At 69.3% G+C, this 56796-nt stretch carries 53 protein-coding genes (1 of these 53 only partly in view); 30 read left to right on the top strand and 23 right to left on the bottom strand.

The features are described from left to right. From folP to AU194_RS31300, 5 genes are all read left to right on the top strand, one after another. Positions 1-54, top strand: the end of a protein-coding gene (folP, locus tag AU194_RS18110; RefSeq protein WP_231743458.1) for a dihydropteroate synthase. The gene continues 771 nt to the left of window position 1, outside the view; only the last 54 of its 825 coding nucleotides appear in the window; its start codon lies off the left edge, out of view; it ends in the stop codon at positions 52-54. Next, entirely contained in the window at positions 51-1016 is a 966-nt protein-coding gene (locus tag AU194_RS18105; protein WP_059090632.1) for a glucosyl-3-phosphoglycerate synthase, read from the top strand. Before folP ends, AU194_RS18105 begins: the two co-directional genes overlap by 4 nt. 32 nt (positions 1017-1048) lie before the next feature. Continuing rightward, on the top strand, positions 1049-1357 hold the full coding sequence (locus AU194_RS18100; protein ID WP_059090631.1) for a DivIVA domain-containing protein: 309 nt from the start codon (positions 1049-1051) through the stop codon (positions 1355-1357). Continuing rightward, complete coding sequence (locus AU194_RS18095) at positions 1354-1974, top strand: DNA-3-methyladenine glycosylase I (RefSeq protein WP_059090630.1); 621 nt, start codon at positions 1354-1356, stop codon at positions 1972-1974. Before AU194_RS18100 ends, AU194_RS18095 begins: the two co-directional genes overlap by 4 nt. Positions 1975-2068: 94 nt before the next feature. Then, positions 2069-2236: a DUF3117 domain-containing protein gene (locus tag AU194_RS31300; protein ID WP_005059648.1), complete on the top strand. Its 168-nt coding sequence runs from the start codon at positions 2069-2071 to the stop codon at positions 2234-2236. 57 nt (positions 2237-2293) lie between these two features. On the opposite strand, the gene glgA is transcribed toward AU194_RS31300, so the two are convergent. Continuing rightward, positions 2294-3457 (bottom strand): glycogen synthase, encoded by a 1164-nt coding sequence (gene glgA, locus AU194_RS18090; protein WP_059090629.1) that lies wholly within the window; start codon positions 3455-3457, stop codon positions 2294-2296. 173 nt (positions 3458-3630) lie between these two features. Between glgA and glgC the strand changes: the two genes are divergently transcribed. After that, the gene (gene glgC / locus AU194_RS18085) at positions 3631-4845 is read left to right on the top strand and encodes a glucose-1-phosphate adenylyltransferase (RefSeq protein WP_059090628.1); all 1215 of its coding nucleotides are present in this window, start codon (positions 3631-3633) and stop codon (positions 4843-4845) included. A gap of 7 nt (positions 4846-4852) precedes the next feature. Here glgC and AU194_RS18080 read toward each other — a convergent pair whose 3' ends face one another. The 5 genes from AU194_RS18080 to AU194_RS18060 all read right to left on the bottom strand — a co-directional run bounded on the left by AU194_RS18080 (position 4853) and on the right by AU194_RS18060 (position 9466). Next, positions 4853-5527, bottom strand: coding sequence for an isoprenylcysteine carboxylmethyltransferase family protein (locus tag AU194_RS18080; protein ID WP_059090627.1), 675 nt, complete (start codon positions 5525-5527; stop codon positions 4853-4855). Further along, a complete protein-coding gene (locus tag AU194_RS18075; protein WP_059090626.1) occupies positions 5524-7119 on the bottom strand; it encodes an ABC transporter permease in 1596 nt (531 codons plus the stop codon). Before AU194_RS18075 ends, AU194_RS18080 begins: the two co-directional genes overlap by 4 nt. After that, positions 7116-8057 carry an ABC transporter ATP-binding protein gene (locus AU194_RS18070; RefSeq protein WP_059090625.1) on the bottom strand — a complete coding sequence of 314 codons (942 nt, stop codon included), beginning with the start codon at positions 8055-8057 and terminating at the stop codon, positions 7116-7118. Before AU194_RS18070 ends, AU194_RS18075 begins: the two co-directional genes overlap by 4 nt. Continuing rightward, on the bottom strand, positions 8020-8685 hold the full coding sequence (locus tag AU194_RS18065) for a TetR/AcrR family transcriptional regulator (protein ID WP_059090624.1): 666 nt from the start codon (positions 8683-8685) through the stop codon (positions 8020-8022). Before AU194_RS18065 ends, AU194_RS18070 begins: the two co-directional genes overlap by 38 nt. 118 nt (positions 8686-8803) lie before the next feature. Then, on the bottom strand, positions 8804-9466 hold the full coding sequence (locus tag AU194_RS18060; RefSeq protein ID WP_059090653.1) for an O-methyltransferase: 663 nt from the start codon (positions 9464-9466) through the stop codon (positions 8804-8806). Positions 9467-9644: 178 nt separating this feature from the next. Here AU194_RS18060 and sigE point away from each other — a divergent pair, with 178 nt between their 5' ends. The 4 genes from sigE to tatB all read left to right on the top strand — a co-directional run bounded on the left by sigE (position 9645) and on the right by tatB (position 12782). Then, a complete protein-coding gene (sigE, locus tag AU194_RS18055; protein ID WP_059090623.1) occupies positions 9645-10400 on the top strand; it encodes an RNA polymerase sigma factor SigE in 756 nt (251 codons plus the stop codon). 85 nt (positions 10401-10485) lie between these two features. Continuing rightward, entirely contained in the window at positions 10486-10884 is a 399-nt protein-coding gene (rseA, locus tag AU194_RS18050) for an anti-sigma E factor RseA (RefSeq protein WP_059090622.1), read from the top strand. A gap of 9 nt (positions 10885-10893) precedes the next feature. Continuing rightward, positions 10894-12387, top strand: a complete 1494-nt coding sequence (locus AU194_RS18045) for a S1C family serine protease (RefSeq protein WP_059090621.1) — start codon at positions 10894-10896, stop codon at positions 12385-12387. Beyond that, positions 12387-12782 (top strand): Sec-independent protein translocase protein TatB, encoded by a 396-nt coding sequence (gene tatB, locus AU194_RS18040; protein ID WP_059090620.1) that lies wholly within the window; start codon positions 12387-12389, stop codon positions 12780-12782. The genes AU194_RS18045 and tatB overlap by 1 nt, the downstream gene beginning before the upstream one ends. On the opposite strand, the gene AU194_RS18035 is transcribed toward tatB, so the two are convergent. The 4 genes from AU194_RS18035 to AU194_RS18020 all read right to left on the bottom strand — a co-directional run bounded on the left by AU194_RS18035 (position 12779) and on the right by AU194_RS18020 (position 17223). Next, positions 12779-13924 (bottom strand): Mrp/NBP35 family ATP-binding protein, encoded by a 1146-nt coding sequence (locus tag AU194_RS18035; protein ID WP_059090619.1) that lies wholly within the window; start codon positions 13922-13924, stop codon positions 12779-12781. The two genes, tatB and AU194_RS18035, sit on opposite strands and share 4 nt — an antisense overlap. Positions 13925-13975: 51 nt before the next feature. Beyond that, on the bottom strand, positions 13976-15313 hold the full coding sequence (locus AU194_RS18030) for a lytic transglycosylase domain-containing protein (protein ID WP_231743455.1): 1338 nt from the start codon (positions 15311-15313) through the stop codon (positions 13976-13978). A 102-nt stretch (positions 15314-15415) separates the two neighbouring features. After that, positions 15416-15931 (bottom strand): DUF1003 domain-containing protein, encoded by a 516-nt coding sequence (locus AU194_RS18025; RefSeq protein WP_059090617.1) that lies wholly within the window; start codon positions 15929-15931, stop codon positions 15416-15418. Next, the gene (locus AU194_RS18020) at positions 15928-17223 is read right to left on the bottom strand and encodes a magnesium transporter MgtE N-terminal domain-containing protein (RefSeq protein ID WP_059090616.1); all 1296 of its coding nucleotides are present in this window, start codon (positions 17221-17223) and stop codon (positions 15928-15930) included. Before AU194_RS18020 ends, AU194_RS18025 begins: the two co-directional genes overlap by 4 nt. Between AU194_RS18020 and AU194_RS18015 the strand changes: the two genes are divergently transcribed. Continuing rightward, positions 17222-18232 (top strand): CoA ester lyase, encoded by a 1011-nt coding sequence (locus AU194_RS18015; RefSeq protein ID WP_369804152.1) that lies wholly within the window; start codon positions 17222-17224, stop codon positions 18230-18232. The two genes, AU194_RS18020 and AU194_RS18015, sit on opposite strands and share 2 nt — an antisense overlap. A gap of 3 nt (positions 18233-18235) precedes the next feature. On the opposite strand, the gene AU194_RS18010 is transcribed toward AU194_RS18015, so the two are convergent. After that, positions 18236-18790 carry a DUF4190 domain-containing protein gene (locus AU194_RS18010; protein WP_059090615.1) on the bottom strand — a complete coding sequence of 185 codons (555 nt, stop codon included), beginning with the start codon at positions 18788-18790 and terminating at the stop codon, positions 18236-18238. Between the two features lie 118 nt (positions 18791-18908). Here AU194_RS18010 and AU194_RS18005 point away from each other — a divergent pair, with 118 nt between their 5' ends. From AU194_RS18005 to AU194_RS17980, 6 genes are all read left to right on the top strand, one after another. After that, a complete protein-coding gene (locus AU194_RS18005) occupies positions 18909-19436 on the top strand; it encodes a general stress protein (RefSeq protein WP_059090614.1) in 528 nt (175 codons plus the stop codon). A gap of 118 nt (positions 19437-19554) precedes the next feature. Continuing rightward, complete coding sequence (locus tag AU194_RS18000) at positions 19555-20952, top strand: ABC transporter substrate-binding protein (protein ID WP_059090613.1); 1398 nt, start codon at positions 19555-19557, stop codon at positions 20950-20952. An 8-nt stretch (positions 20953-20960) separates the two neighbouring features. Next, a complete protein-coding gene (locus AU194_RS17995) occupies positions 20961-21881 on the top strand; it encodes a carbohydrate ABC transporter permease (protein WP_197417658.1) in 921 nt (306 codons plus the stop codon). A 55-nt stretch (positions 21882-21936) separates the two neighbouring features. Continuing rightward, a complete protein-coding gene (locus AU194_RS17990) occupies positions 21937-22746 on the top strand; it encodes a carbohydrate ABC transporter permease (protein ID WP_369804155.1) in 810 nt (269 codons plus the stop codon). A 4-nt stretch (positions 22747-22750) separates the two neighbouring features. Further along, positions 22751-23965 (top strand): ABC transporter ATP-binding protein, encoded by a 1215-nt coding sequence (locus AU194_RS17985; protein WP_059090610.1) that lies wholly within the window; start codon positions 22751-22753, stop codon positions 23963-23965. Next, positions 23962-24555 carry a suppressor of fused domain protein gene (locus AU194_RS17980; protein ID WP_059090609.1) on the top strand — a complete coding sequence of 198 codons (594 nt, stop codon included), beginning with the start codon at positions 23962-23964 and terminating at the stop codon, positions 24553-24555. The genes AU194_RS17985 and AU194_RS17980 overlap by 4 nt, the downstream gene beginning before the upstream one ends. On the opposite strand, the gene corA is transcribed toward AU194_RS17980, so the two are convergent. Further along, positions 24552-25583, bottom strand: a complete 1032-nt coding sequence (gene corA, locus AU194_RS17975) for a magnesium/cobalt transporter CorA (RefSeq protein WP_059090608.1) — start codon at positions 25581-25583, stop codon at positions 24552-24554. The two genes, AU194_RS17980 and corA, sit on opposite strands and share 4 nt — an antisense overlap. A 91-nt stretch (positions 25584-25674) precedes the next feature. Here corA and AU194_RS17970 point away from each other — a divergent pair, with 91 nt between their 5' ends. Together AU194_RS17970 and AU194_RS17965 are read left to right on the top strand one after the other, a co-directional pair. After that, entirely contained in the window at positions 25675-26847 is a 1173-nt protein-coding gene (locus tag AU194_RS17970) for an NADP-dependent malic enzyme (protein ID WP_059090607.1), read from the top strand. A gap of 14 nt (positions 26848-26861) precedes the next feature. Continuing rightward, positions 26862-27692, top strand: a complete 831-nt coding sequence (locus tag AU194_RS17965; protein ID WP_059090651.1) for a glycine betaine ABC transporter substrate-binding protein — start codon at positions 26862-26864, stop codon at positions 27690-27692. Here the strand turns inward: AU194_RS17965 and AU194_RS17960 are convergent. Further along, positions 27689-28519 carry an SDR family oxidoreductase gene (locus AU194_RS17960; RefSeq protein WP_059090606.1) on the bottom strand — a complete coding sequence of 277 codons (831 nt, stop codon included), beginning with the start codon at positions 28517-28519 and terminating at the stop codon, positions 27689-27691. The two genes, AU194_RS17965 and AU194_RS17960, sit on opposite strands and share 4 nt — an antisense overlap. A 104-nt stretch (positions 28520-28623) precedes the next feature. Here AU194_RS17960 and AU194_RS17955 point away from each other — a divergent pair, with 104 nt between their 5' ends. Further along, the gene (locus AU194_RS17955; protein WP_059090605.1) at positions 28624-28992 is read left to right on the top strand and encodes a DUF732 domain-containing protein; all 369 of its coding nucleotides are present in this window, start codon (positions 28624-28626) and stop codon (positions 28990-28992) included. Positions 28993-29065: 73 nt separating this feature from the next. Here AU194_RS17955 and AU194_RS17950 read toward each other — a convergent pair whose 3' ends face one another. Both AU194_RS17950 and AU194_RS17945 read right to left on the bottom strand, forming a co-directional pair. Continuing rightward, positions 29066-32851, bottom strand: a complete 3786-nt coding sequence (locus AU194_RS17950) for a multifunctional oxoglutarate decarboxylase/oxoglutarate dehydrogenase thiamine pyrophosphate-binding subunit/dihydrolipoyllysine-residue succinyltransferase subunit (RefSeq protein WP_059090604.1) — start codon at positions 32849-32851, stop codon at positions 29066-29068. Positions 32852-33016: 165 nt separating this feature from the next. Further along, positions 33017-33775, bottom strand: coding sequence for a hypothetical protein (locus AU194_RS17945; RefSeq protein ID WP_059090603.1), 759 nt, complete (start codon positions 33773-33775; stop codon positions 33017-33019). A gap of 143 nt (positions 33776-33918) precedes the next feature. Between AU194_RS17945 and AU194_RS17940 the strand changes: the two genes are divergently transcribed. After that, positions 33919-35190 (top strand): multidrug effflux MFS transporter, encoded by a 1272-nt coding sequence (locus AU194_RS17940; RefSeq protein ID WP_059090602.1) that lies wholly within the window; start codon positions 33919-33921, stop codon positions 35188-35190. An 81-nt stretch (positions 35191-35271) separates the two neighbouring features. Continuing rightward, positions 35272-37032 carry an MFS transporter gene (locus tag AU194_RS17935; RefSeq protein ID WP_059090601.1) on the top strand — a complete coding sequence of 587 codons (1761 nt, stop codon included), beginning with the start codon at positions 35272-35274 and terminating at the stop codon, positions 37030-37032. On the opposite strand, the gene AU194_RS17930 is transcribed toward AU194_RS17935, so the two are convergent. Together AU194_RS17930 and AU194_RS17925 are read right to left on the bottom strand one after the other, a co-directional pair. Continuing rightward, positions 37029-40436, bottom strand: a complete 3408-nt coding sequence (locus AU194_RS17930; RefSeq protein WP_059090650.1) for a TM0106 family RecB-like putative nuclease — start codon at positions 40434-40436, stop codon at positions 37029-37031. The genes AU194_RS17935 and AU194_RS17930 overlap by 4 nt on opposite strands. 30 nt (positions 40437-40466) lie before the next feature. Further along, on the bottom strand, positions 40467-41033 hold the full coding sequence (locus AU194_RS17925) for an LppP/LprE family lipoprotein (RefSeq protein ID WP_369804154.1): 567 nt from the start codon (positions 41031-41033) through the stop codon (positions 40467-40469). Between the two features lie 97 nt (positions 41034-41130). Between AU194_RS17925 and AU194_RS17920 the strand changes: the two genes are divergently transcribed. The 3 genes from AU194_RS17920 to AU194_RS17910 all read left to right on the top strand — a co-directional run bounded on the left by AU194_RS17920 (position 41131) and on the right by AU194_RS17910 (position 44767). Then, positions 41131-42807 (top strand): DEAD/DEAH box helicase, encoded by a 1677-nt coding sequence (locus tag AU194_RS17920; RefSeq protein ID WP_059090600.1) that lies wholly within the window; start codon positions 41131-41133, stop codon positions 42805-42807. 14 nt (positions 42808-42821) lie between these two features. Continuing rightward, complete coding sequence (locus tag AU194_RS17915; RefSeq protein ID WP_197417657.1) at positions 42822-43955, top strand: acyltransferase; 1134 nt, start codon at positions 42822-42824, stop codon at positions 43953-43955. A 95-nt stretch (positions 43956-44050) separates the two neighbouring features. Beyond that, the gene (locus AU194_RS17910; protein WP_059090598.1) at positions 44051-44767 is read left to right on the top strand and encodes a siderophore-interacting protein; all 717 of its coding nucleotides are present in this window, start codon (positions 44051-44053) and stop codon (positions 44765-44767) included. Here AU194_RS17910 and AU194_RS17905 read toward each other — a convergent pair. The 3 genes from AU194_RS17905 to AU194_RS17895 all read right to left on the bottom strand — a co-directional run bounded on the left by AU194_RS17905 (position 44739) and on the right by AU194_RS17895 (position 48110). Beyond that, entirely contained in the window at positions 44739-45290 is a 552-nt protein-coding gene (locus AU194_RS17905) for a TetR/AcrR family transcriptional regulator (protein WP_059090597.1), read from the bottom strand. The genes AU194_RS17910 and AU194_RS17905 overlap by 29 nt on opposite strands. Beyond that, positions 45290-46486: a cytochrome P450 gene (locus AU194_RS17900; RefSeq protein WP_059090596.1), complete on the bottom strand. Its 1197-nt coding sequence runs from the start codon at positions 46484-46486 to the stop codon at positions 45290-45292. The genes AU194_RS17905 and AU194_RS17900 overlap by 1 nt, the downstream gene beginning before the upstream one ends. Before the next feature lie 256 nt (positions 46487-46742). After that, positions 46743-48110 (bottom strand): FAD-binding oxidoreductase, encoded by a 1368-nt coding sequence (locus tag AU194_RS17895; RefSeq protein ID WP_059090595.1) that lies wholly within the window; start codon positions 48108-48110, stop codon positions 46743-46745. A 107-nt stretch (positions 48111-48217) separates the two neighbouring features. Between AU194_RS17895 and AU194_RS17890 the strand changes: the two genes are divergently transcribed. Together AU194_RS17890 and AU194_RS17885 are read left to right on the top strand one after the other, a co-directional pair. Then, the gene (locus AU194_RS17890) at positions 48218-50557 is read left to right on the top strand and encodes an arylsulfatase (protein WP_059090594.1); all 2340 of its coding nucleotides are present in this window, start codon (positions 48218-48220) and stop codon (positions 50555-50557) included. Between the two features lie 66 nt (positions 50558-50623). Then, the gene (locus AU194_RS17885; protein WP_059090593.1) at positions 50624-51268 is read left to right on the top strand and encodes a helix-turn-helix domain-containing protein; all 645 of its coding nucleotides are present in this window, start codon (positions 50624-50626) and stop codon (positions 51266-51268) included. Here AU194_RS17885 and AU194_RS17880 read toward each other — a convergent pair. Beyond that, positions 51243-52487 (bottom strand): MFS transporter, encoded by a 1245-nt coding sequence (locus AU194_RS17880; protein WP_059090592.1) that lies wholly within the window; start codon positions 52485-52487, stop codon positions 51243-51245. The genes AU194_RS17885 and AU194_RS17880 overlap by 26 nt on opposite strands. 43 nt (positions 52488-52530) lie before the next feature. Here AU194_RS17880 and AU194_RS17875 point away from each other — a divergent pair, with 43 nt between their 5' ends. Both AU194_RS17875 and AU194_RS17870 read left to right on the top strand, forming a co-directional pair. Next, positions 52531-53352, top strand: a complete 822-nt coding sequence (locus tag AU194_RS17875) for a uracil-DNA glycosylase (RefSeq protein ID WP_059090591.1) — start codon at positions 52531-52533, stop codon at positions 53350-53352. 39 nt (positions 53353-53391) lie between these two features. Beyond that, a complete protein-coding gene (locus AU194_RS17870; RefSeq protein ID WP_059090590.1) occupies positions 53392-54441 on the top strand; it encodes an LLM class flavin-dependent oxidoreductase in 1050 nt (349 codons plus the stop codon). Here the strand turns inward: AU194_RS17870 and AU194_RS17865 are convergent. Beyond that, positions 54438-54881 (bottom strand): nitroreductase family deazaflavin-dependent oxidoreductase, encoded by a 444-nt coding sequence (locus AU194_RS17865; protein WP_059090589.1) that lies wholly within the window; start codon positions 54879-54881, stop codon positions 54438-54440. The two genes, AU194_RS17870 and AU194_RS17865, sit on opposite strands and share 4 nt — an antisense overlap. Positions 54882-54921: 40 nt before the next feature. Between AU194_RS17865 and AU194_RS17860 the strand changes: the two genes are divergently transcribed. Next, positions 54922-56109, top strand: coding sequence for an FAD-dependent monooxygenase (locus AU194_RS17860; RefSeq protein ID WP_059090588.1), 1188 nt, complete (start codon positions 54922-54924; stop codon positions 56107-56109). Positions 56110-56112: 3 nt separating this feature from the next. Here the strand turns inward: AU194_RS17860 and AU194_RS17855 are convergent, their stop codons facing one another. Next, positions 56113-56544 carry an HIT family protein gene (locus tag AU194_RS17855; RefSeq protein WP_059090587.1) on the bottom strand — a complete coding sequence of 144 codons (432 nt, stop codon included), beginning with the start codon at positions 56542-56544 and terminating at the stop codon, positions 56113-56115. Positions 56545-56796 lie beyond the last annotated feature (252 nt).

The following is a 56796-nucleotide window of genomic DNA, read 5'->3' as shown; positions in this document are numbered from 1 at the left end:
GCGTCGATCCAGGGCGTGCGTCCGCCGACGCGCACGGTGAGGGGACTGGCATGACACTTACTCCGGAACTTCAGGCACCCGAGTTGCAATCCGCCGACGCGATCGCCCGGCACCGCTGGTTCGACACGCACAGCTGGAACCGTCCGATGTGGACGGTCGCGGAGTTGGAGGCCGCCAAGAAGGGCCGCACCGTCTCGGTGGTGCTGCCCGCGCTCAACGAGGAGGAGACCGTCGCCGGGGTCATCGAGACGATCACCCCGCTGCTCGGCGGACTGGTCGACGAGTTGATCGTGCTGGACTCCGGCAGCACCGACGACACCGCGATCCGGGCGCTGGCCGCCGGTGCGCGGGTGGTCAGCCGCGAAACCGCACTGCCCGAGGTGCCGCCGCAACCCGGCAAGGGTGAGGTGCTGTGGCGCTCACTGGCTGCCACGACCGGCGACGTGATCGCCTTCGTCGACTCCGATCTGCTCGACCCCGACCCCATGTTCGTGCCGAAACTGCTCGGACCGCTGCTGCTCACCCCCGGTGTGCACCTGGTCAAGGGGTTCTACCGGCGTCCGCTGCGGGTCAGCGGTCGCGAGGACGCCAACGGCGGGGGCCGGGTGACCGAACTGGTGGCCCGCCCGCTGTTGGCTTCGCTGCGCCCGGAGCTGACCTGCCTGCTGCAGCCGCTTGGCGGTGAGTACGCGGGCACCAGGGAACTGCTGACCTCGGTGCCGTTCGCGCCGGGCTACGGCGTGGAGATCGGTCTGGTCGTCGACACCTACGACCGGCTTGGGCTCGACGGGATCGCCCAGGTGAACCTCGGTGTGCGCACCCACCGCAACCGGCCGCTGACCGAACTCGCCTCGATGAGCCGTCAGGTGATCGCGACTCTGATGTCGCGGTGCGGGGTCGGCGACTCCGGCGTCGGGCTCACGCAGTTCTTCGCCGACGGGGACGGGTTCACCCCGCGCGCCTCCGGGGTGTCGCTAGACGACCGGCCGCCCATGGTCACCCTGCGGTCCCGGTAGGCCTGTCACACCGGTCAGGCACTATCGGTGTCGTGACACTGATCCTGCTCTACCTGGTGGTGCTCGTCCTGGTGGCCGTCGTGCTGTTCGGGGTGGGCAGTGTGCTGTTCGGCCGCGGGGAGTCGCTGCCGCCGCTCCCGCGCGGGACGACGGCGACGGTGCTGCCCGCCTCCGGCGTGACCGGTGCCGATGTCGAGGCGCTCAAGTTCACCCAGACGCTGCGCGGGTACAAACCCAGCGAGGTGGACTGGGCGCTCGACCGCCTCGGTGCCGAGATCGACGCGCTGCGCGGTGAACTCGCCGCGGTCCGCGCGACACAGCCTGCCGAGGAATCGCCGTGACCGACGCCCCCGTCGACGACGGCCGGGTCCGTTGCGGGTGGCTGGACGGATCCCGCCTTGCCGCAGCGGATTTCACGCTCTACCGCGACTATCACGATTACGAGTGGGGTCAGCCGGTGCGGGAGACGGCCGCGCTGTTCGAGCGGATCAGCCTGGAAGCCTTCCAGAGTGGTCTGTCGTGGCTCATCATCCTGCGCAAACGCGAGAACTTCCGGCGGGCGTTCGACGGCTTCGACATCGACCGCGTCGCCGCCTACACCGACCGTGACATCGACAGGCTGATGGCCGACACCGGAATCGTGCGCAACCGCGCGAAGATCGAGGCGACCATCGCGAACGCGCGTGCGGCGGCCGCGCTCTCGGACGCCGGGGTCGATCTCGCGGAGCTGCTGTGGTCGTTCGCGCCGGAGCGGCGAGACCGTCCAGCGGATCTGGCGTCGGTGCCCGCGGTCACGCCCGAATCGACCGCGATGGCCAAGGAACTCAAGCGCCGCGGCTTCCGGTTCGTGGGTCCGACGACCGCATACGCGCTCATGCAGGCGACCGGGATGGTCGACGACCACGTCGCCGCGTGCTGGGTACCGCGAGTCGGTGAGGGGGCGTCACGCAGCGGTTAAAACGGGTCTTTGCACGCGTAGTTGCGGAGATAGGGAACAATGGAGGAGTTGATGCCGGATTCCGGCGGTTGGTTCATTGTGGAGGAGGCTCTCGATGGCGGCGATGAAGCCCCGGACTGGTGACGGTCCACTGGAAGCAACCAAGGAGGGGCGCGGCATCGTGATGCGGGTACCACTGGAAGGTGGTGGCCGGCTCGTCGTCGAATTGACTCCAGACGAGGCGGCAGCGCTGGGCGACGAGCTCAAGAACGTCACCAGCTAGCGATTTCTCGGCATCCCCGGCGCGGCGGCCCTCGGCCCCGCGCCGGTTCGCCGATTGCTACCGGGATACGGCTCGGTAGATCTCCATCGTCTGCTCGGCGATGTGCGCCCACGAGAATTCGGCGATGCAGCGTTCCCGGCCCGCGGCGCCGTAGGCGCGCGCCCGTTCCGGTTCGGCAACCAGTGAGTTGACCGCGTCGGCCAACCGCGTCTCGTAGAACTCGGTGTCGTTGGCGTCGTAGTGCACCAGCAGTCCGGTTCGGTGGTCGGCGACGACCTCGGGAATGCCACCCACGTCGGAGGCGACCACCGCCGTCGAGCAGGCCATCGCCTCGAGGTTGACGATCCCCAACGGCTCGTATACCGACGGGCACACGAAAACGGTTGCTGCCGAGAGGATTTCGCGAATCTTGCCGATCGGCAGCATCTCCCGGACCCAGAACACCCCGGTGCGGGCACGAGCCAGCTCCTGCACCGCGGCCGTCACCTCGGCGGCGATCTCCGGGGTGTCGGGCGCGCCGGCGCACAGCACCAGCTGCACCTCGGGGGAGAAGCGGTGCGCCGCCGCGACGAGGTGCGCGACCCCCTTCTGCCTGGTGATCCGGCCGACGAACGCCACGATCGGCCGGTTCGGATCCACCCCGAGCTCGGCCAGCACCGACTCCCCGGGTTGCGGGTCGCTGGGGAACCAGACGTCGGTGTCGATGCCGTTGCGCACCACGTGCACGCGGTTGGGGTCAAGGGCGGGGTAGGTCTTGAGCACGTCGTCGCGCATCCCGGAGCTCACCGCGATCACCGCGTCGGCGGCCTCCACTGCGGTCTTCTCCACCCATGACGAGATCCGGTAGCCGCCGCCGAGCTGTTCGGCCTTCCACGGCCGCATCGGCTCCAGCGAATGCGCGGTCAGCACGTGCGGCACCCCGTACAGCAGCCCGGCCAGATGCCCGGCGAGTCCGGAGTACCAGGTGTGGGAGTGCACGACGGTGGCCTGCCCGGCGGCGTTGACCATGTTGAGATCGGCGGACAGCGTCGAGAGCGCAGGATTGGCGCCTGCCAGCGCGGGATCCGGCGCGGCGACGAACGCGTCGGGGCGCGGGGCGCCCATGCAGTGCACGTCGACGGCGCACAAGTGGCGCAACTGCGCGACGAGTTCGGTGACGTGTACGCCTGCTCCGCCATAGACCTCGGGTGGGTACTCCCGAGTCATCATCGCCACCCGCATGGCTACGACGGTAGTGGACCGCGCCCTGCTGACACAGTCCTGTTCGCGTACACGATTGCGACGAACCCGCGCGGGTATCCCAAAAGACGAAATCAGCGTTCTCCCACCCGGGAACGCGTAATCGATGGTGTCAATGGCTGGCCCCGGTCGGCACTGCCGGATAGGTTTGAGACATGAGGGAATTGCCACACGTGCTGGGCATCGTCCTGGCCGGCGGGGAGGGCAAGCGGCTGTATCCGCTCACGGCGGACCGGGCCAAACCGGCGGTTCCCTTCGGCGGGGCCTACCGACTCATCGACTTCGTGTTGTCCAACCTCGTCAACGCGCGTTACCTGCGGATCTGTGTGCTCACCCAGTACAAGTCGCACTCGCTGGACCGGCACATCTCGCAGAATTGGCGGCTGTCCGGCCTGGCCGGCGAGTACATCACCCCGGTTCCGGCGCAGCAGCGGCTCGGACCGCGCTGGTACACCGGTTCGGCCGACGCGATCTACCAGTCGATGAACCTCATCTACGACGAGGATCCCGACTACATCGTGGTGTTCGGCGCCGACCACGTGTACCGCATGGACCCCGAGCAGATGCTGCAGTTCCACATCGAGAGCGGCGCGGGCGCCACCGTCGCCGGTATCCGGGTGCCGCGGTCGGAGGCCACCGCGTTCGGCTGCATCGACTCCGACGAGTCGGGCCGGATCAAGAGCTTCATCGAGAAGCCCCCGGACCCGCCCGGCACCCCGGACGACCCCGAGCAGACGTTCGTGTCGATGGGCAACTACATCTTCACCACCAAGGTGCTCATCGACGCCATCCGCGCCGACGCCGACGACGACGACTCCGACCACGACATGGGCGGCGACATCATCCCGCGTCTGGTGTCCGACGGGATGGCCGCGGTCTACGACTTCAGCAACAACGAGGTGCCCGGCGCCACCGAACGCGACCACGGGTACTGGCGCGACGTCGGCACGCTCGACGCGTTCTACGACGCGCACATGGATCTGGTGTCGGTGCACCCGATCTTCAACCTGTACAACAAGCGCTGGCCCATCCGCGGTGAGTCGGAGAACCTGGCGCCCGCCAAGTTCGTCAACGGCGGATCGGCGCAGGAGTCGGTCGTCGGCGCGGGCAGCATCATCTCCGCGGCGTCGGTGCGCAACTCGGTGCTGTCGTCGAACGTCTACATCGACGACGGCGCGATCGTCGAGGGCAGCGTCATCATGCCCGGCACCCGGATCGGCCGCGGTGCGGTGGTGCGGCACGCGATCCTCGACAAGAACGTGGTGGTCGGACCGGGGGAGATGGTCGGTGTCGACCTCGACAAGGACCGGGAGCGGTTCTCGGTCAGCGCGGGCGGTGTCGTCGCGGTCGGCAAGGGCATCTGGATCTGAGGCCGGGTCACCACACGTACGGCAGCAGCCGGTATCGCACCTGCCGGGTGTAGGCGGCGTAGCCGTCGAGTTCGTCGCGCAGCAGGCGTTCCTCGTCGAGAATGCGCATGCGCATCACCACGATTCCGGGCAGCAGCGCGACCAGGCCCCACCACGACCCCAACGCGGGTGGAGTGCCGAGCATCATCACCGCGGTGCTCGAGTACATGGGGTGCCGCACCAGCCCGTACAGCCCGCTGGTGACCACGCGCTGGCCCGCCTCCACGGTGACCGTCGCCGCCGCGTACGAGTTCTGGAGGATGACGAGCTGAGACGTTCCCAGGCCGACCGCAACCAGTACCGCGCCGACGATCACCACCGGCGTCGGCACCGTCGACCACCCGAATCGGTGGTCCAACGCGCTGACGACCAACACCGCCGCGACCGTCGCCACGGTGCCCGTGATGGCGACGCGCTGCACCGGCCGGGTCTCGGCCTGCGGACCCGCTTTCAGTCGGCGCCGCAGAACGTCGGGTCTCTTCGTCGCCAAGTACAGGCTGGGGCCGGTCGCCATCACGAAGAACACTGCCAGGAACAGCCAGGCCTGCCAGTAGTGGAACGTGCCCGCGGGCCAGAACAGGGTGGCGCCGAAGAAGAGCAGACCGAACACCATCGATCCGGCGGTCTGCAGCGCGATCTTCATACCGCATCCCGGTGGCGGTAGAGCCCACCTGCGAGCGCGACGAGCGCGGCGGCGACCGCACCCATCACGACGAGCGCGACCACGGGGTAGTCCGTCGGTGCGGTGGTCTGGCCGACCGGGGAGGCGTCCAGCAGCCACTGCGGCAGCCGCAGCAGCGCGCCGAGGTACAGCGAGACGACGATGAACGCCACCGCCAGCCACGCCGGCCACGGCCGGCGCAGCGCGACCGCCAGCGCCGCCACCCCGGCGACCACCGCCAACGCCGGAACGTACGCCAGCCCGGCGACGGTCAGCTCGACGATCGTGCCCGGCTCACCGAGCGTCAGCCCCGCGCCGAGACCGTTGCCCAGCCCGGCGCCGAGCATCAGCAGCGTGGCCCCGATCAGGGCCGCGACCACCGCGCTGCCCAACCAGCGCCACCGCGACACCGCCCCGGCCAGCACCGCCTCACCCGTGCCGGACTCCTCGTCGGCGTGCACCCGCAACACCGCGGTGACCACGTAGGCCGACGCCGCCGCGGCCAGGAACTGCGTCATCGTCGTGTACACGCCCTCGTTGCCCTGGGTGTTGAGGACCTGGGCCAGCAGTTCGTTGGTCTGCGCGGCGTCGATCAGCGACTTCGTCATCGAGCCGAACGCCAACCCGCCGAGGAACAAGCCGACACCCCAGCCGATCGTCAGCCCGCGTTGCAGCGTCAGCTGCAGACCGAGCACCCCGCGGATGGCCGGGGCGTCGGGCCGGTCGCCGGTGGTGGGCAGCGTGCCCGCGTCGTACTGCCTGCGGTTCTCCAAGTAGGCGGCCAGCGCGATCAGCGCTACCGTGGCGGCGACGAGCAGGGCCAGCGGCCACCAGCGCAACGCGACGAACGCCCGCATCTGCTGCGCCCAGGCGATGGGGGACACCCAGCTCAGGGCACTGCCCGTGTTGTCGATGACATCGCCTATGCCGCGGATGAGCGCGGCCGCCGCGAGCACCCCGAGCGCCGCGCCGGTGGCGCTGCGGGACTGCCGCCACAGCTGTGCGGTCACCGCGGCGACGGCGCCGAAGAGCATCGACACCGCGGTCACGCCGAGGCACATCGCGAGGCTGTCGGCGACCGTGAACCCGGACGCGGCCATCGCCGCGGTCATCGTGAGGGCCAGCACGGCGTTGACCGCGCCGACGAGGATCAGCGCCGCGGTGGTGCGGGCGTACCGTCCCACCACCGAGGACAGCACCAATTCGGCTGCGCCGCTTTCCTCTTCGGCCCGGGTGTGCCGAACGACGGTGAGTACGCTCAGGATCGACGCCGCCACGATCAGGGTGAGCATGAGCTCGTTGGCCATCATCGCCCCGAGGTCGGTCTCGCGGACGCCGAACATGGGGCCGCCCATGATGATCCCGGCCGGGGTCTTCATCAGGTTGACTCGCGCGAGCCGCTGCGCTTCCTCGGGGTAGGCCAGCTTGACGGCGTTGGGGGCGTACACCATGGTCAGCGTCAGCACTGCGATCCACACGCTCAGCCGGATCCGGTCGCGCCGCAGGGCGAGCCGGATCAGTTGAGGCACACCGGTGTAGGCGGACCTGTCGCGCGCCGGCGCCGCGGTGGTCATCGCGCCGTCCCGGAGTACTCGCGCAGGAACATGTCCTCCAGCGATGCGGGTGTGACGGTGAGTTCGGCGATGCCCAGGCCGGTGAGCCGGGCCATCGCGGTGTCGAGGTCTGCGCGGTCGACGGAAAACACGGCGCCGCCGTCGGCGGTGGCGAAGTCGTGCACGAACGGGGCGTCTTCGAGCGCGGTGACGTCCCCGCGGGTGCGGGTGGTGACGGTCGTGCGCATCAGGTGGCGCAGGTCGGCCAGTGGTCCGGAACGGACGGTGCGGCCCGCCCGGATGATCGTGACGGTGTCGCAGAGCTTCTCGACCTCGGCGAGGATGTGGCTGGACAGCAGCACCGCGGCGCCACGGTCGGCGACCTCGCGCACGCATTCCTGAAAGACCCTCTCCATCAACGGATCCAGACCGGAGGTGGGTTCGTCGAGGATGTAGAGGTCGGCGTCGGTGCTGAACGCGGCGACGAGCGCGACCTTCTGCCGGTTGCCCTTGGAGTAGGTGCGGGCCTTCTTGTGCGGGTCGAGTTCGAACCTGTCGATGAGGTCGTCGCGCCTGGCGGTGTGCTGGGCGCCGGGTCCGCGCAGCCGGGCAAGGAAGTCGATGGCCTGCAGTCCGGTGAGGTTCGGCCACAGGGTGACGTCGCCGGGGACGTAGGCGATGCGGCGGTGCAGGTCGACCGCATCGCGCCACGGGTCGCCGCCGAGCAGGCGGACCGTCCCCGCGTCGGCGCGCAGCAGGCCGAGCAAGATGCGGATCGTGGTGGACTTACCCGACCCGTTCGGCCCGAGGAATCCGGCGATGTCGCCGGGGGCGACGTTCATGTCGAGCCCGTCGAGCGCCCGGGTGCGGCCGAAAGTCTTGACCAGTCCGTGGATCTCGACGGCCGGCGCGGTGGAGCCCTCAGGCCGGCGCGGGGACATGCTTGTCTGGGTCGTCATCACCATCTCCTTGATAGGTGAGAAAGGCGTCGTACATCGTGGAGTCGGTCATCAGCCCGGCGGTGTAGACCTCGAGCGCGGGCAGCACCATGTCCTCGGCGTATTCGCGCAGGACGCGGCGGATGTCGGTCGGATCCTCGTGCAGCTGGAGATACAGTAGGAAGCTGCCGCCGTTGGCCAGCGACAGATAGCGGGCGCGGGCGTTCGGGTCGCGGCTGGGTTTGACGGTGCCCGCCCGCACCCCCTCGTCGAGGTATTGCTCGGTGTTGTCGATCATGCGGCGCCACAACCCTTTTGCGAGTTCGCTGCCGGACTGCATGCTGCGGACCAGGTAGGCCATCAGCGGTGCGTACTGTTCGATCTCGGCCATCGCCGCCAGCCAGGTCACGGGATCGTGGCTCTGGATCGTCGCGGATTTATCGCTGCGGATCTGTTCGGCGACGTGCTCGTCGCACGCGGCGCGCAGTTTCTCCTTGGATCCGAAGTGGTGGATCACCAGCGCCGGGCTGACGTCGGCGGCCTCGGCGATGGCCCGCACGCTGACCCCGAAGCCGTCCCTGCCGAACCGCTCGATCGCCGCGTCCCGGATCCGGGCGACGGCGGTGCGGTCATCAGCGGCTGAACGCATGTTCAATAGACTAAACGCACGTTCAGTCGCGCGTCAACACGTTACCGCGAAACCGCATTCCCTGCGGTCAAGCGCGCGTCTTGACGACAGGGAATGCGGTTTCGGCGAAAGCGGGGGATCAGTCGCGGGCGGCGGCGAGCAGGCCGTCGCCCAGCGGCACCAGGACGGGGGTGAGCCGCTCGTCCTCGGCGATCAACCGCGCCGCCTCACGGACGGCGCTGACTTCGGCGTCCTTGGCGTTGGCATCGCCGGCCCGGCCGCCCAGCGCGGCGCGGTGCACGACGATCGCGCCGCCCGGGCGCAGCAACCGCACGCCCTCGACGACGAACTGGGGCTGGTCGACCGGATCACCGTCGACGAACACCAGGTCGTAGGACTCGTCGGCGAGCCGGGTCAGCACGTCCTGGGCGCGGCCGCTGATCAACCGTGTCCGGCCCGGGCCGATACCGGCCTCGACGAATGCCTGTTTCGCAATGCGCTGATGCTCGGGCTCGACGTCGATGGTCGTCAACACGCCGTCCTCGCGCATCCCCGACAGCAGCCACAGCCCGCTCACGCCGGCGCCGGTGCCGACCTCGACGACCGCCTTCGCCTCGGTCAATCGCGCCAGGACACTGAGCAGCGCGCCGACCGCCGGGGTGACCGCACCTGCGCCGATGTCGACGGCACGGTCGCGGGCCGCGGCGACGATCGCGTCCTCGGAGATGGACTGCTCGGCGTGCGCGACGATCGCTTCGGCACGGCTCGATCGCTGACCCGCCGGGTCGTCGGTGCTCGCCATGCCCGCACTGTAGAGCGCGGCCGCGCGGCCCGGGTTCGCGACACGCCCGCGCGGCAACGTGTGATATACGTCCAAATTCAACCGTTTTCGCAGGTGAACCAGAGGGTATCCACCATTCTCAGGGAACGTTCATATTGCTCATATCGCCCCCACACCCGGTTCGGGGACGGTGGGCGGCATGGAACACGGGAGGCGGCTGCGCTTCGGGAATAGGGCTGCGGCCGATCTTGTTGCGCAAAACGTCCACCCCACGACGATGGAGGATCCGACGACCACCACGACGACGAAGACCGTGGCACCCCAGGCTGCCCCCGTCACGATGGCGCATCTCGAGCAGTTCGCCGATTCCGACTGGGTCGAGCCGACCGACGAACTCACCGGGACGGCCGTCTTCGACGCGACCGGCGACAAGACGACGATGCCGTCGTGGGACGAACTGGTCCGTCAGCACGCCGACCGGGTGTACCGGCTGGCCTACCGCCTCTCGGGCAACCAGCACGACGCCGAGGACCTCACCCAGGAGACGTTCATCCGCGTCTTCCGTTCCGTGCAGAACTACCAGCCCGGCACGTTCGAGGGTTGGCTGCACCGCATCACCACCAACCTGTTCCTCGACATGGTCCGGCGGCGCGGCCGCATCCGCATGGAGGCGCTGCCCGAGGACTACGACCGGGTGCCCGCCGACGATCCGAACCCCGAGCAGATCTTCCATGACTCGCGGCTCGGCCCGGACCTACAGGCCGCGCTCGACTCGCTGCCGCCGGAGTTCCGCGCCGCGGTCGTCCTGTGCGACATCGAGGGTCTGTCCTACGAGGAGATCGGCGCGACGCTCGGGGTGAAGCTGGGCACGGTCCGCAGCCGCATCCACCGCGGAAGGCAGGCGTTGCGGGACTACCTGGCCCGTCACGCGCCCGATGCCGCCACCTCCGCCTGACGATCGCGTGTCCAGACGGACGGTGCCGCGCTACATTCGTGTGGGCGGAGTCTTACAGAACGGTGAGACCGAGAGGAGTCGGGTGATGGTCGATCCTGGGCACGTATTCCGGCGGGCCTTCTCCTGGATCCCCGCCCAGTTCGCATCCCAGAGCAACGCCCCGGTCGGCGCACCGCGCCAGTTCGGTTCCACCGAACACCTCTCGATCGAGGCGGTCGCGGCCTTCGTCGACGGCGAGTTGAGCATGACCGCGCACATGCGGGCGGCCAACCACCTGTCGTTGTGCCCGCAGTGTGCCGCCGAGGTCGACGCCCAGAGTCAAGCCCGGTCCGCGTTGCGGGACTGCCAGCCGATCGCGATACCGAACACACTGCTCGGGATGTTGTCGCAGATCCCGCAGCACATGCCGAAGTCCCCGATCGAGGACGCCGACCAGCCGAAGTTTGCTGACGACCCGACGCGTGACCGGCGCAAGCGCCGGTAGGCTGGGCGCGTGACCAATCAGGACCAGGGCCGCCGCATGGCCCCACGCCCCGTCGAACGGCCTGCGGTCGACCCGGCGGCCCAGCGTGCCTTCGGCAGGCCCAGCGGCGTCAGCGGTTCCTTTCTCGGTGCCGACAAGTATCGCGACCAGGCCCAGTTCACACCCAAGACCCCCGCGCCGGACCCGGTGCTGGCCGAGGCGTTCGGCCGTCCGCCGTACGCCGGTGCCGATTCCCTGCAGCGCCACCCCGCCGATGCCGGCGCACTCGACGCAGAACGCGCCCGCGGCGGCGGGGATGACGGACCCGATCCGTGGCGCGATCCGAACGCGCCGGTCTCGCTGGGCACCCCCGCCCAGCACGCCCCCGCGCCGGTGCACGCGCCGGCACAGGTCGGCAAGCTCGGCGTGCGCGACGTCCTGTTCGGCCGCCGCGTCTCCTACGTCGCGCTGGCGATCCTGCTGCTCACCGCGCTGACCGTCGGCGCGCTCGGCGGCTGGGTCGGCAACAAGACCGCCGAGACCGTGGAGGCGTTCACCACCTCGAAGGTCACGCTCGAGACCAGCGACAGCGGCGACCCGCCGGAAGGGCGGATCACCAAGGTCGCCGACGCGGTCGCCGATTCGGTGGTCACGGTCGAGGCCAAGAGCGATCAGGAGGGCTCCCAGGGTTCCGGTGTGGTGATCGACGACCGCGGCTACATCGTCACCAACAACCACGTGATCTCCGAGGCGGCCAACAACCCCGCCAAGTACAAGATCTCCGTCGTGTTCAACGACGGGAAAGAGGTGCCGGCCAACCTCGTCGGACGCGATCCGAAGACCGACCTCGCCGTGCTCAAGGTCGACAACGTCGACAACCTGTCGGTGGCCAAGATGGGCGACTCGGACAAACTGCGCGTCGGCGAAGAGGTGATCGCCGCCGGCGCCCCGCTGGGCCTGCGCAGCACGGTCACTTCGGGCATCATCAGCGCCCTGCACCGGCCGGTCCCGCTCTCGGGCGACGGCTCCGACACCGACACGGTGATCGACGGTGTGCAGACCGACGCCTCGATCAACCACGGCAACTCCGGCGGTCCGCTGATCGACATGGACGCCAACGTCATCGGTATCAACACCGCGGGCAAGTCGCTGTCCGACAGCGCCAGCGGCCTGGGCTTCGCGATCCCGGTCAACGAGGTGAAGACCGTCGTCGAGGCGTTGATCAAGGACGGCAAGATCGCCCATCCCACGCTCGGCCTAACCGCAAAGTCGGTCAGCAACGACGTGGCCTCGGGCGCTCAGGTGGCCAACGTCAAGGCGGGCAGCGCGGCAGAACGGGCCGGCATCCTGGAGAACGACGTCGTGGTCAGGGTCGGCAACCGCGACGTGGCCGACGCCGACGAGTTCGTGGTCGCGGTTCGTCAGCTCAAGATCGGCGAACCCGCACCCATCGAGGTGATGCGCGACGGTCGCCCGGTGACCCTGACCGTCACGCCGACGCCCGACGACGCCCCCACCGACTGATGTTCGCGAACATCGGCTGGGGGGAGATGCTGATCCTGGTGATCGCCGGTTTGGTGATCCTGGGACCCGAACGGCTGCCCGGGGCGATCCGCTGGACGTCCGGCGCGCTGCGCCAGGCCCGCGACTACATCAGCGGCGCCACCACACAGCTGCGCCAGGATTTCGGTCCCGAGTTCGACGATCTGCGCGAACCGCTGTCCGAACTGCAGAAGCTGCGCGGGATGACACCGCGGGCGGCGCTGACCAAACACCTGCTCGACGGCGACGACTCGTTCTTCACCGGCAAGTTCGACCAGCAGAACGGGAAGCCGGCGGCCGGTGAGGAGAAGCCGGTCACCAAGATCGACCGGCCCAGCGAGCCGACCGCGACGCCGTTCGACAGCGACGCGACCTAGCGGCCCGCGGGGTCGAGGCCCAGCGACATCCCGGCCAACCCACGCTTGCGTGCGGACAGCCCGTCGGCGATGTTGCGCAGTTCCTTACCGGCGGGGGAGTCGGGCGCCGAGAGCACCAGCGGAACCCCGGAATCGCCGGCGCTGACCAGCGCCGGATCCAGCGGCACCTGGCCGAGCAGCGGCACGTCGGCGCCGACCGCGCGGGTGAGCCGTTCGGCGACCTGACGGCCGCCGCCCTCACCGAACAGCTGCATGGTCGAACCGTCGGGCATGAGCAGCCCGGACATGTTCTCCACCACGCCGACGATGCGCTGCCGGGTCTGCAGGGCTATCGCCCCGGCCCGCTCGGCGACCTCAGCGGCCGCCAGCTGCGGGGTGGTGACGACGAGGATCTCCGCACCCGGGATCAGCTGGGCCACCGAGATCGCGACGTCGCCGGTGCCCGGCGGCAGGTCGAGCAGCAGCACATCGAGGTCGCCCCAGAAGACGTCGGCAAGGAACTGCTGCAGCGCACGGTGCAGCATCGGACCACGCCACACCACCGGGGTGTTGCCCTGGGTGAACATCGCGATCGAGATGACCTTCACCTCGTGGGCGATCGGCGGCACGATCATCGAGTCGACCTGGACCGGCCGGTCGGTGGTGCCCATCATGCGGGGCACCGAGTGGCCGTAGATGTCGGCGTCGAGCAGCCCGACGGACAGGCCACGGGCGGCCATCGCCGCGGCGAGGTTGACGGTGACGCTGGACTTGCCCACACCGCCCTTGCCGGAGGCGACGGCGTAGACCCGGGTCAGCGAGCTGGGCTGAGCGAACGGGATGACCGGTTCGCGGGAGTCGCCGCGCAGCTGTTTGCGCAGTTCGGCGCGCTGCTCGTCGTTCATCACGTCGAGGCTCACCCGGACCGCACCGGTGCCGGGCACGTCGGCCACGGCCCGCTGGACCTGTTCGGTGATCTCGGTGCGCTTCGGGCACGCCGCGGTGGTCAGGTACACCTCCACGTGGACCGAGCCGTCGACCGGATCCACCGTGATGTTCTTGACCATGCCGAGCTCGGTGATCGGTCGGCGCAATTCGGGGTCGATCACCTTGGCCAGCGCGCCACGGATCGCGGTCTGGCGCTCTTCAGGATTCTGGGACATCGCCTGCGAGTCTAGGCCGACCCGGCAGGCGGCTCCCAAACGCGGCGCGGCTCAGGCCACCGGGCCGGGTGCCGGACCGGTCGGGGCCGGACCGGGCAGCGGCCCTGCGGGCGCCGCGGGCGCAGGACCAGCCGCCGGGGCGGGGACCGGGCCGGGTCCCGGAGCGGGTGCCGCGAGTACCGGCGCCGGCCCGGGCGCGGGTGCGGTGGCGGGTGCGGTGGGGTCGGTCAGGCAGAACACCACGCAGCTCGGCTGCGGGGCGGGCGGGGGAGCCATCCACGGCGGCACCCACGGCGGCGGCGCGGCGGGCGCCGGAGCCGGGGTCGCGGGAGCCTCCGGCGCCGGGCCGGGCAGCGGGCCCAGCCGCTGACCCGGGGCGAAGCCGGGCACATTGCCGGTGGGCATCCGGCTGGCGTCGATGCGGCTGAGCAGTGGCACCAGTGCCAGCGGATCGTCGGCGGGCAACCCGGTCGCGTTCAGCGGGGTACCGGGGCCGAGACCGTCCGGCTTGTCGAGGTGCGAATCGCCGAGCGCGGGCACCGGGCCGGTGATCGGGGGCAGGTCCACCGGGACGACGCCGGTCGCGTAACCCCCGGCCCAGCTCAGCACGTTGCGGGCGTAGGCGACCGAGTTGTTGTACCGCAGGATCGCCGACATCACCTGCGACGGATCGCGCAGGTTCAGTCCGCCGCTGCACAGGTAGCGCGCCGCCGCCAGCGTCGAGTCGTAGAGGTTCTGGACGTCGGCCTTACCGTCCCCGTCGCCGTCGGAGGCGTAGCGCGCCCAGGTGCCGGGCAGGAACTGCATCGGCCCCATGGCGCGGGCGTAGGTGACACGTTCGGCGGTCCGGCTCATCTCGATGATCTCGTTGCCGGGCAGCGTGCCGTCCAGCGCCGGGCCGAAGATCGGGCGGACGGCGGTACCGCGAGAATCCGTCGCGCCGCCGTTGGCGTGCCCCGACTCGATGCGGCCGATACCGGCCAGCAGGTTCCAGCTGAGCCCGCAACCGGGGACCGCGGCGGCCATCATCCGTTCGGCGTTGCGGTACGCGCTCAGCGCCATCGCCGGGATCTTCAGGCTGCCGGGGGCGTTGACGACCGTGGCGGGCGGCGGTGAGGACACCGTCGAGGCGGCGATCCGGAAGGCGCTCGGCGCCTTCTTCACCGCGACGACCGAGGGGCCCGTGGAGTTGCGGGGGGTGGTCTCGACGGCGGCCAGCGGGGTGACGGCGGCGTTGCTCGTCGGGTGCTGCACGGTGGGTGCCGAGGCGCCCACGGCGCCGGCGAGCACGAGGGGCGCGATGATCACGACTCCGGCGGCGGGTTTCCGCAGTGCTCTGCCGGCACGTCGTCCGGCCGCCGTCACAGCGGCTGCTCCCCCTATGTGCACTCCAACCGTCCTAGCGTGTGCGATGGCCCGACCCAGGTGTGTGAACCAAGTCACCATACATACCATGTGTCACGTCCGTTGCAGCAATGCAACAAACCGATCTCAGGTGGTGCGCTTCGAGCGACCCTCCGCGGCGTCGTTCGCTGCGAGCAGCGTCGCGACCATCTCGCGCAGCTCCTCGAGTTCGCGGCGCAGGTAGTCGCGGGTGGCGACCTCGCCGACGGCCAACCGCAGCGCGGCGAGTTCGCGGGCGAGGTACTCGGTGTCGGCCTTGGTCTGGGCGGCGCGCCTGCGATCCTCGTCCAGCGACACGCGGTCGCGGTTCTCCTGGCGGTTCTGGGCCAGCAGGATCAGCGGCGCGGCGTAGGCGGCCTGCGTGGAGAACGCGAGGTTGAGCAGGATGAACGGGTACGGATCCCACTGCAGCGACACCGCGAACAGGTTCAACGCGATCCAGACGATCACGATGATCGTCTGCACCGCCAGATAGCGCCCCGTGCCCAGAAAGCGCGCGACCCGCTCCCCGAACTGGCCGACCGCCTCCCGGTCGATGGTGAACACGATGCGGCGCGGGCTGCGCGGAGTGTCCAGCCGTCCGCGCGCCGACAAGTCGCTCATGACGTCCCTTCGGTGCCGGTGAGTTCGGGTTCGGTGACCCGCTCACGCCAGTCGTCGGGAAGCAGGTGGTCCAGGAGGTCGTCGACGGAGACCGCGCCGAGCAGATGGTTCTCCGCGTCGACGACCGGACCGCACACCAGGTTGTACGCGGCGAAATACCGGGTCACCGCGCCGAGCGGGTCCTCCGGGCTCAGGCTCGGCAGGTCCGTGTCGAGGATGCCGCTGACGAGCGTGGCGGGGGGTTCGCGCAGCAACCGCTGCAGGTGCACGCAGCCCAGATAGTGCCCGGTCGGAGTGGCCGTGGGCGGGCGCGCGACGAACGCCAGCGACGCCAGCGCCGGCGTCAGGTCCGGATCGCGCACCCGGGCCAGCGCCTCGGCGACGGTGACGTCGGGCGCCAGCACCACCGGTTCGGACGTCATCAGACCGCCCGCGGTGTCGGGAGAGTGGCTCAGCAGCCGGCGTACGTCCTCGGAGTCCTCGGGATCCATCCGGCGCAGCAGCGTCTCGGCGTCGGCCGGGGTCATCGACCCCAGCAGGTCCGCGGCGTCGTCGGGGTCCATCGCCTCCAGGACGTCGGCGGCGCGTTCGGTCTTGAGTTGGCGCAGCACGTCGGCCTGGTCATCCATCGGCAGTTCCTGCAGCACGTCGGCGAGGCGTTCGTCGTCGAGCGCGTTGACCACCTCGTAGCGGCGTTTGGCGGGCAGCTCCCGGATCGCCTCGGCCACCTCGACCGCGCGCTGACCCTCGAACTGTTCGAGCAGCGAGGCCACACCTTGATCCGGCATCGCCAGACCGGACGGGGTGAGGCCGTGCACGTGATGCCAGTCGACGACGTGGATGTTGGATCGGCGGCCCAGTCGGCGCTGCGGGCGCACCGCGACCCGGGTGACCAGCCAGTCGCGGGTGCGGCTCTGCTCGATTCCGAGATCGACCACCACGACGTCGATTCCGGCGAGCTGGGTGAGGTCCGGATCGTCGACGCGCACCCGCGAGTCGAGCACCTGACCGACGACGAGCACCTCCCCGGGTCGCTGGACGAACTTCCGCAGCGATACGTTGGTCGTCGTCAGCGTCACCGCGCTGGGCTCGATCGCGGTCACCCGCAGGATTGGAACGAAAATCCTTCTGCGCGTGAGCAGTTCGACCACAAGGCCGAGGACGCGGGGCTGCTGGCGGACGATGCTGATGCTGATCACCACATCGCGGACACGGCCGATGGACTCACCGTCGGGGCCCAGCACGACCATTCCGGCCAGCCGTGCCGCGTAGACCCTGTTCACCGCCGCCATGGTTCAAAGAGTAGAGAGTAGAGCCGTGACACACGCGCCTCGACCCCGTGAATCCGACGAATCCGCCCGGCCGCGCCGCACCTGCCTGTCGGTGCCCGGCAGCAGCGCCAAGATGATCGCCAAGGCCAAGGGGCTGCCCGCCGACGAGGTGTTCCTCGATCTGGAGGACGCGGTGGCGCCCGAGGCGAAGGCCGAGGCCCGCACCCGGGTGGCGGTCGCGCTCGGTGAAAACGGTTGGGGCGGACAGCTGCGGGGGGTGCGGGTCAACGACTGGACCACCCCGTGGACCTACTCCGACGTCATCGAGGTCGTGTCGACCGCGGGCGCCCAACTCGACCTCATCGTGCTGCCGAAGGTCACCGACGTCAGCCACATCCACGCACTGGATCTGCTGCTCACCCAGCTGGAGACGACGCACGGTCTGCCGGTGGGCCGCATCGGGATCGAGGCGCAGATCGAGAACGCCCAGGGGTTGACGAACATCGACGCGATCGCCGCGGGCCCGCGGGTGCAGGCGCTGGTGCTCGGCCCCGCCGACCTGATGGCCAGCCTCAACATGCGCACGCTGGTCGTCGGCGAGCAACCCGAGGGCTATGACGTCGGCGACGCCTACCACCACATCCTGATGCGGATCCTCATCGCCGCCCGCACCCACGGCATCCACGCGATCGACGGACCGTTCCTCAAGGTGCGCGATGTCGAGGCCTTCCGGCGGGTGGCCGGCCGCTCGGCGGCGCTGGGTTACGACGGCAAGTGGGTGCTGCATCCGGACCAGATCACTGCGGGAAACGAGATCTTCAGTCCGCGTCAACAGGATTACGACCACGCCGAGCTGATCCTCGAGGCGTACGAATGGCACACCTCGCACGCGGGTGGGGCGCGTGGTGCGGTGATGTTGGGCGACGAGATGATCGACGAGGCCAGCCGCAAGATGGCGCGGGTGATCGCGGCGAAGGGCCGTGCCGCGGGGATGACCCGGCAGGGTGAGCCGTTCCGCCCACCGCAGTGACCGTCAGGAGTTGGCGACGATGAAGGCCATCACGATTCCGACGACCAGTGACACCGCGCCGACCGCGATGCCGGCGATCGCCAGGCCCTGACCCTCTTCCCCGTTCTGCTTGATCTGGTTCAGCGAGATCAGGCCCAACGCCACACCGGCGACTGAACCCAGGCAGCACACGAACCCCACCAGCGACGCCACCAGCGACCAGATCGCCAGGGCGTTGGTCTTCGGGCCCGCGGCGTATCCGCCGCCGTAGGGCGGATATCCGGTGGGCGGGGGATAGCCGCCGGAGGTGTCGTACGGGCTGCCGAACGAGCCGTACTGCTGGTAGCCCGGCGGCGGAGGCGGATACCCCGGCTGTTGCTGATATCCCGGCGGCGGTGGCGGATAGCCCGGCTGCTGGTAGCCGGGCTGCTGGTACCCCGGCTGGTCGAAACCGGACGGCGGGGGCGGATAGCTCGGCTGCTGGCCGTAGGCCGGTGCCTCGTACCCGCCGGGCGTCGGCTCGGAGCCGCCGGGTTCGGCGGGTGACGACTGCTCGGGATCGCGTTCCGGGTTCGTCATGACTTCAACCTAGCGCACACCACGCGACCGCAAAGGGCACGATTCGGATCGACGATGCGTTGATACTGGTGAGACGACAAGCTGCGACAACCGGCGTCCTAGAGGAGGATGACGAGCGATGACGAGTCCTTTCCCATCCGGGCCGACGCCGGGCGCGACACCCGCGTCGCCCGCAGGAGCGCGCGGCGTTCCGCCCGCGCTGCCCACCCCGCCCAAGGGCTGGCCGATCGGGTCGTACGCGACCTACGCCGAGGCGCAGCGCGCGGTCGACTATCTGTCGGACCACCAGTTCCCCGTGCAGCAGGTGACGATCGTCGGGGTCGACCTGATGCAGGTCGAGCGGGTGACCGGACGGCTCTCCTGGCCCAAGGTGCTCGGCGGTGGTGTGCTGACCGGCGCCTGGCTCGGTCTGTTCATCGGCCTGATTCTCGGGTTCTTCAGCCCGAATCCGTGGAGCGCGCTGCTGACCGGTCTGATCGCCGGTGTGTTCTTCGGGCTGATCACCTCCGCGATCCCGTACGCAATGGCCCGTGGCACAAGGGATTTCAGTTCCACCATGCAACTCGTCGCCGGGCGGTACGACGTGCTGTGCGATCCCAAGAACGCCGAACAGGGGCGGGATCTGCTGGCGCGCTTGACGATCTGACAGGCCACGGTCAGGTCACGATCGGGGGCGAATCCGTCGTCTCGGTCGGCAGGGTGTTGCACATCACGCGTCGTTCCCTCTACGGTTTGCGCGCAGGGGAACAGACGGGAGGCTGCTGGTGCGAGCTCGGCGGCTATGTGCTGCAGCAGTTGCCGCGCTGGCGACGGCGTCGATGGTTTCGGCGTGTGGATCCGGCGGCGACGGAAAAGTCATCAACCTGTACACCTCGGCCAACGAACTGGCCACGTTCACGGCGCTGGCCAAACGGTGTACCGAAGAGCTGGACAACGGCTTCACCGTTCGCCAGGTCAGCCTCCCCAAGAGCGCCGACGAGCAGCGGCTGCAGCTGGCGCGGCGGTTGACCGGCAACGACAAGACCCTCGACATGATGGCCATGGACGTCGTGTGGACCCCGGAGTTCGCTGAGGCCGGGTGGATCCTGCCGCTGTCCGACGATCCGGCCGGGCTGGCCGAGGCGGACGCGACCACCGACACGCTGCCCGGCCCGCTGGAGACGGCCACGTGGCAGGACAAGCTCTACGCCGCGCCGATCACCACCAACACCCAGGTGCTCTGGTACCGCGCCGACCTGATGCCCGAACCGCCCGGCAACTGGGACGCGATGGTCGCCGAGGCGACCCGGTTGCACGCCGAGGGCAAGCCGAGCTGGATCGCCGTGCAGGGCAAGCAGTACGAGGGCCTGGTGGTGTGGTTCAACACGCTGCTGGAGAGCGCGGGCGGGCAGGTCCTCTCCGACGACGGCACCAAGGTCACGCTGACCGACACCCCCGAACACCGTGCCGCGACGGTCAAGGCGCTCGAGGTCATCAAGGCCGTCGCCACCGCCCCCGGTGCCGATCCGTCGATCACCCAGACCGACGAGAGCACCGCGCGGCTGGCGCTCGAACAGGGCAAGGCCGCCCTCGAGGTGAACTGGCCGTTCGTGCTGCCCTCGATGCTGGAGAACGCGGTCAAGGGCGGGGTGCAGTTCCTGCCGCTCAACGAGCGTCCCGACCTGACCAGCGCCATCAACGACGCCGGCACGTTCTCACCGACCGACGAACAGTTCCGCACCGCCTACGACGCCAGCCGTGAGGTGTTCGGGTTCGCGCCGTTCCCGGAGGTCAACCCCGGCACGCCGGCGAAGGTGACGCTCGGCGGGCTCAACATCGCCGTCGCCAAGACCACCCAGCACAAGGCCGAGGCCTTCGAGGTGATGCGGTGTCTGCGCAGCCCGGAGAACCAGCGGACCACCTCGGTCGAGGGCGGTCTGCCCGCGGTGCGGGCCTCGCTCTACGACGATCCGGCGTTCCAGGCCAGCTACCCGCAGTACGAGATCATCCGTCAGCAGCTGATCGACGCCGCGGTGCGGCCCGCCACCCCGCAGTACCAGGCGGTGTCGACGCGGATCTCGGTGACGCTGGCGCCGATCACCGAGATCGATCCCGAGCGCACCGCCGACGAACTGACCGAGCAGGTGCAGAAGGCGATCGACGGTAAGGGGCTCATCCCGTGACGGCGACTCTGGAACCGCAGACCACGGCGCCGAGCGCGGCCAGCGGCGGCAGCGACGACGCGAAGGCCGAACGGCGGCTGGCATTCCTGCTGATCGCCCCGGCGGTCTTCCTGATGCTGGCGGTCACCGCCTACCCGATCATCTACTCGGTGTGGCTGAGCCTGCAGCGCTACAACCTCGCCACCCCCGACGACACCGAGTTCGTCGGCCTGCAGAACTACATCACCGTGCTCACCGACGGGTACTGGTGGACCGCGCTGGCGGTCACGCTGGGCATCACGATCGTCTCGGTGGCCATCGAGTTCGTGCTCGGCATGGCGCTGGCCCTGGTCATGCCGAGCACCATCTTCGGCAAGGGCGTGGTGCGCACCGCGATCCTCATTCCGTACGGCATCGTCACCGTCGCCGCGTCCTACAGCTGGTACTACGCGTGGACGCCGGGCACCGGCTACCTGGCCAACCTGCTGCCCGAAGGCAGCGCCCCGCTGACCGAACAGCTGCCGTCGCTGGCGATCGTCGTACTCGCCGAGGTGTGGAAGACCACGCCGTTCATGGCGCTGCTGCTGCTCGCCGGTCTGGCGCTGGTGCCCCAGGATCTGCTCAACGCCGCCCAGATGGACGGGGCGGGTCCGTGGACGCGGTTGACGAAAGTCATTCTGCCCCTGATCAAACCGGCCATCCTGGTGGCACTGCTGTTCCGCACGCTCGACGCGTTCCGGGTGTTCGACAACATCTACGTGCTCACCCAGGGCGCCAACAACACCGGATCGGTGTCGATCCTCGGTTACGACAACCTGTTCAAGGCGTTCAACCTCGGGCTGGGATCGGCGATCAGCGTGCTGATCTTCCTGTGCGTGGCGATCATCGCGTTCATCTACATCAAACTGTTCGGTGCGTCGGCGCCCGGGTCCGAGGAGGAAACTCGATGAGCGCCTGCGCGAAGAGCGGAGGGCAGCGGTGAACGAGCGGGCAACGCCGGGACGCATCACCGGGTGGACGGTCATCAACGTCCTCGTGGTCGTCTACGCACTGCTGCCGGTGCTGTGGATCCTGAGCCTGTCGCTCAAGCCCACCTCGAGTGTCAAGGACGGCAAGCTGATCCCCGCGGAGATCACGTTCGCCAACTACAAGGGCATCTTCAACGGCGACGCGTTCTCCTCGGCGCTGATCAACTCGATCGGCATCGGCCTGATCACCACGGTCATCGCCGTGCTGTTCGGCGGGATGGCCGCCTACGCCGTTGCGCGCCTTGCCTTCCCGGGTAAGAAGCTGCTCGTCGGGGTCGCTCTGTTGATCGCGATGTTCCCCCAGATCTCGCTGGTGACACCGCTGTTCAACATCGAACGGCGGTTGGGTCTGTTCGACACCTGGCCGGGCCTGATCATCCCCTACATCACGTTCGCGCTGCCGCTGGCGATCTACACGCTCTCGGCGTTCTTCAAGGAGATCCCCTGGGATCTGGAGAAGGCCGCCAAGATGGACGGCGCCACCCCGGCGCAGGCGTTCCGCAAGGTCATCGCCCCGCTGGCGGCACCCGGCATCGTCACCGCGGCGATCCTGGTGTTCATCTTCGCCTGGAACGACCTGCTGCTCGCGCTGTCGCTGACCGCGACGCAGCGGGCGATCACCGCCCCGGTGGCGATCGCGAACTTCACCGGCAGTTCCCAGTTCGAGGAGCCGACCGGCTCGATCGCGGCGGGCGCGATGGTGATCACGATCCCGATCATTGTCTTTGTTCTCATCTTCCAGCGACGGATCGTCGCCGGGCTCACGTCCGGTGCGGTGAAGGGGTAGCTCGATGGCCGAAATCGTCTTGGACAAAGTGACCAAGAGTTACCCCAACGGCGCGACCGCGGTGAAGGAACTCTCGATCACCATCGCCGACGGTGAGTTCATCATCCTGGTCGGGCCGTCGGGCTGCGGGAAGTCGACGACGCTGAACATGATCGCCGGGCTCGAGGACATCTCGTCGGGGGAACTGCGCATCGGCGGGCAACGCGTCAACGACAAGGCGCCCAAGGACCGCGACATCGCGATGGTGTTCCAGTCCTATGCGCTGTACCCGCACATGAGCGTGCGGCAGAACATCGGGTTCCCGCTCACGCTGGCCAAGGTCAAGAAAGAGGACATCAACGCCAAGGTCGAGGAGACCGCGAAGATCCTCGACCTCACCGAACTGCTCGACCGCAAACCCGGTCAGCTCTCCGGTGGGCAGCGGCAGCGGGTGGCGATGGGCCGCGCGATCGTGCGCAACCCCAAGGCGTTCCTGATGGACGAGCCGCTGAGCAACCTCGACGCCAAACTGCGCGTGCAGATGCGCTCGGAGATCTCGCGGTTGCAGAACCGCCTGGGCACCACCACCGTCTACGTCACCCACGACCAGACCGAGGCGATGACGCTCGGCGACCGTGTCGTGGTCATGCTCGCCGGGGTGGCCCAGCAGATCGGCTCGCCCGAGGAGCTGTACAACCGGCCGGCGAACCTGTTCGTGGCCGGGTTCATCGGCTCGCCGGCGATGAACTTCTTCCCGGCCACGCTGACCGATGTCGGGGTCCGGCTGCCCTTCGGTGAGGTCACGCTGACCCAGGAGGCGCAGGACCTGATCACCCGGCGCGGCAAGCCGAAGAACATCATCGTCGGGGTGCGGCCCGAACACCTCGAGGACGCCTCGGTGCTCGACGGCTACGCCCGCATCCGCGCGATCACCTTCGAGGTGCGCGCCGACATGGTGGAGTCCCTGGGTGCGGAGAAGTACGTGCACTTCCGCACCGAGGGCGCGGGGGCGAAATCCGATCAGCTGGCGCAGCTCGCCGTCGAATCCGGTTCGGGCGAGAACGAATTCGTCGCGCGGGTGTCCACCGAGTCGCCGGTCCGCCAAGGTGACACCATCCAGCTCGCGCTGGACACCTCGCGGTTGGTGATCTTCGACGCCGATTCGGGGGAGAACCTCACCATCCCCGACGAGACCTCCGCCGAACCGCCGAAGATCGTGGAAACCAAGCCCGCCGAGTGACCGATGTCCTGAGCGCGGTGCGCGCCCATCTGGACGCGTACTTCCGGCGGGTCGGCGTGGACGCCGAACCGGCATCGGCCAGCGTCACGTTCCTGGGCACCGAACGCATCGAGGTGCTGCGGTACGGACCCGACGCCGACGGTGTGGCCCACCACGTGTCGCTGGGCTGTTCGCGGCACCCGATGTTCGATCCCGCCGAGCTGGTGACCGACCCGATCCACGGTCCGCGCGCCGAAGTCGTTGTCTCCCTTCGTGGTCCGGCACCCAAGGGGCTGGCTCGCTCAGTCGCGATCCTCGCCGCAGCCCCCGCGGTGGAAGGTCTGGTGCTGGCCGAGGATGCGCTGATCGACCTCGAGACCCCGCTGTGGGAGCGCGCCCCGTTCACCGCATTCCTGTTGGACGGCAGCGGAATCGACGATGTCGCGCTGCCCGGACCGCTGCCCGCGGTGACGGTGTTCTCCGCGACCCCGATCACCGCGACGGAGGCGGCGTGGGTGCGCCTCAAAGGCGCCGACGCGATGCGCGAGGCGTGGGTGTCCGACGGCGTCGACGTCCTCGATCCCGCCCGCCGGGCGGCGAGCCCCAGCTAGAGCCAGTCGTTGTGGCGGAACGTGCGGTACAGCAGTGCGCACACCGTCACCATGACCAGCAGCACGGCGGGATATCCCCAGGTCCAATGCAATTCGGGCATGTGCTCGAAGTTCATGCCGTAGACGCCGGCCATGGCGGTCGGCACCGCGGCGATCGCCACCCACGCCGAGATCTTGCGCATGTCGATGTTCTGCTGCATCGCGACCTTGCCGAGCGCGGCCTGCACCAGAGAGTTCAGCAGCTCGTCGTAGCCGCTGATCGAGTCGGACGCGCGGATGTTGTGGTCGAGCACGTCGCTGACGTAGCGGCGCACCTCGATCGACACCAGATCGTCGAGTTCGGTGATGAGCTGCAGCGCGGGCGTCAACGGCGCCACGGCGCGGCGCAGCTCCACCACCTCCCGCTTGAGCAGGTAGATGTTCTCGATCTTGGTGCGTGAGGTGGGGGAGAAGACGTCCTCCTCCATCGCGTCGATGTCGGTCTCCACCATCTCGGTCACCTCGAGGTAGCTGTCGACCACGTGGTCGGCGATCGCATGCATCACCGCGTACGGCCCCAATGCCAACAGTGCGGGCGTGGCCTCCAGGTGCTTGCGGACACCGGTCAGCCCGCTGTGGTCGCCGTGCCGGACGGTCACCACGAAGTCGGCGCCGACGAACACCATGATCTCGCCGGTCTCGACGATCTCGCGGACCTTGGCCATCGACTCGTGCTCGATGTACTTGACGGTCTTGAGCACCAGGAACAACGTGTCGTCGTAGCGTTCGACCTTGGGCCGCTGGTGGGCGTGCACCGCATCCTCGACGGCCAGTTCGTGCAGCCCGTACGCCTCAGCGACGGTCTGCATCTGCTCATCGTCGGGTTCGTGCAGACCGATCCAGGTGAACGCCGATCGGCCCTCACCGGTCAGTTCGTGCGCCCGGTCGAGGGCCGCGGCGTGGGTGAACCGGCCGGTGAGCCGCTCACCGTCGCAGTACACACCGCAATCCACGACCGCCTGGTCGACCGGGACACGCGAAGACGGCATCCGCAGATGTTACTTGTCCGGCACGGCATCCGAAGCTCACCGCCGGGTGATAGCAGCCGGTGAGCTCGATGGTGTCCGATACTGTGACGCCGTGGCTGAATTGGTGAGCACCCCGCAGGTCGTCATCGATGACGACGAGATCTTCACCGCGCACGAGGGCGGCAAACTCTCGGTGGAACTGAAATCGCCGCTGGACACACAGCGGGCCCTGTCGATCGCCTACACCCCCGGTGTCGCGCAGGTCAGCCGGGCGATCGCGAAGGACCCGGCGCTGGCGGCCAAGTACACGTGGGCAAACCGGCTGGTCGCCGTCGTCAGCGACGGCAGCGCCGTCCTCGGGCTCGGCGACATCGGCGCGGCCGCCTCACTGCCGGTCATGGAGGGTAAGAGCGCCCTGTTCAAGACCTTCGGCGGCCTCGACTCCATCCCGATCGTGTTGGACACCAACGATCCCGACGAGATCGTCGAGACCCTCGTACGGCTGCGGCCGACCTTCGGTGCGGTCAACCTCGAGGACATCTCGGCGCCGCGCTGCTTCGAGATCGAACGCCGCGTCATCGAGGCGCTGGACTGCCCGGTCATGCACGACGATCAACACGGCACCGCGATCGTCGTGCTCGCCGCGCTGATGGGGGCGGCCAACGTCCTCGACCGCGACATGACCGGGCTGCGGGTCGTCATCTCCGGTGCCGGCGCCGCGGGCGTCGCCTGCGCGAACATCCTGCTGGCCGCGGGCATCGCCGACGTCACTGTGCTCGACAGCAAGGGCATCGTGCACAGCGGCCGCGACGATCTGAACCCGTTCAAAACCGAACTCGCCGGGCGCACCAATCCGGCCGGCCGCACCGGCGGGGTGGCCGAGGCGCTCGACGGCGCTGACATGTTCCTCGGCCTGTCGGCCGGTGTGGTGGCCGAGGAGTTGATCGCGACCATGGCGCCCGGCGGCATCGTGTTCGCATTGAGCAACCCCGACCCCGAGATCCACCCCGACCTCGCGCGCAAGTACGCCGCCGTCGTGGCGACCGGCCGCAGCGACTTCCCGAACCAGATCAACAACGTGCTGGCCTTCCCCGGCGTGTTCCGCGGGGCGCTCGACGCGGGCGCGCGGCGCATCACCGAACGGATGAAGGTGGCCGCGGCCGAGGCGATCTTCTCCGTCGTCGGCGACGATCTCGCCGTCGACCACATCGTGCCCAGCGCGCTGGACCCGCGGGTCGCCCCTGCGGTGGCCGCGGCGGTCGGTGCGGCGTCCGACGCCGGCTGAGACCGGGTCCCGTGGTGCGTCGACTGCTGATCGTGCTGTGCGCGGTGCTGCTGACCGCGTGCGGGAGTCCGCAGCCGGGACCGCAGCTGACGATCGGTGCGGCGAAGGACGACGCCTCGCTGGTCACCGCGCACGTGTACGCCGCCGCGCTGCGTCATTACGGCACCGGCGCCCGGGTGGAGCCGACCGAAGATCCGCTCACCGCGCTCGACGCCGGGGACGTCGCGGTGGTGCCGGGACTGACCGGGCAGCTGCTGCGGCGGTTCGAACCCGACGCGTCCGCGCGCGCCGACGAACAGGTGTACCGCGACCTGCTCTCCGCGCTGCCGGAGGGGGTGGCCGCGGGCGACTACACCACCGCCGCGGAGGACGAGCCCGCGCTGGCGGTCACCGAGTCCACCGCCGACCGTCTCGGCGCACAGGACCTCACCTCGGTGGTGCGCCGATGCGGTGAGGTGCGCACCGGCCGGGTGCGGGGGACTGCCGTGCCCACCGTGCTGGGGACCTGCCGGTTGCGTCCGCCGCGCGAATTCCCCGATGCGGCAGCCCTTTTCGAGGCCACCAAGTCGGGTGAGGTCGACGCCGCGTGGACGACGAGCGCGACACCGGGCATCCCGACCGACTTGGTGGTCCTGGCCGACAGCACCTCGCTGGTGCGCGCGGAGAACATCGTCCCGCTCTACCGGCGCAACACCCTCGCCGAATCACAGGTGCTCGCGCTCAACGAGGTCGCGGGCGTACTCGACACCGCGGCACTCGCCGAGATGCGCGAACGGGTCCGCGACGGGGACGACCCCGCGGTGGTGGCCGGCGAGTGGCTGGCGGAGCACCCGCTGCGCGATTAGTGCGGGCGGGGCAGCAGCTTGCCGGTCACCGACGAGAACAGCCGCTGGTAGTGCGGTCCGACGATCCGGATCACCGCATCGAGCACCTTGGCGTCGTTGCCGATCAGCACGCGGGCCCTGTTCTTGCGGACCCCGTCGAGGATGACCTTGGCCGCCGTCTCGGGCGAGGTGTTGGCGAGCTTCTTGTCGAAGAGTTTCGCCAGCTCCTGCGGGTCGAGTCCCTCGGCGGCGGTCGCGTTGCGCGCGATCGCGGTCTTGATCCCGCCGGGGTGCACCGTGGTCACCTTCACCGGATGCCCCGCGGCCCGCATCTCCTGGTTCAGCGCCTCGGTGAAGCCGCGCACCGCGAACTTCGCGGCGTTGTATGCGCCCTGGCCGGGCACCGAGAACAGCCCGAACACGCTGGAGACGTTGACGACGTGTCCGTCCCCGGAGGCGATCAGGTGCGGCAGGAACGCCTTGGTCCCGTTGACCACACCCCAGAAGTCGACGTCCATCACCCGTTCGATGTCCTTGAACTGGCTGATCTCGATGTCGCCGGTGAACGCGATGCCCGCGTTGTTGTAGATCTGGTTGACCTTGCCGAAGCGTTCTGCGACCTCGTCGGCGTAGAGCAGGAACGCCTCGCGTTCGGTGACGTCGAGCCGGTCCGCCTTCACCGCGGCGCCGATCTCCTTGATGCGCCGCTCGGTCTCGGCGAGCCCCTCGGTGTTGACGTCGCTGATCGCGACGCTGGCCCCGGACCGGGCCAGCTCGATGGCCAGCGCCTGCCCGATACCCGATCCGGCGCCGGTCACGACCGCGACCTTTCCGGCGAAGCCCTGCATACGCACACTCCTCGTGTCGGTTGCCTCGCGTCGAGATTAGCCGGTACTCGCGGTACCGGTGGGGGTGGGGTAACGCTGCGTGACCGTACGGCGATGGTCCTGTCATGAAGCGCTTCTCCCGCGCGGCCGTCGCGTCGCTCGCCGTGTCCGGCACCATCGCCTCCGCCATGACACTGGGAACCGGATCGGCCAGTGCCGATACGGCCACCGATCTCTTCCTGTCCGCCCTCGCCGGTTCCGGCGTCACGGGCGTCGACACCGCCACCGCCGTGCGGGTCGGCCAGTCGGTCTGCCCGATGCTCGCCGAACCCGGGCAGAACGTCGCCAACGTCGCCGCCGACGTCTCGAACATGATCGGCCGTCCGCTCGGCCCGGCCACCATGTTCACCGGCCTGGCGATCCAGATGTTCTGCCCCGGCGCGGTCGCCGCGCTGGCCTACGGCAACTCGCCGCTGCCCATCCCGGGCCTGTAACGAGCCGCTCGAAACGAAACCGCCGCGAGAATCCGTTCAGGATTCCCGCGGCGGTTTCGTGTTCGGGCGAGGGTTACGGGGCGAACGCCTCGTCGAGGATCTCCTGCTGCTCGACGGCGTGCACCTTCGAGGACCCCGACGACGGCGCCGACATGGCGCGCCGGGAGATCCGCTTGATGCCGGTGAAGTAGTCCGGCAGCATCTCGGGCAGGGTCAGCCCGAAGGTCGGCCACGCACCCTGGTTGGCCGGCTCCTCCTGCACCCAGAACTTCTCCTCGACGTTCGGGTACTTGTCCAGCGTTTCGGCCAGCCGACGCTTGGGCAGCGGGGCGAGCTGCTCGATCCGCACGATCGCGATGTCGTCGCGGCTCTCCTTGTTCTTCCGCGCGACCAGTTCGTAGTAGATCTTGCCGCTGGTCAGCAGGACCCGCTTGACCTTCTCGCGGTCGCCGTCACCGTCGGTGTACGTCGGCTCCTCGAGCACCGAGCGGAACTTCTGCTCGGTGAAGTCGCGGATGTCGGACACCGCGGCCTTGTTGCGCAGCATCGACTTCGGCGTGAACACGATCAGCGGCCGTTGGATCCCGTCGAGACCGTGCCTGCGCAGCAGGTGGAAGTAGTTCGCCGGCGTCGACGGCATCGCGATCGTCATCGAGCCCTCGGCCCACAGCTGCAGGAACCGCTCGATTCGGCCGGAGGTGTGGTCGGGACCCTGGCCCTCGTGGCCGTGCGGCAGCAGCAGCACCACGTCGGAGAGCTGACCCCACTTGGCCTCACCGGAACTGATGAACTCGTCGATGATGGACTGCGCGCCGTTGATGAAGTCGCCGAACTGCGCCTCCCACAACACCATCGCGTCGGGGTTGCCGACCGAGTAGCCGTATTCGAAGCCCACCGCGGCGAACTCCGACAGCGGCGAGTCGTACACCAGGAACTTGCCGCCCGTCGGGTTACCGTCGGCGTCGGTCGCCAGCAGCTGCAGCGGGGTGAACTCCTGACCGGTCTTGCGGTCGATCACCACCGAATGCCGCTGGGTGAACGTGCCGCGGCGGGTGTCCTGACCGCTCAACCGGACCAGCTTGCCCTCGGAGATCATCGTCCCCAGCGCGAGCAGTTCGGCGAACGCCCAGTCGACCTTGCCCTCATAGGCCATCTCGCGGCGCTTCTCGAGCACCGGCTTGACGCGCGGGTGCACGGTGAAGCCCTCCGGCACCGCCAGGTGGGCGTCGCCGATGCGGGCCAGCAGCGACTTGTCCACCGCGGTGGCCAGTTTCGTCGGGATCTGCTGATCGGCCTCCACCGACTCACTCGGCGCGATGTCGTGCTTCTCGAGGTCGCGGACCTCGTTGAACACCCGCTCGAGCTGGCCCTGGTAGTCGCGCAGCGCGTCCTCGGCCTCTTTCATGGAGATGTCGCCGCGGCCGATCAGCGCTTCGGTGTAGCTCTTGCGGACCCCGCGCTTGGTGTCGATCACGTCGTACATCGACGGCTGCGTCATCGACGGGTCGTCGCCCTCGTTGTGCCCGCGCCGGCGGTAGCACAGCATGTCGATGACGACGTCCTTCTTGAACTTCTGCCGGAAGTCGACGGCCAGCTTGGCCACCCACACCGCGGCCTCGGGATCGTCGCCGTTGACGTGGAAGATCGGCGCACCGATCATCTTCGCCACGTCGGTGCAGTACTCCGACGACTTCGCCGCCGACGGCGAGGTGGTGAAACCGATCTGGTTGTTGACGATGATGTGGATGGTGCCGCCGGTGCGGTACCCGCGCAGCAGCGCCAGGTTCAGCGTCTCGGCGACCACACCCTGCCCGGCGAACGCGGCGTCACCGTGCAGCATCAGCGGTACGACCGTGTAGCCGTCCTCGCTGTCACCCTTGTCGAGCAGATCCTGTTTGGCGCGGACCAGACCCTCCATCACCGGGTCGACGGCCTCGAGGTGGCTCGGGTTCGCGGTCAGCGACACCGTGATGTCGTTGTCGCCGAACATCTGCAGGTAGGTGCCGCTGGAGCCGAGGTGGTACTTCACGTCACCCGACCCGTGCGCCTGCGACGGATTGAGGTTGCCCTCGAACTCGCTGAAGATCTGGCTGTAGGGCTTGCCGACGATGTTGGCCAGCACGTTGAGTCGCCCGCGGTGGGGCATACCGATGACGACCTCGTCGAGCCCGTGCTCGGCGCACTGGTCGATCACCGCGTCCATCGTCGGGATGACGGTCTCGGCGCCCTCGAGCGAGAAGCGCTTCTGCCCAACGTATTTCGTCTGCAGGAACGTCTCGAAGGCCTCGGCGGCGTTGAGCCGGCTCAGGATGTACTTCTGCTGCGCGACCGTCGGCTTCTCGTGTTTGCCCTCGATGCGCTCCTGCAGCCACTGCTGCTGTTCGGGTTCGAGGATGTGGGTGTACTCCACGCCGATGTGACGGCAGTACGCGTCCCGCAGGACGGCCAGCACGTCGCGCAGTTTCTTGCGCTCCGCACCGGCGAACCCGTTGACCTTGAACTCGCGGTCCAGATCCCACAGCGTCAGGCCGTGGGTGTTGACGTCGAGGTCGGGGTGGCTGCGGAACCGGTCCTTGTCGAGGCGCAGCGGATCGATGTCGGCCATCAGGTGACCGCGGTTGCGGTACGCCGCGATCAGCTCGATGACGCGGGCGTTCTTGTCCTCGATCGAATCCGGGTTGTCGGTGCGCCAGCGGACCGGCTCGTACGGGATGCCCAGCTCACGGAAGATCTCGTCGAAGAAATCGTCGTCGAGCAGCAGCTGGTGCACGGTCCGCAGGAAGTCGCCGGACTCCGCACCCTGGATGATGCGGTGGTCGTAGGTCGACGTCAGCGTGATCAGCTTGCCGATGCCGAGGTCGGCGATGCGCTCCTCGCTCGCACCCTGGAACTCGGCGGGGTACTCCATCGCACCGACACCGATGATCGCCCCCTGCCCGCGCATCAGCCGCGGCACCGAGTGCACGGTGCCGATCGTGCCGGGGTTGGTCAGCGAGATCGTCACCCCCGAGAAGTCCTCGGCGGTGAGCTTGCCGTCGCGGGCGCGCCGGACGATGTCCTCGTAGGCGGCGATGAACTGCCCGAACCCGAGGGTGTCGGACTTCTTGATCGCCGCGACGACGAGCTGACGGTTCCCGTCCTTACCGGGCAGGTCGATCGCCAGGCCGAGATTGGTGTGCGCGGGGGTGACGGCGTTCGGCTTCCCGTCCACCTCGGCGAAGTGCCGGTTCATGTTCGGGAACTTCTTGACCGCCTGCACGATCGCGTACCCGATGAGGTGGGTGAAGCTGATCTTGCCGCCACGGGTGCGCTTGAGGTGGTTGTTGATGACGACGCGGTTGTCGATCATCAGCTTGGCCGGGATCGCGCGCACGCTGGTCGCCGTCGGCACCTCGAGCGAGGCGGCCATGTTCTTGGCGACGGCCGCGGCCGCCCCGCGCAGGACCTGGTTCTGATCGCTGTCGTCCGATGACGACGCCGATGCGGCGGCCGGTTTGGCGGTGCCGTTGCTGGAGGATGTGCTCGACTTGCTCGCCGGCTTCTCGGCGGGCTTGGTCTTCGACTCGGCCGGCTTGGTGCTCTTCGTGTCCTTGGAGCTCTTGGTGTCTCGCGCCTTGTTCTCCTGCGCCTTGGGTGCGGGGGCGGGCGCGGGCTCCGGGGGAGCCTTCGGCTCCGCGGTGGCGGTGCGCGTCTGCTGCCCGTTACCGCTCGCGCTGGAGTCGGCCGTCGGTTCCGGGTTGTAGTCGACGAGGAACTCGTGCCAACTGGGGTCTACCGACGAGGGATCCTCGCGAAACTTGCGATACATCTCCTCGACCAACCATTCGTTCTGGCCGAATGGTGAAGGTGAACTGCTCACGGCAGCTACTCGCCTCGATTCCGTCATCTCAGGCGAGCATGGCAAGGATGCTCGCCGCTCATGTTCTGTTCTGCGGTTACCCGCCTTCCGCGCCGCCTAAAGGCTAACGCTCCGGCAGATGCCGGACCACGGCAACGCCCCCTTGTCACGTTTGGGTTGCAATGGTCAGGATTCGGGCTGCACGGACGGCAGCACGTGCAGCGTCGCCGGCCAGCGGGCCGGCGGTGTGCCGAACGCCGCCCTGGCGTTCTCGATGATGCGTTTGCCCATCATCCGGTTCCCGATTCCGCCGACGACGGCGCCGATGCCGACGGGCAGGACTTTGCCGAACGCCAGCGCCCCACGCTTGAGCGTGTAGCGCTTGACGAAGTACTTCAACAGACGCGAATTCAATTGAGACACCGCGGGAAGCGGCAGCGTCGCCGCGCCCTCGCTGATCCACGCCCCGCCGGTGCGCCCCCGGCCGAGCAGATCGGCGATCGCCCGGTTGCTGTCCTCACCGACGAGCACCGAGAGCACCAGCGCGCGGCGCCGCTCGCGTTCCTGCGCCGGGATGCCGTGCACCTCCGCGACAGCCAGCACGAACAGCGACGTCGCCTCCATGAACACCACCGTCTCGCCTGCCACCGCCGACATCGCGGCGATGGTGCCGATCCCCGGCAGCGCGGCCGTCGAGCCGACGGCGGCTCCGCTGGCCAGCACCGCGGCCATGTAGTGCTTCTCGAGTTTGGCGATCACCTCGGCCGGTGAGGCGTCGCGGTCGCCTGCGCGGACGCGGTCCACGTAGGCCTTCACGGCAGGGGCCTGCACCCGGGAACTGCGTTCGATGATCTGCGACAGCACTTTGGCCGCCGCGCCCGGCTTGTCGTCGTTGGCGTCGCCGGCGAGTTCTGATTGTTTCTTGCGGTTCGATCGAGCGCTCATGCGAGGCCTCCCTTACCCGTGGCGCCTGTCCAGGCTAACGCGACGTCAACGAACGACGACCGGCGCGGGTGCCCGGGCCGTGACTGCGGTCACTGTTCGCCGGAAGGGGAAGAAAAAATGCCCAAGACTCGCTGTTCCTGGCCATGGCAACATCTCCGCACGTGGACGAGACCCGGACCCTCCCGCCCAGCCGCGTGCGGATGATCGTCGTACTCGGCGCCTTGGTGGCGCTCGGGCCCCTGACCATCGACATGTACCTGCCCGCGTTGCCCAAGATCGGTGACGAACTCGGGGTCTCCTCGTCGGTGGCGCAGCTGACGCTCACCGGCACCCTCGCCGGGCTCGCGCTCGGTCAGCTGATCGTCGGGCCGCTGTCGGACTCCCTCGGCAGGCGCAGACCGCTGATGGCCGGGATCGTGCTGCACATGCTGGCGTCGCTGGTGTGCATGTTCGCGCCGAACATCATGGTGCTCGGCCTCGCGCGCAGCCTGCAGGGTGTGGGCGCCGCCGCGGCGACCGTGGTGGCGATCGCCGTCGTCGGCGACCTGTTCTCCGGGAACACCGCGGCGACGGTGATGTCGCGGCTGATGCTGGTGCTCGGGGTGGCCCCGGTGCTGGCGCCCTCGCTGGGCGCGGCGGTGCTGCTCCAGGCGTCGTGGCACTGGGTGTTCGCCGCACTCGTCGTCCTGGCGGGCGGTCTGCTGCTGATGGGCGTGCTGGCGCTGCCCGAGACGCTGCCGGAGGCGCACCGGCGTCCGTTGCGGGTGCGCGGGATCGCGGCCACCTACGTCTCGCTGGTCCGGGATCCGCGGTTCGTGGTGCTGGTGCTGGTCGCCGCGCTGGGGATGTCCGGACTGTTCGCCTACGTCGCCGGTGCGGCGTTCGTGCTGCAGGGCGGCTACGGGCTCGACCAGCAGACGTTCGCGTTGGTCTTCGGTGCCGGTGCTATCGCGCTGATCGGCACCACGCAGTTCAACGTCGTGCTGCTGCGGTGGTTCAGCCCGCAGAAGATCATGGTGTGGGCACTCGCCGCGGCGTCGCTGTTCGGTGTCGTCTTCGTCGGTCTCGCGGCAGGTGAGGTGGGCGGACTGCCCGCGTTCCTGGTCTCGGTGTGGGCGATCCTGGCCGCGATGGGCCTGGTCCTGCCGAACGCACCCGCGGTTGCGCTCTCGCGGCACAACGAGGCCGCAGGTACGGCCGCGGCCCTGCTGGGGGCGGCGCAGTTCGGGCTCGGCGCCGCGGTGGCCCCGGTGGTCGGCGTGCTCGGCAATGACGAGTTCGCGCTCGCTCTGGTGATGACGGTCGGCACCGTGATCGCGCTGGTCGCGTTGATGGCGGTCGGTGTGCGCGGCGACGACAACACCGAACTGGCCGACGACGCCGTAGCCGAAGCCGTCCTCGCCGAAACCGCCTGAGAGCTCCGCCACCTGTCGATGCGTTTCGGCGGCGGCCGGGTACGTTGCGTCAGGATCTTCTGATTGGCGGGTCGACTCGAGATGTTCTCCACCACTTCCGCAGCCGCAGGGCGGAGCCGTACCGGTGCGCCGGACGGCAATCCGTGGCACGCGCTGTGGGCCATGATGGTCGGCTTCTTCATGATCCTGGTGGACGCCACGATCGTGGCGGTCGCCAACCCGGTGATCATGGACGAGCTGGACGCCGACTACGACGCCGTGCTGTGGGTGACCAGCGCCTACCTGCTGGCGTACGCGGTGCCGCTGCTGGTGGCCGGCCGGCTCGGTGACCGGTTCGGTCCCAAGAACCTCTACCTGCTCGGCCTGGCCGTGTTCACCGTCGCCTCGCTGTGGTGCGGGTTGAGCGGGTCGATCGACATGCTGATCGCCGCCCGGCTGCTCCAGGGCATCGGCGCGGCACTGCTGACACCGCAGACGCTGTCCACGATCACCCGGATCTTCCCGCCCGACCACCGCGGCGTCGCGATGAGCGTGTGGGGGGCGACGGCCGGGGTCGCGACGCTGGTGGGCCCGCTGGCCGGCGGTGTGTTGGTGGACCACCTCGGCTGGCAGTGGATCTTCATCGTGAACGTGCCGATCGGCCTGGTCGGGCTGGCCCTGGCGTTCTGGCGGGTGCCGTCGCTGCCGACGACGTCGCACCGGTTCGACCTGCTCGGGGTGGCGCTGTCGGGTGCGGGCATGTTCGCGGTGGTGTTCGGGCTGCAGGAGGGGCAGGCCCACGACTGGCAGCCGTGGATCTGGCTGGTGATCGTGGCGGGTATCGCGGTGATGGTCGGGTTCGTCTACTGGCAGTCGGTCAACCCGCACGAACCGCTGATCCCGTTGCAGATCTTCCGCGACCGCAACTTCTCCCTGTCCAGCTTCGGGGTGGCGACCATCGGCTTTGTCGTGACCGGGATGATCGTGCCCGCGATGTTCTACGCGCAGGCCGTGTGCGGGCTGTCGCCCACCGAATCGGCGCTGCTGACCGCGCCGATGGCGATCGCAAGCGGGGTGCTGGCGCCGATGGTGGGGCGCATCGTCGACCGCGCCCACCCGCGGCCGATCGTCGGGTTCGGGTTCTCGGCGCTGGCGATCGCGCTGACCTGGCTGTCGATCGAGATGACCCCGCAGACCCCGATCTGGCGGCTGGTGCTGCCGTTCCTCGTGATGGGGATCGGGATGGCGTTCATCTGGTCGCCGCTGGCGGCCACCGCGACAAGGAACCTGGCGCGCGACTACGCCGGTGCCGGGTCGGGGGTCTACAACGCGACGCGGCAGGTCGGCTCGGTGCTGGGCAGCGCGAGCATGGCGGCGTTCATGACGTCGCGGATCAGCGCGGAGATGCCGTCGGGCGGGGCGGCGCCGCAGGGCGAAGGCGCCGCGGTGTCGGCGCTGCCGGAGTTCCTGCAGGCGCCGTTCGCCTCGGCGATGTCGCAGTCGCTGCTGCTGTCGGCGTTCGTCGCGCTCATCGGCGTGGTGGGCGCGATCTTCCTGCGCGAGATGGGGGAGGGCGCGCCGGAGCCCGCCGCGCCGGCACGTCCCGCACCGAGCGACGACTCTGTCGACGACTCCTTTGATGATGACGACGAGTACCTCGAGTACGTCGTCACCCGTGACGGTCTGGAGTTCGCCGACCTGGTGTCACCGCATCCCGATGTCGGTGCCGACGAGAGCGTCACCCAGCCACTCGCCACGCGCCGCCGACCCGCGGCGGCGCCCGACGACGATCCGTGGCGCCGCGTCCTCGACGAACTGCTGCCCGAGGCACCGCCGTCGGGTCGGCACTCCCGCGGCGACTAGGGCATCGTCAGCGACAGGAACGCGCCGAGTTCGACCAGCCCCTTCGGCGTCGACGGCAGGTACTCGGTGAGCGCCTGCGACCGCACGATCACCGCCGCGTACTTCGCCCGGCTGATCGCCACGTTGAGCCGATTCCTGTTGAGCAGGAACGAGATTCCACGCGGCACGTCGTCGATCGAGCTGGCCACCATCGAGATGAACACCACCGGCGCCTGCTGACCCTGGAATTTGTCGACGGTGCCCACGCGCACTGCGCTCAGCCCGACCGCGTCGAACCGCTGCCGCAGCAACACGACCTGCGCGTTGTACGGCGTCACCACCATCACATCGTCCTCGGTGAGCGGGCGGGTGCCGTCCTCGTCGGTCCACATCGCGCCAAGCAGCGACCGGGCCCGCGCGACGATCGCGTCGGCCTCCTCCGGGCTCTCGGTCGCGTTGCCGTCGTGCGGCACCGTCACCTCGTGCACCCCGGGTGCCCAGCCCTCGAGCGTGCGCGCCGCGGTCACGGCGTCGAACGACTGCAGCCTGCCGTCATACGACAGCCGCGACACCGCCGCGCACACCGCGGGATGCATCCGGTAGGACAGGTCGAGGAAGTAGCCGCGTTCGGCGGGCAGCGTGTGCGCACCGTCGACCAGCCAGCCCAGCGCCGAGGCGTCGACCGGTTCAGGGTGGGTGCCCTGACTGACCTGCGGCAGCTGTTGCGGATCGCCGAGCAGTAGCAGGTTCGCCGCCGCGGGCGCCACCGCGATCGTGTTGGCCAGGCAGAACTGCCCGGCCTCCTCGATGACGAGCAGGTCCAGGCTGCCGCGCGGAATCCGGTTGTCGTTGGCGAAATCCCACGCCGTCCCGCCGACCACACACCCCGCGTGGTCGGCCACGAAGGCGGGGAAGGCGGCCTCGTCGAGCACCGTCCAGCACGCGTCGTCGCCGTGCCCCCGCTTCTTCGCGACCCGCTCGGCGTCCACGCCGGCGGCGATCACCCCGCGGAACAGGTTCTCCACCACCGCGTGGGACTGCGCCACCACCCCGATCCGCCAGCGGTGGGTGTTGACCAGCGCGGCAATGACTCTCGCGGCGGTGTGCGTCTTCCCGGTGCCGGGCGGCCCGTGCACCGCGAGATACGACGAGTCCAGGTCGAGCAGGGCAGCGGTGATCGTCGCGGGCATGTCCGGGCCGCCGGGAAGTGGTGCGCCACTCCGGGTTCGGGGTGGGCGGCGCACCAGGATGTCGGTGACGGCGCTGGCCGGTAGCCGCGGCAGGCTCCCGACGACCTCGGCGGCGGTCGCCTCGATGGAGTCGCGCAGCGCGGTGGTGCGGATCGGCGGACCCGGGGTCAGCGCGAACGGCAGCTGGTCGAACTCTTCGCCGTCGCGGGGGGTGCGCTCGACGATCACCACCTCGGTGGGCGCGTCGGCGGCATCGCATTCGACGACTTTGACGCTGCCCGCCGCGCGGCGGTCCGGGTCGTCGGTCAGGCCCGCGGGCGCGGGCGGCGCGTAGAGCGCGTACATCTCCTTGCCCAGCGCACCGGCGGCCATCGCACCGGTCAACCGCACCCGGCGCTGCGGTTTGCGGGCGCGAGGCGGTGTGTGCCAATTGGTTTCGACTCGGGCTCCGCCGTCGTCGACGAGGAACACGTCGGTGCTGTCGGCCCATTCATCGACGGGGTTGTTGAGCCGGTCGAAGTGCGACCACCAGAACGGTTTGTCCTCCCGCCGGTGATACCCACGGGCGGCGGCGATCATCGCGACCGCCGTCTGCTCCGGGGTGCGGCCCTCCAACTCGTCGCCGGCGTAGCGGCACAGCGCGCGGTCGGTGGCGTCGACGGGCTCGGGTTCGGCGTCGTCGCGGACCACCGGCTGTGGACCCCTGGGCGGCACCGCACAGTCGATGGCCCGGCACACCAACCAGTCCCGCAGCTTGCGCGTCGACGTGCAGTCGTACCGGTTGTAGTCCTCGATCTCCTTGAGGACCCCGGCGGCCTCCTCCTCGCGTCTGGCGGCGCGCAGGTCGCAGTACTCGGCGTACTGGGTGATCGACGCGGCCGCGGTGGTCACGTCGCCGGTGCGCAGCTGCCCGCCCATGTACAGCGGTTCGAGCGATTTGAGGCTGTAGTTCTCGGTGCCGATGCGGAAACTCTTGCGCACCAACGGATACAGGTCGACCAGCACACCGCTGCGCAGCAGGTCGTCGACCGCCTCCTCGCCGACGCCGTACCGCCCGGCCAGGCGCAGCAGCGCGGTCTTCTCGTACGCGGCGTAGTGGTAGACGTGCATGTTGGGATGGCGTTTGCGCCGCTTGCGCACCAGCTCGAGGAAGTCCTCGAGCGCCTGACGTTCCTGCGGCCGGTCGTGCGCCCAGAGCGGATGGAATCCGTCGGCGGTGTCGAGCACCCCGAACAGGTACTCCAGCCCCCATTCCTGACCGTCGTCGGTCCACAACGGGTCGCCCTCGAAGTCGAAGAACAGATCGCCCTTGTCGGGTTCGGGCAGCAGCATCAGCGGCTGAGGGTCGGCGACCTCGTACGGCGGCTTCCCGTCCTCGCGCGGGGCGATCTGCAGCCGGGCTTGCGAGCTCAGCGCCGCCACGGTGCGCGTCGCCAATTCCGGTACCGGACCGCGGTGTTCGGCGAGTTCGGCCACCGTGGTGATACCTGCGTCGAGGAACCGGGCCCGCTGGCTGACCCGCATCCCCGCCACCAGTAGCAGATCGTCCTGGTCGCGCACCTCGACGCTGCACTCGGGGCAGCGGAAGCACGCACGCACCTCGGTGTCCTCCCACCGCACCGGAACCCCGCCGGCGAGATGATCGTCGAGCACGCGCTGCAGCGCCTCGCGCCGCGGCCGGTACACCATCAGCAGTTCGGGCAGCGCGTAACGGGCCGTCGCGCCGTCGCCGAGCACGAGTTCGACCTCGTCGGCGACGGGCACTCCGGCGGCGGTGAGCGCCTCGGCGTAGGCAGCCAGCTGCAGCAGCGCCTCCACCTTCACCGAGCGGGCGAGTTTGGTGTCGCGCAGCACGTAGCGGTCACCGGTCAGGATCAGGAAGTCGGCGAACCCGGCGAAGCGGCCGTCGAACATCGCCGCCTGGTAGATGACGGGTGCGCGCCGGGCGACCGCGCGGGCGGTGGCGTCGGCGGCCGCGGTGAGCCCGGCGACGGTGTAGGGCGGCCTGCCGATGACGGTGATGTTGTCGTCGGTGTCGGTGCGCAGCGCGTCGAGGTGGCGGTGTTCGTGGTCGTCACCGAGGGTCGCGGTGCGCTCGAGCATGTCGTCGGCGGGGGCCACCGGCGGACCCCAGCCCAGCTTGGCGTCGAACGCCCGCAACAGCGCGTACTCGCAGCGGGCCGCCGCCGCGAGATCCGAAGCGCTGTAGATGACGCCGTCGTCGGTGACGAACACGCCCGCCACTGTAGGGCAGCGGTCCGACAGTCAGCCGGTGTTGCCGATCAGCTCGACGCCGTTGCCGTTCCACCGGAACCGCACGATGCTGGCCAGCCCGTCGACCTCACCGGAGTAGCGCAGCGCGACGGTGTCGCCGGTGGTGCCGGCCGGGTCGAGTCCGTTGAAGCCGTAGGTGTCGGGCACCCCGGTCGGGATGAACTTGCCGAGGTGGAACATCACCGCGCGGGTGTTGGGATTCTCGGCGTTGGTGTTGGCCTTCACGATGACCGCCGACAGCTGCGCGCACTCGTTGTAGTTGCCCGCCACCGGCTCGGGGCTCCAGGCCTGGTTGCTGCGCGGATCGCGGGGGAGTTCGGACACCGCCTTGGCGATCTCGGGGGCTGCGAGGTTGACCGCGCACGGGTCGGCCGGTCCTGGCGCCGTGGGCGGGGGGCCGACGGTCGGGGCGATGCTCGGCGTGGTGGGACTGGTGGCGGCGGGCGGCGGAGCAGAGGCCTCGGGAGTCTTCGACACCGTCGAGTCCCCGGAGCCGCAGCCGACGAGGGTCGACAGAGCGGCGATATCCACGGCGATAGCGACCGCGATCGAGACCACCCGTTTCACAACAGCGCACCGTACCGGGATAGATTGCGAGCTTCGAACAGGCGCGCTGGGCGGAACTCGCCCGATGGCGCACTAGACTGGCCACGTTATGACGTCGCCTGAACCGGAGTCCACCGGCACCGAAACCACCTTCGCTGATCTGCAGATTCACCCGGAGGTGTTGCGTGCCGTCGCCGACGTCGGCTACGAGACACCGTCGGCGATCCAGGCCGCCACGATCCCCGCGATGCTCGCCGGGTCCGACGTCGTCGGGCTCGCGCAGACCGGCACTGGCAAGACCGCCGCGTTCGCGATCCCGATCCTGTCCAAGATCGACACCGACAGCCGCGCCACCCAGGCGCTGGTCCTGGCGCCGACGCGCGAGCTCGCACTGCAGGTCGCCGAGGCGTTCGGCCGCTACGGCGCGCACCTCAACGTCAACGTGCTGCCGGTCTACGGCGGCTCGTCGTACGGACCGCAGCTGGCGGGTCTCAAACGCGGCGCCCAGGTCGTGGTCGGCACGCCCGGCCGCGTGATCGACCACCTGGAGAAGGGCACCCTGGACGTCTCGCGCCTGGACTACATGGTGCTCGACGAGGCCGACGAGATGCTGCAGATGGGGTTCGCCGAGGACGTCGAGCGCATCCTCGCCGACACCCCCGAGTACAAGCAGGTCGCGCTGTTCTCGGCGACCATGCCGCCGGCGATCAAGAAGATCACCGCCAAGTACCTGCACGACCCCGTCGAGGTGACGGTCAAGGCCAAGACGCAGACCGCCGAGAACATCACCCAGCGCTACTACCAGGTGTCCTACCCGCGGAAGATGGATGCGCTCACCCGGCTGCTGGAGGTCGAAGAGGGCGACGCGATGATCGTGTTCGTCCGCACCAAACAGGCCACCGAGGAGGTGGCCGAGAAGCTGCGGGCGCGCGGATTCGCCGCCGCGGCCATCAACGGTGACATCCCGCAGACGGTGCGCGAACGGACAATCTCCCAGCTCAAGGACGGGACGATCGACATCCTGGTGGCCACCGACGTGGCCGCCCGCGGGCTGGACGTCGAGCGGATCTCGCACGTGGTGAACTTCGACATCCCGCACGATCCCGAGTCCTACGTGCACCGCATCGGGCGCACCGGACGCGCGGGCCGGTCGGGCACCGCACTGCTGTTCGTCACGCCCCGCGAACGCCACCTCCTCGGTGCGATCGAGCGGGTCACCCGGCAGAAACTCGTCGAATCCCAGCTGCCGTCGGTCGAGGACGTCAACGCCCAGCGGGTGGAGAAGTTCCGCGACTCGATCAGCGAGGCGCTCAACGCCCCGGGCACCGAACTGTTCCGGCGGCTGATCGAGGACTACGAACGCGACAACAACGTGCCGCTGGCCGACATCGCCGCGGCGCTGGCCGTGCAGTCCCGCAACGGCGAGGCGTTCCTGATGACCGAACCGCCGCCGGAGAAGCGTCGCGAGCGTCCCGCGCGGGAGGAGGGCGGCCCCCGCAAACCTCGGGAGCGGACGACGCGGACGGACCTCGCCACCTACCGCATCGCCGTGGGCAAGCGGCACAAGGTGATGCCCGGCGCCATCGTGGGGGCCATCGCCAACGAGGGCGGCCTGAACCGCAGCGACTTCGGCCACATCAACATCCGGCTGGACTACTCGCTGGTGGAACTGCCTGCCAAGCTGCCGAAGGACACCCTCAAGAAGCTCGAGCGCACACGGATCCAGGGCGTGCTGATCAACCTCGAGCCCGACCGCGGGCCGAAGGCACGCCACAAAGGCAAGTGACCGCACCCCGCGGCGTGGCCGACCCGGTGGCCCAGGGGGGGCTGGAGTCCGTCTCGACCGCCGAACGGGTCGCCTCGCTCACCGGTGTCCGCGCCGTCGCCGCGCTCCTGGTGGTGCTGACCCACGCCGCCTACACCACCGGCAGATACCCGCAGGGGTTCGCCGGGCTGATCTACTCCCGCATGGAGATCGGTGTGCCGATCTTCTTCGTGCTCTCGGGGTTCCTGCTGTTCCGGCCGTGGGTGCAGGCCGCCGCGCACGGCCGTCCGGCGCCGTCGGTGCGCCGCTACGCCTGGCATCGGGTGCGCCGCATCATGCCCGCCTACGTGGTGACCGTGGTAGCGGCGTACCTCGTCTATCACTTTCGCACCGCGGGCCCGAATCCCGGACACACCTGGGAGGGGTTGTTCCGCAACCTCACGCTGACCCAGATCTACACCGACGACTACCTGTACTCGTTCCTGCACCAGGGGCTGACGCAGATGTGGAGCCTCGCCGTCGAGGCCGCGTTCTACGTCGTGCTGCCCGCACTGGCCTACCTGCTGCTGGTCGTGCTGTGCCGGCGCGCGTGGCGGCCGGGGCTGCTGCTGGCCGGATTGGCGGTGCTCGCGGCGATGTCGCCGCTGTGGCTGTGGCTGGTGCACAGCGTCGACTGGCTGCCCGACGGCGCCCGGCTGTGGTTGCCGACGTATCTGGTGTGGTTCCTCGGCGGCATGCTGCTGGCGGTGCTGGCTGCGATGCGGGTACGGGTCTACGCGCTGGTGGCGGTGCCGCTGGCGGTGGTCTGCTATCTGATCGCGTCGACGCCGATCGCGGGGGAGCCCACCACGTCGCCCGCCGAACTGCGGGAGGCGCTGGCCAAGACCGCGTTCTACGCGGTGATCGCGACGCTGACGGTGGCGCCGCTGGCCCTGGGCGACCGCGGTTGGTATTCGAAGCTGCTCGCCAGCAGGCCGATGGTCTTCCTCGGCGAGATCTCCTACGAGATCTTCCTCATCCACCTGATCACCATGGAGGTGGTGATGGTGGAGATCCTGCGCTATCCCATCTACACGGGCTCGATGCTGTGGTTGTTCGTCGGCACGATGGTGGTCACCATCCCGCTGGCGTGGGTGCTGCACCGGTTCACCCGGGTGCGCACGGCCTGATCCTTCTCCGCAGTCTCGACGATCGGCGGAGCACCCGAATGCCGCCGGGGCTTAGGTTAAGCTGCCCTAAGCTTTCGAACGAAGGGTGGGACTCGATGTCCGACAAGAAGCCGTCGCGCGGGTTCAGCGGCGCGGTGCTCAAGCTGATGCGCGCCGGCGACTACACGTTCACCGTCACCGGCAAGCGCGAGATCGGCCCGTATTACCTCCGGCTGAGCTTCACCGCGGGCGGCATGCTCGCCGACAACCCGCCGCATCCGACCCAGTGGGTGCGGGTGTGGTTCGCCGACGGCGACAAACAGCATCAGCGCGGCTACACGCTGGTCGATCCCGACCCGGCCGGCGACACCGTCGACATCGAATTCGCTCTGCACGACGGGGTGGCCTCGCAGTGGGCGCGTGACGCGCAACCCGGCGACACCCTCGAGATCACCGTGCTCGGCAGCAATTTCGCACTGCCGCAGCCGAGCCCGGCCGGCTACGTGGTCGTCGGCGACACCGCCTCGCTGCCCGCGATCAACTCGCTGCTGGCCGCCATCAGGGACGCCCCGGCGCGGGTGTTCCTCGAGGCCGGACACGAAGAGGACAAACAGCTCCCGGTCGCGCGTCCCTCGGACGTGACGTGGGTGGACCGCAAGAACGGCGGCGAGGCGCTCATCGAGACCGTCGCCGCCGCCGCGTTCGACGCGGCCGACCACTTCGGGTGGGTGGCCTGCGACAACCGAACCACCCGCGCGGTGTCCAAGGTCCTGCGCGAGGACTACAAGATCCCGAAGAAGTCGATCAAGGCGCAGGCGTACTGGCAGGTCTGACCTCACCGAGCAGCACCGGCGCCACGAACTCCACGAGCATCGCGCGTTCGTCGGCCTCGTCGCGGCCGGGGAACAGCAGCAGCGAGGTCAGCACCCGCACCAGCCAGCGGGCCCGTCGCGCGGTGCCGTTCTGGGTGCCCAGCGACCGCACGAACGCCTCGGCCATCGCGGCCACCACCTCCGACCGCGCCGCCCACTCACCGCCGATCGGACGGGCGGTCGGCGCGAACCACGAGGAGAGCGCGGGATTCTCGCGCACACTGCGCAGCGTCACGAGCGTGCCCTCGACGAGCCGTTCGGCCGGGTCGGTGATCCCGCCGACCTCGTCGGCGAGCGTGCGGTAGAGCCGCTGCGCCTGCCGGTGGACGTAGGCGGTGTGCAGGGTGTCGCGGCTGTCGAAGTAGCGGTAGAGCGTCGCCCGCGAACACCCGGCCGCGCGGGCGATGTCGTTCATACCGACACCGGCGGCGTCGCGTTCGGCGAACAGCCGCTCCGCCGCGTCGAGGATGCGGTCGGCGACCATCAGAACGTCACCGGCACGGACAGCGGGCGCCGCACGTAACTGCCGCCGGCCCACACGATTTCGGCTTCGTCGACGGTGAACTCCGGGCAGCGGGTGAGCAGTTCGGTCAGCGCGACGCGGGACTGCATACGCGCTGCCGCCGCGCCGAGGCAGAAGTGCGCGCCGTGGCTGAACGTCAGGATGTTGCGCGGCCTGCGGGTGACGTCGAGTTCGGCCGCGTCCGAACCGAATTCGCGCTCATCCCGGTTGGCCGAGCCGTACAGCAGCAATACCTTGCGGCCCGCCGGGATGGTGGTGTCCTCGATCGTGACATCGCGGGTGGCGGTGCGGGCGAGTCCCTGCACCGGGGAGGTGAGCCGCAGGAACTCGTCGACGGCGTCGCCGATCAGCGCGGGTTCTTCCGCGAGCAGCCGCCGCTGGTCGGGCCGCTGATGTAGCAGTTGCACTGTGCCGCCGAGCATTCCGGTGGTGGTGTCGTTACCTCCGGTCACCATCGTGAACGTGAACGCCAGCACCGGCAGCGGGTCGATGCCTGCGGCCACCAGGTGGCTGATCGTGTCATCGCCCGGTTCGCTTCGGCGCCGCTCGATCAGCTCGGCGAAGTAGCCCATCATCGCGCCGATGGCATCACCGGCGCCGACGACGCCGCCGGCTTCGGTGTTGGCCGCCACGATCGCCTCGGTCCAACCGTCGAACTGGGCCCGGTCCGCCTCTGGGACGCCGAGATAGTGCGCGACGACCATCGACGGCAGCGGTTTGAACAACTCGCGCACGATGTCGCCGCCGCCGTTCGCGCGCAGCGCCTCGAGACGTTCGACGACGAACCCCCGCACCGCCGGTTCGACAGCCTCCACCTGCCGCGGCGTGAACCCCCGCGCGACCAGCTTGCGGAACTCAATGTGCGTCGGGGGATCCTGCATGACGAACGGCGGATTGTCCGCGAGCCCGATCAGCTCGAGCTCATTGTAATTAACCGTCAACCCCTGCGCGGACGAGAACGTCTCGTGGTCGCGCGCCGCACGCCAGACGTCGGCGTGCCGGGAGAGCACGTAGTAGTCGAGGTCGGGCGCGGCGGCCGGGACGACGTGGTGGACCGGGTCGTGATCGCGCAGCGCGGCGTACATCGGCCACGGGTCTGCCCAGGTGTCGGCGGTGGCGAGCTGGAACCTCGGCTGATGAGACACATTGGCCGTCATGTCTCATGGATACCACCTCGGCGTGCGATTTGTGCACGAAAACGCGCGCTGACCGCGTCGTCGGTCACCGCGAGACTGAAATCCCGCAGCGAAAGTTCGAGAAAGGGCCTGCGTGGTTTCAGTCTCGCGCTACAACCAAGCGCGGCATCATCGACGCGCCCACCGACACCCCGCGAGACTGAAATCCCGCAGCGAAAGTTCGAGAAAGGGCCTGCGTGGTTTCAGTCTCGCGCTACAACCCCGCACAAATCGCAGGTCAGAACGCCGCACCGGGGTTGAGGATGGCCTCGGGGTCCAGCGCGGCCTTGATCCGGCGGTTGAGTTCCATCGCCTCCGGACCGATCTGGCCCGCCAGCCACGGCCGCTTCAACCGTCCGACGCCGTGCTCGCCGGTGATCGTCCCGCCCAGGCTGACCGCCAGGTCCATGATCTCGCCGAACGCCGTCTCGGCGCGCTCGGCCATCGCCGCGTCGGCCGGGTCGAACACGATGAGCGGGTGGGTGTTTCCGTCGCCGGCGTGGGCGATCACCGAGATGACCACATCGCGATCGGCGGCGATCTTCTCGATGCCCGCGCACAGGTCGGCGAGCCGGGGCACCGGCACGCCCACGTCCTCGAGCAGCAGCGACCCCTTCGCCTCGACGGCAGGGATCGCATAGCGCCTGGCCGCCACGAACGCCTCACCCTCGTCGGGATCCGACGTCGAGAAGACCTCGCTCGCACCGGCTTCGGTGAACACCTTCGCCATGAACTCGGCGGCGTCGGCGCCCGCGGGCCCGCGGTCGTCGGACGCCGCGACCATCATCGCCGCCGCGTTGCGGTCCAGACCCATCCGCAGCTTGTCCTCGACGGCGTTGATCGCGACGGCGTCCATGAACTCGAGCATCGACGGCCGGATCCGGCCGGTGATGGTGCTGACCGCGCCCGCAGCGGCCTCGACCGAATCGAACGTCGCGACCACCGTGCAGGCCGCCGGCTGCGGGGGCAGCAGCCGCAACGTCACCTCGGTGATCACGCCGAGTGTGCCCTCGCTGCCCACGAACAGTTTGGTCAGCGACAGCCCCGCCACGTCCTTCACCCGCGGTCCGCCCAGACGCACCGCGGTGCCGTCGGCGAGCACCACCTGCAGGCCCAGCACGTAGTCGGTGGTGACGCCGTACTTCACACAGCACAACCCGCCCGCGTTGGTCGCGACGTTGCCGCCGATGCTGCAGATCTCGAACGACGACGGGTCCGGCGGGTACCACAGGCCGTGTTCGGCGACGGCCTTCTTCACCTCGGCGTTCAGCAGCCCGGGCTGCGCGACCGCGGTGCGGGTGACCGGGTCGACGGTGATCGCACGCATCTTCTCCGTCGACAGCACGATGGCGCCGTCGAGCGCGGTGGCGCCACCGGACAGCCCGGTGCCCATCCCGCGCGGGACGACCGCGACCTTGTGCGCCGACGCCCACCGCAGCACCGTCTGCACCTCTTCGGTGCGGGTGGGGCGCACGACCGCCAGCGCGGTGCCCGCATTCGGGTCGGCCGCGCGATCCTGCCGGTAGGAGGCGACGATGTCGGGATCGGTGACCACGACACCGTCGGGTAGTTCGGCGATGAGCTCGGCCAGGGTGTCAGCGACCATGCCCCGATGCTATGCCGCGCGCCGCACCGGGAATCCGCCGAACCCGGGGACGGCACCCCGTCCGCGGCGCATGATTCCTCAGGGGGGCGCTCGACAAGGAGGCGGCGATGGCTGACGACTCGACCGGCGCCGTGGTGGCGCCGCTGCTGCCCGGCGGCGGGGTGCTGCCGTTCGCGCCGACGCCGTCGGCGAGCATCGCGGGCCGCACCCTCGCCGAGTCGACCTATGCACCGCGCACCGTCCCCAAGAGGCTGCACCCCGACAGCCCCAACATCGTGATCGTGCTCATCGACGACGCCGGGCCCGGGCTGCCGTCCACGTTCGGTGGTGAGGTGACCACCGCGACGCTCGACCGGATGCGCGCGGAAGGCGTGTCCTACAACCGCTTCCACACCACCGCGATGTGTTCGCCGACCCGCGCGTCGTTGCTGACCGGGCGCAACCACCACGAGATCGGCAACGGGCAGATCGCCGAACTGGCCAACGACTGGGACGGCTACGCCGGCAAGATCCCGCGCAGCAGTGCCACGGTCGCCGAGGTGCTCAAACAGTACGGCTACGCCACCTCGGCGTTCGGGAAGTGGCACAACACTCCGGCCGAGGAGACCACCGCGACGGGGCCGTTCGAGAACTGGCCCACCGGACTGGGTTTCGAGTACTTCTACGGGTTCCTGGCCGGTGAGGCGTCGCAGTACGAACCGCATCTGGTGCGCAACACCACGGTGGTCTCTCCGCCGCGGACCCCGGAGGAGGGCTATCACCTCTCCGAGGACCTGGCCGACGACGCGATCGGCTGGCTGCGCAGGCACAAGGCGTTCAACGCGGACAAGCCGTTCTTCATGTACTGGGCCAGCGGGTGCCTGCACGGTCCGCACCACATCATGAAGGAGTGGGCCGACCGGTACGCCGGTACGTTCGACGACGGCTGGGATGCGTACCGGGAGAGGGTGTTCGAGCGCGCCAAGGCCGACGGCTGGCTACCGCCGGACTGCGTGTTGACCGAGCGTGACGAGACGCTGGCGTCCTGGGATTCGATCCCCGAGGACGAGAAGCCGTTCCAGCGCCGCCTGATGGAGGTGGCCGCCGGATACGCCGAACACGTCGATGTGCAGGTCGGCCGCATCGCCGACGAACTCGACCGCCTCGGCTTCGGGGACAACACCCTGTTCTTCTACATCTGGGGCGACAACGGGTCCTCGGGTGAGGGGCAGAACGGGACCATCGCGGAGTTGTTGGCGCAGAACGGCATTCCGACCACGGTGCGGCAGCACATCGACGCCCTCGACGAACTCGGCGGGCTCGACGTGCTGGGGTCGCCACTGGTGGACAACCAGTACCACGCGGCGTGGGCGTGGGCGGGTTCGACGCCGTACAAGGGGATGAAGCTGCTGGCGTCGCACCTGGGCGGCACCCGCAACCCGATGGTCGTGCGGTGGCCGGCGAAGGTCCCCGCCGACCCCACCCCGCGGGAGGTGTTCCTGCACTGCAACGACGTGGTGCCCACGATCTACGAGGTCGTCGGTATCGAACCGCCGCGCGTGGTCTACGGGGAGCCGCAGATCCCGCTCGCGGGCCGCAGCTTCGCGCGCACGCTGACCGACCGCGCGGCGCCCGGCGGGAAGAAGACCCAGTACTTCGAGATCATGGGCAGCCGCGCCATCTACCACGACGGCTGGCTGGCCTCCGCCCGCGGCCCGCGGTTGCCGTGGGTGCCCGGCCAGCCCGAGGGCATCGCCACCTGGACTCCGGACAACGACGTCTGGGAGCTGTACCACCTCGAGGAGGACTGGTCGCAGGCAACCGATCTCGCCGCGCAGCAGCCGGAGAAGCTGGTGCAGATGCGGGAGATGTTCGCGATCGAAGCGGCCAGGAACGCGGTGTTGCCGGTGGGCGGCGGGCTGTGGGTGCCGGTGTACCACCCGGAGTTGCGGATCGCCCCGCCCTACCGCGAGTGGGAGTTCTCCGGCGACATGGTCCGGATGCCCGAATTCTGCGCGCCCGCGCTCGGCAACAAGGACAACGTCGTCACGGTCGACGCGGAGATCCCGGACCGCGCCAACGGTGTGCTGTACGCACTGGGCGCGGCCGCCGGGGGACTGACGTGCTACCTCGACGACGGCCACCTCTGCTACGAGTACAACCTGTTCATCCTGCAGCGCACGAAGATCCGCTCGGCGCACAGATTGGCGCCGGGCCGCGCCACCATCGTCGTGACCACCCGGTACGCCGAGCGACGCCCCGCCGGACCGTTGGACGTCACCCTGGCCGTCGGGGGCGACACGGTCGCGGCGGGCCGGGTCCCGGTCAGCGCCCCGTTGCTGTTCACCGCCAACGACTGCCTCGACATCGGCACCTGTCTCGGCTCGCCGGTCTCCCTGGACTACCGGGACCGCGCCCCGTTCCCGTTCGAGGGCCGGATCGACCGGGTGCACGTCGCCTACACCTGACTGGTGTGGGCGGCAAAACCCGAAGTCCGCCCGTCGGGTGGCCTCACCTGCACTACGGTTCGACACATGCCCCGCTCCTACGGTCAGCACTGCGCGCTGGCCAAGAGCCTCGATCTGGTCGGCGACCGCTGGACGTTGCTGATCGTGCGCGAGTTGCTCGACCGGCCCCGCCGCTACGGGGACCTGCTGAGCGGGCTGGCCCCGATCGCCACGGACATGCTGGCGGGGCGGCTGCGTCACCTCGAACACAACGGGTTGGTCGTCAAACGGGAACTGCCCAAACCGGCGTCGGGCAACGTCTACGAGCTCACCGAGGACGGGCGTGCGCTCGAAGAGGTGATCGACGCGTTCGCGCGGTGGGGCAGGCACCTGCTGTTCACCCGGACCCCGTCGGACCTGGTGCGTCCGGAGTGGTTGGCGCGGGCGGTGCGCGCGTATGTACGGTCCGACCGCACCGGACCGGATCTGGTGGTGCGGCTCGCGACGCCGCAGGGCGGTGCGACGGTGTCGATCGGGCAGCGGGTGGAGGTGGTCGACGACGACGTCCCGCCCGACGTGGTGCTGACCGGTGAGGTGGACGTGCTGGCCGCCGCGACCGATCCGACGCGGGTGGACGAACTGGTCTCGGCGGGTCGGTTGCACATCGCCGGGGACCCGGAGGCGATCCGTCAGCTTCCCGAGATCTTCACCCCGCCGCGGGTTCGCCACTGAGCGGACGGTCCAGCTGCCGCAGCGCGGGCAGGAAGACCGCCACCACCCCGAGCGCCAGCATCGGCAACGCGAGCGCGAGGAACGTCGTCGACAGGCCGGCGCGGTCGGCCAGCGGCCCGGCGACCACCAATCCGAGCGGTCCGGCGGCGTAGGCCAGCGACCCCATCACCCCGACCACCCGGCCCCGCAGATGGGCGGGCGCCCGGGTCTGCATGACGTAGTTGTAGATCGGCGCGATCGGCCCGTAGACCAGTCCGACGATCGCCGAGAGCACCAGGATCACCGGCAGCGGCGGCAGGAACGCGATGACCGTCATCGCCACTCCGAGGGTGAGCACCGCGGTCAGCATGATCGTGCGGCGGTTGGCGTGCCGGGACAGTGCCCCGTACCCGAGCGCGCCGACCAGTCCGCCGATCGACAGCGCCATCAGCACCCAGCCCAGCTGTGCGGGTTCGTCGCGGTCGGTGAAGTACTTGGGGAACAGCACGCTCTCCATCGGCATGTACAGGCCGGTGGCGACCAGGTCCACCACCGCCAGTGTGCGCAGAACCGGTGTGCGCCAGACGAGTCCGAGACCCTCGACGATGCCCGTCCACACCCGCCCCGGCAACTGGGCGCGGTCGGGCCTGCCCGCACCGTCGAGGCGCAGCGCCGTGACCGCGACGATGGAGAGCACGAACGCCCCCGCGGTGACCCACATCGTGTTCACGCCGCCCATCGTCGCGATCAGCAGACCGCCGATGCCGGGGCCGACGATGTAGGCCAGGTTGAACACCGCCTCGTACACGCTGTTGGCGTGGTCGAGCGTCCACCCGGCGCGGTGGGCCGCCTCGGGCAGCATGGTCTCGCGCGCGGTCATCCCGGCCGGGTCGAAGAACGCCCCCAGCGCGGCGAGCGTCGCGAGCACCGCGACGTTGACCACCTGCACCCCGAACGTCAGCGCGAGCACCGGTACCGCGGCCACCGACAGCGCGGAGAGCGCGTCGGAGATGAGTGACACCATTCGGCGGCCCAGGTAGTCGACGGCGGCGCCGGCGATCAGCGTGGCCACCAGCAGGGGCAGGGTCCCGGCCATCGCGACGATCGACGCGTCGACCGCCGAACCGTTGCGCTGCAACACCAGCCACGGGAACGCGACCAGCGAGATGCCGTTACCGGCTCCCGCGGTCAACGCCGAGAAGTAGATGAGAAACAGCGGGCCGCGTCTGCCGGTGATCATGGGTATCGCGGCCGAATCTAGCAGCGGACGGCACAGTGGAGGCGTGCAATCACCTCACCCGCGCACCGGAGCGTTGTTCGAGTCGCCGGTGCCGCCGGGCACCGGCTGGCCCGGTGACCCCGCGACCGCCCAGACGGCGGTGGCCGCCTCGGCCGCGACGGTCGAATCCCTGGCCGCCGACGTCGGCTCGCTCGACGAACTCGACGCGCTGGTCTCCGTGTGCCGGGCGTGCCCACGCCTGGTGGAGTGGCGGGAGGAGACCGCCGCGGTGCGCCGCAAGTCGTTCGCCGACCAGCCCTACTGGGGCAGGCCCGCACCCGGGTGGGGCGATCCGCATCCGGGCATCATGGTCGTCGGGTTGGCGCCCGCCGCCCACGGCGCCAACCGCACCGGCCGGATCTTCACCGGCGACCGGTCCGGCGACTTCCTGTTCGCCGCTCTGCACCGGGCCGGCCTGGCCAATCAGGCGCTGTCGGTCGACGCGGCAGATGGGTTGGCGCTCAACGATATCCGGATGGCCGCCGCGGTGCGGTGCGCGCCGCCCGCGAACGCGCCGACCCCGGCGGAGCGCGCGACGTGCGCGCCGTGGCTGGACGCGGAGTGGCGGCTGGTCCGTGACGAGGTGCGGGTGGTCGTGGCGCTGGGCGGGATCGCGTGGAAGGCCGCGCTGCAGATGCTCCGCCGCGCCGGGGTCACCGTCCCGGTGCCCGCACCGCAGTTCGGACACCTCGCCGAGGCGGCGATGGCAGAGGTGACGCTTCTCGGCTGCTATCACCCCAGCCAGCAGAACACCTTCACCGGCAAGCTGACCCCCCAGATGATGGACGAGGTGTTCCTCCGGGCCCGTGACCTGGCAGGACGCTGAGCCGGGAACGTAGCGGCACCGGAATGTGTTGAGGTTGGCATGCGTCTTTCTGTCCTGGACCTGATCCCCGTGCGCTCCGACCAGACCACGTCGGATGCGCTGGCCGCGACTACCCGCCTCGCCCAGACCGCCGACCGGTTGGGGTACACGCGCTACTGGATCGCCGAACACCACAACATGCCCGCCGTGGCGGCCACCAGCCCGCCGGTCGTGATCGCCCACCTCGCCGCGCAGACGTCGCACGTGCGGTTCGGCTCCGGCGGGGTGATGCTGCCCAACCACGCACCCCTGGCGGTGGCCGAACAGTTCGCACTGCTGGAGGCCGCGCATCCGGGCCGCATCGATCTCGGTATCGGCCGGGCACCCGGATCGGACCCGGTGACGTCGATGGCGCTGCGCGGTGCCGCCGGTCGTGACGACACCGACATCGAACGTTTCCCCGACTACCTCGACGACGTCACGGCGCTGATGAGCCGTCACGGCGTTCGAGTGTCGTTGCCGCGCAACCTGATGCGCGAGAACTACATCCTCAAGGCCACCCCTGCCGCGAGCACCGAACCACGGCTGTGGCTGCTCGGCTCGTCGATGTACTCGGCGCACCTGGCCGCGGCCAAGGGGCTGCCGTACGTATTCGCCCACCACTTCTCCGGTCAGGGCACCGCCGAGGCGCTGGCGACCTACCGCGCGGAATTCCGCCCCAGCGACGTCGCCGCCGAACCGGTCACGTTCCTGACGGTCAACGCCGTCGTCGCCGACACCCATGACGAGGCGATGGCGCTGATGCTGCCGAACCTGCACATGATGGCGCAGCTGCGCACCGGTCAACCGCTGACCGCGCTCGACCTGGTCGAGGACGCCGAGGCCAAGGAACTGAGCCCGCAGGCGCAGGCCGTCGTCCAGCACGGGTTGGCGCGCGCGGTGGTCGGCTCACCGACCGAGGCCGCCGAGCAGGTCCGGGCGCTGGCCGCCGAATTCGACGTCGACGAGGTGATGGTCAATCCGGTCGCGTCGGCGCGGCGCGGGACCGATCCGGCGACCTCGCCGGCCCGCGACACGACGCTGGAACTGCTCGCCAAAGAGCTGTTCTAGGGTTCCAGCACGACGATCGGGATCGGTCGTGTCGTGCGTTTCTGGTACGCCTCGTAGCGGTCGGCGTTGTTGTCGTTGACGATTCGCCACAACCGGGCGTAGTCCGGGTCGTCCGGTAGTACCGGGCGCGCGGTGACCGCCAAACGCTTTGTGCCGACGTTGATCTCGACGTTCGGATGCGCCTTGAGGTTGTGGTACCAGCCCGGTGATCTCGGGGCGCCGCCGAGTGAGGCGACGATCAGGTAGTTCTCGCCGTCGCGGGCGTAGGTCAGCGTGTTGCTGCGGGCCTGGCCGGTCTTGGCGCCGACGGTGTGCAGCAGCAGGCTCGGCGGAACTCCGGGGATGCGGTGGCCGATGCGGCCACCGGACTTCTTGTAGAGGATGTCGTGCACCCTCAGCAGCCGGATGCCGATCTGCTCGACGGGATTGAGGTTGCTCATTGCACCAGTGTGCCCGTCGCGGCGGCCATAGGGTGTCGGGATGCAGGACTGGAGCGGGGCGCGCGCGGTGGTGGTCGGCGGGTCCATCGGCGGCCTGACCACCGCATTGTTGTTGCGGCGGCTGGGTTTCGACGTCTCGGTCTACGAGCGCACGCCGGACGATCTCGACGGCCGTGGTGGCGGCATCGCCATGCATCCCGAGACGCTGCGGTGGTTCACCGAGTGCAGCGAGCGGCATCCCGAGCAGGTCAGCACCTCGACCCATCACGTGCAGTATCTCGACCGGGGCGACGCCGTCGTCCACACCGAACCGCTGGCCTGGACGTTCACGTCGTGGGGCACGTTCCACCGGGCTCTGCTCGCCGACTTCGGCACGGATCGTTACCACCTTGGCGAGTGCGCGACGGGGTTCGACCAGGACGCCGACGGCGCCGAGGTGGTCTTCGCCTCAGGGCGGCGTGAGCGCGCGGATCTGGTGGTGTTCGCCGACGGGGTCACCTCGACGAGCCGACGACGCTTCACCTCGACGGCCGAGCTGGAGTACGCCGGCTACGTCGGCTGGCGCGGAACGCTGCCCGAGAGTCAGCTCTCCGAGGGCACCTTCAGGCGGCTGCACGATGCGATCACCTACAGTTTCGCGCCGCACACCCACCTCGTGGCCTACCCGATCCCGTCCCCCGACGGCGGTCTGGCGGTGGGGCGGCGACTGATGAACTTCGTCTGGTACCGCAACGTGGCCCCGGGCGATCTGGCCGAGCTGATGACGGACAGGAACGGTGACGTCGCCGCGGTGTCGCTGCATCCCGGTGCGGTGCAGGACCGCTTCGTCGACGAGATGCGCACGGCGGCAAGCGAACTGCTGGCACCGTCGGTGGCGGAGCTGGTGCTGCGCACCGAACACCCGTTCCTGCAGGCGGTGTACGACGTCGGCGTGGACCGCATGGCGGTGGGGCGGGTGGCGCTGCTCGGTGACGCCGCGACCACGGCACGTCCGCACGCCGCCGCGGGCACCGCCAAGGCTGCCGCGGACGCCTGGGCGCTGCACGACGCGCTGCGTGCGTCCGGCAGCGTCGCCGAGGCGCTGGGGAAGTGGGAGCCCGAACAGCTGGAGCTGGGCAGGCGACTACTGACACGGTCACGGGCGATGGGCACGCGGTCGCAGGTCGATTGCACCTGGGAGCCCAGCGATCCGCAGAACCGGTTCGGGCTGCACGGCCCGGCCTGGTGACTACTACGGGGCCGTATCGAGTTCGGCGAGCGCCTCACGCAGCAGCCGGCCGGACTCCTCACGGTCCGGGTCGCGGCGCAGCACCATGTTCTTGGCGAACGAGAGTTTGTCGCCGGTGCGGCGCGGAAGCACGTGCAGGTGGATGTGGAACACCGTCTGGAAGGCCGACTTCCCGTCGTTGATGACGACGTTGTTGCCGTCGGCGTGCAGGCCGGAGCGGCGTGCGGCCTTGGCGATGCGCTGCCCGATCCGGGCCAGTCCGGCGACGGTGTCGGGTGGGGTGTCGGTCAGGTCCACGCTGTGCCGCTTCGGGATCACCAGCGTGTGGCCGCGCGAGAACGGGCGGATGTCGAGGATCGCGAGGTAGTCGTCGTCCTCGTAGACGCGGATGGCGGGCGCCTCGCCGGCGACGATGGCGCAGAAGACACAGGACATCCCGCCACGGTAGCGCCGCTTTCACGTTGACTCTGCGCTCAGGGCGGCGGTCACTCGAACTTTCGCGCCGTATGCGCAGAGTCAACGAAGGGGCTAGCGGGTGGTGACGTAGACGATGCGGTCGTCGTTGTCGTAGCGGACCGAGACGATCTTCGACTCGTCCAGCGGCTTGGTCATGCCCTGCTGGTTTTTTAGGATATGGTTTCCTCGGTGATCTAGTGCTCTCTTTTTGTCGGCAGCGTTGCCGGGGCC

Source organism: Mycobacterium sp. GA-2829 (assembly GCF_001499965.1).
In the GTDB taxonomy this organism is placed as follows: Bacteria; Actinomycetota; Actinomycetes; order Mycobacteriales; family Mycobacteriaceae; genus Mycobacterium.
This window is presented reverse-complemented; position numbering and strand designations above follow the sequence as displayed.

What these genes read in the sequence shown, in the direction of transcription:
- AU194_RS18065 (WP_059090624.1), bottom strand. Translation starts at nt 8,685, where the DNA reads ATGCGTTCAGCCGCTGATGACCGCACCGCCGTCGCCCGGATCCGGGAC.
- AU194_RS18080 (WP_059090627.1), bottom strand. Translation starts at nt 5,527, where the DNA reads ATGAAGATCGCGCTGCAGACCGCCGGATCGATGGTGTTCGGTCTGCTC.
- AU194_RS18010 (WP_059090615.1), bottom strand. Translation starts at nt 18,790, where the DNA reads ATGACGAACCCGGAACGCGATCCCGAGCAGTCGTCACCCGCCGAACCC.
- sigE (WP_059090623.1), top strand. Translation starts at nt 9,645, where the DNA reads ATGGAACACGGGAGGCGGCTGCGCTTCGGGAATAGGGCTGCGGCCGAT.
- AU194_RS18060 (WP_059090653.1), bottom strand. Translation starts at nt 9,466, where the DNA reads ATGGCGAGCACCGACGACCCGGCGGGTCAGCGATCGAGCCGTGCCGAA.
- AU194_RS17945 (WP_059090603.1), bottom strand. Translation starts at nt 33,775, where the DNA reads ATGAGCGCTCGATCGAACCGCAAGAAACAATCAGAACTCGCCGGCGAC.
- AU194_RS18005 (WP_059090614.1), top strand. Translation starts at nt 18,909, where the DNA reads ATGACGAGTCCTTTCCCATCCGGGCCGACGCCGGGCGCGACACCCGCG.
- AU194_RS17855 (WP_059090587.1), bottom strand. Translation starts at nt 56,544, where the DNA reads ATGTCCTGTGTCTTCTGCGCCATCGTCGCCGGCGAGGCGCCCGCCATC.
- AU194_RS17940 (WP_059090602.1), top strand. Translation starts at nt 33,919, where the DNA reads ATGGCAACATCTCCGCACGTGGACGAGACCCGGACCCTCCCGCCCAGC.
- AU194_RS31300 (WP_005059648.1), top strand. Translation starts at nt 2,069, where the DNA reads ATGGCGGCGATGAAGCCCCGGACTGGTGACGGTCCACTGGAAGCAACC.
- AU194_RS18025 (WP_059090617.1), bottom strand. Translation starts at nt 15,931, where the DNA reads ATGAGCGACTTGTCGGCGCGCGGACGGCTGGACACTCCGCGCAGCCCG.
- glgA (WP_059090629.1), bottom strand. Translation starts at nt 3,457, where the DNA reads ATGCGGGTGGCGATGATGACTCGGGAGTACCCACCCGAGGTCTATGGC.
- AU194_RS17960 (WP_059090606.1), bottom strand. Translation starts at nt 28,519, where the DNA reads ATGCAGGGCTTCGCCGGAAAGGTCGCGGTCGTGACCGGCGCCGGATCG.
- AU194_RS17860 (WP_059090588.1), top strand. Translation starts at nt 54,922, where the DNA reads ATGCAGGACTGGAGCGGGGCGCGCGCGGTGGTGGTCGGCGGGTCCATC.
- AU194_RS17910 (WP_059090598.1), top strand. Translation starts at nt 44,051, where the DNA reads ATGTCCGACAAGAAGCCGTCGCGCGGGTTCAGCGGCGCGGTGCTCAAG.
- corA (WP_059090608.1), bottom strand. Translation starts at nt 25,583, where the DNA reads ATGCCGTCTTCGCGTGTCCCGGTCGACCAGGCGGTCGTGGATTGCGGT.
- AU194_RS17870 (WP_059090590.1), top strand. Translation starts at nt 53,392, where the DNA reads ATGCGTCTTTCTGTCCTGGACCTGATCCCCGTGCGCTCCGACCAGACC.
- AU194_RS18105 (WP_059090632.1), top strand. Translation starts at nt 51, where the DNA reads ATGACACTTACTCCGGAACTTCAGGCACCCGAGTTGCAATCCGCCGAC.
- glgC (WP_059090628.1), top strand. Translation starts at nt 3,631, where the DNA reads ATGAGGGAATTGCCACACGTGCTGGGCATCGTCCTGGCCGGCGGGGAG.
- AU194_RS18020 (WP_059090616.1), bottom strand. Translation starts at nt 17,223, where the DNA reads ATGGCGGCGGTGAACAGGGTCTACGCGGCACGGCTGGCCGGAATGGTC.
- AU194_RS18035 (WP_059090619.1), bottom strand. Translation starts at nt 13,924, where the DNA reads ATGTCCCAGAATCCTGAAGAGCGCCAGACCGCGATCCGTGGCGCGCTG.
- AU194_RS17935 (WP_059090601.1), top strand. Translation starts at nt 35,272, where the DNA reads ATGTTCTCCACCACTTCCGCAGCCGCAGGGCGGAGCCGTACCGGTGCG.
- AU194_RS18075 (WP_059090626.1), bottom strand. Translation starts at nt 7,119, where the DNA reads ATGACCACCGCGGCGCCGGCGCGCGACAGGTCCGCCTACACCGGTGTG.
- AU194_RS17890 (WP_059090594.1), top strand. Translation starts at nt 48,218, where the DNA reads ATGGCTGACGACTCGACCGGCGCCGTGGTGGCGCCGCTGCTGCCCGGC.
- AU194_RS17985 (WP_059090610.1), top strand. Translation starts at nt 22,751, where the DNA reads ATGGCCGAAATCGTCTTGGACAAAGTGACCAAGAGTTACCCCAACGGC.
- AU194_RS17955 (WP_059090605.1), top strand. Translation starts at nt 28,624, where the DNA reads ATGAAGCGCTTCTCCCGCGCGGCCGTCGCGTCGCTCGCCGTGTCCGGC.
- AU194_RS17895 (WP_059090595.1), bottom strand. Translation starts at nt 48,110, where the DNA reads ATGGTCGCTGACACCCTGGCCGAGCTCATCGCCGAACTACCCGACGGT.
- AU194_RS18070 (WP_059090625.1), bottom strand. Translation starts at nt 8,057, where the DNA reads ATGACGACCCAGACAAGCATGTCCCCGCGCCGGCCTGAGGGCTCCACC.
- AU194_RS17920 (WP_059090600.1), top strand. Translation starts at nt 41,131, where the DNA reads ATGACGTCGCCTGAACCGGAGTCCACCGGCACCGAAACCACCTTCGCT.
- AU194_RS17865 (WP_059090589.1), bottom strand. Translation starts at nt 54,881, where the DNA reads ATGAGCAACCTCAATCCCGTCGAGCAGATCGGCATCCGGCTGCTGAGG.
- AU194_RS17880 (WP_059090592.1), bottom strand. Translation starts at nt 52,487, where the DNA reads ATGATCACCGGCAGACGCGGCCCGCTGTTTCTCATCTACTTCTCGGCG.
- tatB (WP_059090620.1), top strand. Translation starts at nt 12,387, where the DNA reads ATGTTCGCGAACATCGGCTGGGGGGAGATGCTGATCCTGGTGATCGCC.
- AU194_RS18015 (WP_369804152.1), top strand. Translation starts at nt 17,222, where the DNA reads ATGGTTCAAAGAGTAGAGAGTAGAGCCGTGACACACGCGCCTCGACCC.
- AU194_RS17885 (WP_059090593.1), top strand. Translation starts at nt 50,624, where the DNA reads ATGCCCCGCTCCTACGGTCAGCACTGCGCGCTGGCCAAGAGCCTCGAT.
- rseA (WP_059090622.1), top strand. Translation starts at nt 10,486, where the DNA reads ATGGTCGATCCTGGGCACGTATTCCGGCGGGCCTTCTCCTGGATCCCC.
- AU194_RS17900 (WP_059090596.1), bottom strand. Translation starts at nt 46,486, where the DNA reads ATGACGGCCAATGTGTCTCATCAGCCGAGGTTCCAGCTCGCCACCGCC.
- AU194_RS17905 (WP_059090597.1), bottom strand. Translation starts at nt 45,290, where the DNA reads ATGGTCGCCGACCGCATCCTCGACGCGGCGGAGCGGCTGTTCGCCGAA.